Origin of the sequence: Streptomyces sp. NPDC006332, assembly GCF_040612855.1 — a bacterium.
Classification (GTDB): Bacteria; Actinomycetota; Actinomycetes; order Streptomycetales; family Streptomycetaceae; genus Streptomyces.
Genome location: NZ_JBEXRA010000056.1, coordinates 1 through 55,090 on the forward strand (window position 1 = coordinate 1; position 55,090 = coordinate 55,090).

Consider the following 55,090-nt stretch of genomic DNA (forward strand, 5'->3'; position numbering starts at 1 on the left):
GACACGCGGTGCCGCCGCGTCGTCGATCCCCCCCACCGTACGACGACGAGGGGCGCCCGTACCGGTACGGGCGCCCCTCGTCGTCGTACGAGCTGCTGTTACAGCTTCTCGATCACGTAGTCGACGCACTTCGTCAGCGCCTCGACGTCCGCCGGGTCGATCGCCGGGAACATCGCGACGCGCAGCTGGTTGCGGCCGAGCTTGCGGTACGGCTCGGTGTCGACCACGCCGTTGGCGCGCAGGACCTTGGCGACGGCGGCCGCGTCGATCTCGTCGGAGAAGTCGATCGTGCCGATGACCTGGGAGCGCTTGGCCGGGTCGGTGACGAACGGGGTCGCGTACTTGGACTCCTCCGCCCAGCCGTAGAGGCGGGTCGAGGAGTCCTTCGTGCGGGCCGTGGACCAGGCGAGGCCGCCCTGGCCGTTGATCCACTCCAGCTGGTCGTTCAGCAGGAACAGGGTCGCCAGGGCCGGGGTGTTGTACGTCTGGTTCTTGCGGGAGTTGTCGATCGCCGTCGGGAGTGAGAAGAACTCCGGGACGTGGCGGCCGGAGGCGTGGATCCGCTCGGCGCGCTCGATCGCGGCCGGGGAGAACACGCCGATCCACAGGCCGCCGTCGGAGGCGAAGGACTTCTGCGGGGCGAAGTAGTAGACGTCGGTCTCGGCGATGTCGACGGGCAGGCCGCCGGCGCCGGAGGTGGCGTCCACCAGGACCAGGGAGCCCGCGTCGGCGCCCGGCACCCGCTTGATGGGCGCGGCGACACCGGTGGACGTCTCGTTGTGCGTGTACGCGTACACGTCGACGCCCGCCTCGGCGCGCGGGTCGGGGTGGGTGCCCGGGTCGGCGGAGATGACGGTGGGCTCGGCGAGCCAGGGGGCGAGCTTGGAGGCCTTGGCGAACTTGGAGCTGAACTCGCCGAAGGTCAGGTGCTGCGACTTGTTCTCGATCAGGCCGTGCGTCGCGACGTCCCAGAAGGCGGTGGAGCCGCCGTTGCCGAGGACGACCTCATAGCCCTCGGGGAGCTGGAACAGCTCGCTGATGCCCTCGCGCACCTTGCCGACCAGGTTCTTGACCGGAGCCTGGCGGTGAGAGGTACCCAGGAGGGACGTACCGGTGGCGGCCAGCGCGTCCAGCGCCTCCACCCGGACCTTGGAGGGACCCGCGCCGAATCGTCCGTCGGCGGGCTTGATGTCAGCAGGAATCTGGATCTCAGCCACGTGCCGGAGCGTATCTCCTCAGGAAACCGGACGGAAACGTGTCCGTTCGATGAGACGAATCACGCGACCCGTGGACCGGTGAAAATCCAGTCCGACGGTCCTGCGGAACGGTCCGACGGTCAGGACCAGCGACCTCGCCGTCTGTGGACAAGCGGCCTCGTCGTCGTAGGTCGGATGCACCCTGGACGCATGAGGGATCTCGAGGCAGAGCTGCGGAGGGCGGTCCGGGGCGAGGTCGGGTTCGACGTCACGTCCCGGGCGCTGGTCACCATGGACGCGTCCAACTACCGGCGGGTGCCGCTCGGGGTGGTCGCCCCCCGGGACGCCGACGACGTGGCGGCCGTCCTCGCGGTGTGCCGGGAACAGGGCGTGCCGGTGGTGCCGCGCGGCGGCGGCACTTCGATCGCCGGGCAGGCGACGGGCACGGGTGTGGTGCTGGACTTCACCCGGCACATGAACCGCCTGCTGTCCCTCGACCCGGAGGCCGGCACCGCGGTCGTACAGCCCGGTCTGGTCCTCGACCGCCTCCAGGAGGCCGCCGCCCCGCACGGACTGCGCTTCGGCCCCGACCCGTCCACCCACAGCCGCTGCACGCTCGGCGGGATGATCGGCAACAACTCGTGCGGCTCGCACTCGGTCGCCTGGGGGACGACCGCGGACAGCGTGCGCGAACTGTCGGTGCTCACCGCGCGAGGCGAGCGGCTGCGGCTCGGGCAGGGCTGGCAGGGGGCGCCCGAGGGCCTGCGGGACCTGGTGGACGGCGAACTGTCCCGGCTGCGCACCGGCTTCCCCGAACTGCCCCGCCGCATCTCCGGGTACGCGCTGGACGCGCTGCTGCCCGAGAACCGCGCCGACGTCGCCCGCTCCTTCTGCGGCTCGGAGGGCACGCTCGGCGTCCTCACGGAGGCGGTCGTACGGCTGGTCCGGGCGCCCCGCGCGCGTGCGCTGGCCGTGCTCGGGTACGCCGACGAGAGCGCGGCGGCACAGGCGGCGTCCGGTCTGCTGCCGCACCGGCCGCTCACCGTGGAAGGCATGGCCGCCGACCTCGTGCCCATGGCGGCCGACCTGCCGCGCGGCGGGGCCTGGCTGTTCGTGGAGACCGGCGGCGACACGGAGGCTCAGGCACGCGCGGCTGCCGAGCGGATCGTGCGGGCGGCGGACGTCATCGACGCCCTGGTGGTCACGGACCCGGCCGGTCAGCGGGCGCTGTGGCGTATCCGGGAGGACGCGAGCGGCACGGCCACCAGGACACCGGACGGCGCCGAAGCCTGGCCCGGCTGGGAGGACTGCGCGGTCCCGCCCGCCCGACTGGGCGCCTACCTGCGGGACTTCCGGGAGCTGCTGCGGACGCACGGGCTGCGCGGCACCCCGTACGGGCACTTCGGGGACGGCTGCATCCACGTCCGCATCGACTTCGACCTGCTCACCGACGCGGGAGTGGCCCGCTTCCGGAGCTTCTCCCAGGACCTGGCCGAGCTGGTCGTCGCCCACGGCGGTTCACTGTCCGGCGAACACGGCGACGGGCAGGCACGGGCGGAGCTGCTGCCCCGGATGTACGGCGAGGAGACAGTTGCGCTGTTCGAGCGCGCGAAGGGCGTCTGGGACCCCGACGACCTGCTCAACCCCGGCATGCTGGTCCGCCCGGCCCCCCTCGACACCAACCTCCGCTTCTCCGTCCTCCCGCGCGAACCGGTGGACGTGGCGTTCGGCTACCCCTCCGACGGCGGTGACTTCTCGGCCGCGGTGCGCCGCTGCGTGGGGGTCGCGAAATGCCGTACGGAGTCCGTGTCGGGTTCCGCCGTCATGTGCCCGTCCTTCCGCGCGACCGGCGAGGAGGCGCACTCCACGCGCGGGCGGGCACGGCTGCTGCACGAGATGCTCGCGGGGGAACTGGTCACCGACGGCTGGCGCTCGCCGGAGGTCCGGGACGCGCTGGACCTGTGCCTGTCCTGCAAGGGCTGCCGCTCGGACTGCCCGGTCGAGGTCGACATGGCCACCTACAAGGCGGAGTTCCTGCACCACCACTACGCCGGGCGCCGCCGCCCAACCGCCCACTACAGCATGGGGTGGCTGCCGGTGTGGCTGCGCGCGGTGGCCCGCACCCGGACGGCTCCGGTGGTCAACGCCCTGGCCGCCGTACGGCCCCTCGCGTGGCTGGTGAAGCGGCTCGGCGGGATCGCGCCCGAGCGGGAGATCCCCCGGGTGGCGGGTCAGACGTTCAGCGGCTGGTGGCGCCGGCGGGCGTCCGCGCGGCCCTCCGGCGACGGTGATCTGGTCGTCCTCTGGCCGGACACCTTCACCGAGCACCTGTCGCCGTCGGTGGGCCGGGCGGCCGTACGCGTACTGGAGGCGGCGGGGTTGCGGGTGGCGCTGCCGCCGACCCTGCGGATGCGGGTGCGCCCGGTGGGGGACGGTACGTCCAGGGCGGCGATCTCCCTGCTGAGCGTGCGGCGAAGCCGGGTCTGCTGTGGTCTGACCTACGTCTCCACCGGCCAACTCGACCGCGCCCGTACGGTGTTGCGCCGCACGCTGGATCTGATGGCCCCGGTGCTGGAGACGGACACCCCGGTCGTCGTCCTGGAACCCAGCTGCGCCGCCGCGCTCCGCACGGACCTGCCGGAGCTGCTGCACGACGATCCGCGCGCGGCACGCCTGGCCGCGAGGGTCCTCACCTTCGCTGAGGCGCTGGAACGTCTGGCCCCCGACTGGACCCCACCCCGCGTCGACCGCCCGGTGGCCGGCCAGACCCACTGTCACCAACACGCCGTCCTGGGCGACACGGCCGACCGGAGGTTGCGTCAAGCCGCTCTGCTGTCCGGCGAACTGAGCGGCGGTTGCTGCGGTCTCGCGGGTAACTTCGGCTTCGAGAAAGGCCACTTCGAGGTGTCGAAGGCCTGCGCGGAGGACCAGCTCCTGCCCGCGGTGCGAGCAGCCGAGGACGGCACGGCGATCCTCGCCGACGGCTTCTCCTGCCGCACCCAGCTGGAGCAGCTGGCGGGGGTGCGGGGGCGGCATCTGGCGGAGGTGCTGGCGGATGGGTTGACGGAGGGGGCGGTGGACAGGCCGATGGAGGGGACCGGCCGTCCGTCCACTGAGTGAGGCGAGTCCATGAAACCGGGCGAGTGAGGGGTTCGGAGCGAACGACGCCAGGCTCATTTGCTCTCCATCGCCGTCCTAGCTGAGGTACTGGGCCTCCCCATTGCCGAGCGACCAGTCGGCATCGCCGTTCTCGGTCAGCACGACGAACACGTTGCGGGGTTCCGTCCCTGCGTATTCCTGGGCGAGCTCGGCAATACGTCGGTACAGCGCCTGCTTCTGCGCGGCCGACCGTCCACCCCGCAAAGTGATCGCCACGTACACGATGCCGTCGTCCCGCTGCACTCCGAGGTAGGTGCCGTGGCGCACAACGCCGCGCTCTCCGTCGTGTCCGGTCAGAATCTGGAAACGGTCGTCGTCCGGGATTCCCATCGTCTCACCCAGCGCCTCCTGGACGGCCCGCCCCAATGCCCTCAATCGCTGGGCGTCGCAGCCCAGAGCATCAATGCGAACGAGCGGCATAGAGCCTCCAAGGGAGATCGGCAACGTGAGACCGAGCGTACATACTAGTAGGTACACATGACGGGGCGAGTGTCGTGCCTAAAGCAACCGCATCGCCCTGGCAGGGGCCCTGACCACATGCTGGGACAGCTGCATAAACGGTTCACACACCTGACGTAGTCCACTACCCTGGACTGCGTCGTACAGTGAGATGAACAAACTCCAGCTCGGTCCCTGGCCCGGTCGCCCAGCCCGGCCACCTGGCTCGGTCCCCGGCTCAGTCCCCTGGAAGGCCCCGTGAGCACCCCCAGCGCCGCCACCCCCGCCACTCCGTCCCCGGCCTCCGCCGCCCCCGCGGCCGCCCCGGCCGGCGGTACGGGCCGCCGCGGCTCCCTCGGTCCGGTGGGCCTGGTGCTCGCCGGAGGGGTCTCGGTGCAGTTCGGTGCCGCCCTCGCGGTGACCCTGATGCCGCGGGCCGGCGCGGCAGGCGTGGTCACCCTGCGGCTGCTCGCGGCGGCTCTGGTGCTCCTGGTGGTCTGCCGCCCCCGGTTGCGCGGACACTCCCGTACGGACTGGGGCACGGTCGTCGTCTTCGGGCTCACCATGGCCGCGATGAACGGCCTGTTCTACCAGGCGGTCGACCGCATCCCGCTCGGCCCGGCCGTCACCCTGGAGGTGCTCGGCCCCCTCACGCTCTCCGTCCTCGCCTCCCGGCGGGCGATCAACGCGCTGTGGGCCGCGCTCGCCCTGGCCGGTGTCTTCCTCCTCGGCGGCGGAGGCTTCGGCAGCCTCGACCCGGTGGGCATCGCCTTCGCCCTGGGCGCGGGCTCCATGTGGGCGGCGTACATCGTCTTCAGCGCACGTACGGGCCGCCGCTTCCCGCAGGCCGACGGACTGGCCCTCGCCATGGGGGTCGCGGCGCTGGCGTTCCTCCCGTTCGGTGTCGCCGGGGCGGGCATGAAGCTCCTCGACCCGACGACGCTCGCGCTGGGCTCGGCGGTCGCCGTCCTCTCGTCCGTCCTGCCGTACACCCTCGAACTCCTTGCCCTGCGCCGCCTGCCCGCCTCCACCTTCGCGATCCTCATGAGCCTGGAACCGGCCCTCGCCGCGACCGCCGGCTTCCTGATCCTCGGCCAGACCCTGGCGCTCACCGAGGCCGCCGCGATCGCCCTGGTCATCGTGGCGAGCATGGGCGCGGTGCGGACGCAGGTCGGGAGCCGCCGGGAGCGGAAGGCGGTCCCGGAAGCCTGAGAACGGCGGCGGTGGTCATCGGGCGGTCAAGCGCGCATCAGCCCGTGGCCAAACGGTCGTATGGGTTGCGCATGCTCCACCCTCTTCGCCCTGACATGGCGATGTTTGCCCGTTTGCCCGCTGGCTACGGTGGTCCTGCCACCCGGCCACTGGGAACCACGGGGAAGAGGAGACGGTGGTGGACACACCGATCCGTTCGCGCCTTCTCGACTACGACGAGTCCGTGCCGGGCCAGCCGTCCGCAGGCCTTGCCCGGGCGGCGACACCGGGGCCGGAGCCCCGCAGATCACGCCTCCTCGACTACGTCGACCACGCCGAATACGCCGATCACGGCGACCCCACTCCGACGGAGCAGCCCCCCGGCCCGAAGCCAGGTGTCCCCGCCTACCACACGCCCGTGTTCGTGCCCGCCCATCCCCGCTACGCCGACACCACGGGACCCTCCGGCACCCCCGCCCGCGTGCCCTTCATCGCGTACGAACTCTTCGAGCACCCCCCGGACAGGACCGTGGCCTTCGCCTTCACCACCCTGGCCGGGCTGGTGGCGGCGCTCGGTGAGGCACAGCCGTGGGTCGCCACCTCCCTCGGCCCGCTGGCCGAGGGGCTGGGCGCGCACGGTGCCGGCGTGCTGCTCGACCCGCGGATCGCCCCGGGCCCCCACAACTGGCAACCGGCCGACCTGGCCGCCTACGCACGGGAGACGCGCTGATGGCGGTCGACTTCAAGGCGGTCCTGAGCGACCTCACGTCGATGTCGAGGACCTTCCACGACGAAGCCGTCAACTACCGCGAGCTGCACGCCGACGTGGCCCCGCCCATCGCCGACGGCGGAGACGCCGGGCTGGACAGCGCGATCAAGGAGGTCGCGGACCTCCTCGTCGCCCTGCACACCGGCTTCGCCGACCGGCTGGACGAACACGGCGACAAGGTGGCCCACGCCCGCGACTCCTTCCAGCGGCACGACATCGACGTACACGGGCTGTTCGAGGACCTGATGGTGGGTGACGGCTGATGGCGGACAGCTGGGTCGGCGGTGACATCGGCGGGCTGCGCACGATGGCCGAGACGTACCGGAACGCCAAGGAAAAACTGGACGGGGTGGTGCGGCCGCTCGGCCGGGCCGTCGACGCACTGGTGGACGACGCGACCTGGAAGGGCGAGGCCGCCGAGTCCTTCCGCGCCACCTGGAGCGAGGACGCGCTGGCGGCGGGCGCGTTCGCGAGCCTCGTGCACAGCGCGGGCGACATCCTCTCCGACCTCGTCGACGCCCTGTCCACCTGCGAGACGGCCCTGCAGAACGCGGAACACACGGCCACCCGCGCCGGGGTCGGCATGGCGGACAAGGGCGTGCCCCTGACGATCGTCACCGCGAACCCCCCGAGCGCGGACGACCAGAAGACCATCTCCGCGCTGCACGAGTACGACACGGTGCGTCGGCAGATCCTGCACACCGCCCAGCACGCGCGACTGGTGGCGGCGGAGAAGCTGCGGGGGCTGTACGCGCAGGTGACGGCACCGGTGTCGACGGGCGACAAGGTCACCGTCGCGGACTACCTGCGGGGCCTGTACGCCTATGACGCCGAGGACGCGCGGGCGGGCGGCAACGACGCCCGGGCGAAGCTCGACGACGCCAAGGCGCAGGAGCAGGCCGCCAAGAAGGAGCTCCGCGCGGAACGCAAGGCGTACCAGAAAGCGGGCCGCAGACTGCCCAAGGACCTTCCGGCCAAGGGCGCCTACGCCGACGCGGCCACCAAGGTCGACTCCCTGGAGGAGGCCCTGGCCCGCGCCGACCACGGCAGCACCGCGCTGCCGTACGACCGGGCCCTGAACGTCAAGCTGGCCGACGCGGCGGACGCGCTGCGCGCGGGCAAGAGCCTGGAGAAACTCCCCGACTTCCTCAAGGAGGTCCCGGTCCTGGACGTCGCCGCCGCCGGTGCCTGCGGGCTGCTGGAAGCCTCCGACGACCACGACAAGGGCTGGTCCTGGCAGAAGTCCGTCACCGTGGACGGAGGCGCCAACGTCGCCGGGCTGGTGGCCGGTACCGCCATCACGGCCGGACTGGTGGCCGCCGCGCCCTTCGACGTACCCGTGGCCGTGGTGGCCGGGGTCGGGGGCGCGGTGGTGATCGGGGCGACCGGCATCATCGACCACTCGTTCCACGAGCACTGGAGCGAGGACATCCACGACCACGGCGTGGTCGGCGGCGTGCTGACCGGCTCGGGCCACGTCCTCTCGGAGACCGGGGACGACTTCGTACGACTGAAGGATGACGTCTGGCATGGCATCAAGAGCATCTTCTGACGTTCCCGCCCCCGCCCCCCACACCCCGCCCCGGATCCCAGCCCTGCCGGGCCTCGGCACCACCTGGTACCGACGTGGCCCCCGCTATTGGCTGCGCCGCGGCTTCGGTGCGGTCCTCTGGTTCGCCGTACTGGCCTTCTTCTGCTACGTCGCCCTCGTCCTCTACGGCAGCTTCCGGGGCGACCTGCCGCCGACCGTGCGCACCGTGTGGGACTGGGCGCAGGCGGTGGCCTCCTGCGGGGCGGTGGTGTGGGGATGGCAGGTGCAGCGCCGGGACCACCGCGAGAAACTCCAGGATCCGCCGACGCCCGACCAGGCCCGCCGCGACAAACGCGACGAGACCCGCCGCTCGGTGGGCCTGACCCTCGCCGCCAGGTTCCTCTTCGTGCTCGCGGCCCCCGTCGTACCGGCCTGCGCCGCCTGGTGCGTCGGCTGGGCCGTCGCCGCGTTCACGGTGCGGGAGTACCCGAGCGAGGTGGGGGCCCGGCGGTGGTTGGGAGAGCATCCGGCGGGGGCGTGACGGCAGGACCCGCGCCCGCGCTCTCGCGCCCCGACGCCAGGAGCCGCGCCCGTAGTGCACGCGCGCCGTCCGGATTCTCGTAGGGCCCCTATGCGGTGTCGCTTGTCGTGGGGGTGGTGTCCCATTGCGTGTGCAGGCCGGAGACGAAGGTGGTGAACTCGCCGACCATGTCGAAGTCGCCGGGGTCGAGCAGCCATTGCTGCTGGAGTCCGTCGAGGACGGCGACGGTCAGGTGGACGAGGGAGGTGACGGGTGCGTCGGGGTGAATCTCGCCTCGGTGCTGGCCGTCCCGGATGGCGTCGGTCAGCCAACTCCGGGTGCTGGTGTAGTGGTCGCGTAGCCAGGCATGGGCGGGATGGCCGGGCTCGGTGGCCTCGGCGGAGAGCCGCACGAACAGCCCGACGAGTTCGGGCCGGTTGGAGTTGCGCGCCACCAGGCCGGTGAGGGCGTCGAAGGCCGCCCAGCCGAGCGGCGCGCGGTCGTCAGGACCCGACAGGAACTGGCTGTCCTCGGTTTCACGGTGTTCCAGCACCGCCGCGAGGAGGGCGGCTTTGTTGGGGAAGTGGTGCAGCAGCCCTGACTGGGACAGCTCGGACTTCTCGGCGACCAGGGCCAGGCTGGTTCCGCGGTAGCCCGCGGTGGAGAAGAGCTCGACGGCGGCCCGGACCGCCTTGGCACGGGACTCGGCACCTGCCGCCTCCACCCTGGACCTCGCACGAGGGGTGCGGTAGCGGGGTGGGAAGGACATGTGCGGTGCTCCTCATGCCAGGCGACCCGGATGTGGTCAGCGGGATTCGTGCAGGGCCAGGGTAATCCGGATGTCGCCGAGACCTCGCGCGATCAGTACGTCGCTGCCCTCCAGGGGCCGCCAGGCCTGCGCGCCAGTGTCCCAACTCCGCTGGGTGCGGGCGTCGCAGGGGACCTCGATGGTGGCCGTCTCACCCGGGAGGACCCTCGCCCCCGCCCAGCCGATGAGCCGGACCGGCTCGGCCGGGTCGGCGGGTCGCAGGTACACCTGCACCACCTCCCGGGAGGGATGGGCACCGATGTTGGTGACCTGCGCCCGCACACTCCGCACGGTGCCGCCCTCGACGTCCAGGTCGGCGTGTTCGTAACGCCAGGCGCCGTAGCCGAGCCCGTGGCCGAACCAGAACAGCGGCCGGGGACCCTGATCCGCGGCCCACCCGCGGTAGCCGAAAGCGGGGCCTTCGGCGTAGGCGAGTGCGCCGTGGGTGGGGGTGGTGTCCCAGACTGGTCCGTCGCCGTCCCGGGCCGGGAAGGTGGTGACCAGCCGGCCGGCCGGCTCGATCTCGCCGAGCAGCGCGGCAGCGACCGCGTCACCGGCTTCCTGACCCGGCAGTCCGGCCCACAGCACCGCGTCGACCCGGTCGAGCCAGGGCATGAGTACCGGGGTCGCCGCGTTGACCACGACCACGGTGCGCTTCGCCGCCGCGGCGACCGAAACGACCATGGCGTCCTGCTCGCCGGGTAGCGCGAGTGTCGTCTTGTCGAGTCCTTCGGTTTCCTGTTCGTCGGTCAGACCGACGACCACGACGGCCACATCGGCGCCCGCCGCGGCGCGCGCCGCCGCGCCGATCGCCGCGGCCGGCGAGGGCGAGGCCGGGCGGGCGATCAGGCCGCATCGGCTGTGTTCCGTCAGCCGGGGGCGGGTGGCCGTGAGGAGTGCACCGGGTTCGAGGTCGAGGTTCGTGGTCCAGGACGGTGGATTGAGGACGCCTGCCGAGAACGCGGCGGCACCGTCCTGGGAGACGGTGTACCGCTCGGCGCCGACTCCTACGGTCCATTCGCCCAGACCGGTCACGCCGACCTGCATGCGGGCCGGCGCGTACATGCCGATGCGGGCCGTCAGTTCGATGGTGTCCGCGCTGTCGAGCCAACTGCCGCGACCGGTGACGAGTTCGGTCACTTCGACGTGCCGGGAGTCCACCACCTCACCGAAGGCGTCGCGGGCGGTGACCCGCATGCCGGGCCGTCCGGTCTGCGGGTCGCGCAGCAGATCGGGCACCGGCACCGGGCGGTGCCGGACCTCCACTCCGTCGATCACGGACACCCGTCCCGGGCCGAGCGCGGCGGTCAGTCCGTCGGCGACGGGCACCACGTGGGGCGGGCGCAGCTTTGCCGAGCCGCCGCCCTGGGCGATGGTCTCGATGGCATGGCGCCCGATCACGACCACGCTGGAGACGTCGGGTGAGAGAGGCAGCGCGGCGTCGCGGTTGGTCAGCACCGCCATGCCGCCCGCGGCGAGCCGCCGCAGCTGTTCACGGCGGACGGGGCTGTCGGGTGCCGGCAACACGCGGGACGAGTCGGCGCAGGGGGCCGGGAGTCGGCCCACCCTGGCCGCGAGTCGCAGAAGTCGCCGGAGGTGCTCGTCGACGGAGCTCTCCTGGACCTCGCCGGCGCGTACGGCGGCCACCAGGTGGTGTTCCCAGGGGCCACCGGGGCCGGGCATCACCAGATCCAGGCCCCCGTTGGCGCTGGCCGCGGTCGACCGGGTGGCGTACCAGTCGGACATCACCACGCCGTCGAAGCCCCACTCGCTCTTGAGGACGCCGTCGACGAGTTCGGCGTGCTCGGTGGAGGCGGTCCCGTTGACCCCGTTGTAGGCGGCCATGATCGACCATGCGCGGGCGTCGGTCACCACCATCTCGAACGGCAGCAGATAGACCTCACGCAGCGTCCGCTCGTCGATGACCGAGTCGACCGTGGTCCGGTCGGTTTCGGACTCGTTGGCCAGGAAGTGCTTCGGCGTGGCGGCGACACCGTGCCGCTGGAGCCCGCGGACGACACCACTGGCCAGCGCCCCGGTCAGCAGTGGGTCTTCGCTGAAGGTCTCGAAGAGCCGCCCGCCCAGCGGAGTGCGATGCAGATTGATCGTCGGGCCGAGCACAATGTGCGTGTCATGGGCGGCCGCCTCTTCCGCCAACAGTTCCCCTACCTGCTCGGCCACGTCCGCGTCCCAGTGCTGGGCCAGTACGGTGGCGTTGGGCAGCAGGCAGGACCTGCGGCCGCCGGTGAACTCCGGGCCCCGCACGCCGGTGGGGCCGTCCGACAGCCGCACCTCGCCCAGGTCGATCGCGGGCTCGGAGTGCAGCGCGAACATCGCCGCTCCGGTCAGCAGGCGCACCTTCTGCTCGAGGCCGAGCACTTCGATCGCCTTCTCGATCCGGCCCGCCGGGTGGTCGAGTTCGTCAACGGTCATGATGTCCTTCTCGGTTCGACCGGGTCGGGGGCTCAACGGACCTTCTTCACCGGGACGATGGCCAGCGCACCCGCCACACACACCACGGCCGCGGTCCCCAGCAACAGCCCGTAGCTGTGACTGCCGCCCACTCCGACCAGCACCGCGCCCAGGGCCGGTGCGATCGACTGCGGGGCGGCGTTGGCGATGTTGAACACCCCGAGGTCCTTCGCCGCGTTGTCGGGGTCGGGCAGTACATCGATCACCAGCGCCAGGTCCACGCCCATGTAGATGCCGTACCCAAGTCCGAGAACGATTTCGGCCACATAGAACATCCCGACGGTGTCGGCCTGGCTCAGCAGGATCAGGCCGAGCCCGAAGATCAGCGCCGCCGTGAACACGAACACCTTGCGGCGCTGCACCCGGTCGGAGAGCAGCCCGGTGCTCTGCGCGGCGACGACCAGAGTGATCGTGTAGACCAGAACGCCGGTGGCCATCACCGCCGTCGCCCGGCCCACCGACAACGAGAACTGGTGCTGCAGGTAGAGCAGCCGGAACGTGGTGAACAGGTACGACGCCGTGACCAGGAGGAACCGCGACGCCCAGACCAGGGCGAAGTCCGGGTACCGGCGGGGATTCACCCAGAACGTCTGCAGCAGCGTTCTGAGCCCGCCCCCGCTCGGCGGGCGCTGCAGCAGCGGACGGTCCGGCAGGACCACCGCGAACAGCAGCATCAGTCCCACCGCCACCAGACCGGGGACCAGGAACAGCACCAGCAGGTCTCCGCTGAAGTACTTGCCGGCGTAGGCGGCACCCAGAATCGCGCAGTTCTGCACCACTCCCAGCAGCCCGGCGACCTTCCCGCGCTGGAAAGTGGGCACCTGATCCGCCACCGTCGCCACGTGGGCGGCCAGCGCCGCATTCGCCGACGCCTGTCCGACGAACCACGCCACCGCGAGCACCGCCAGACTCTGCGTCGTCGCGATGACCAGGAGGCACACCGCCAGGCCGAGGGCGCCCGCCACCAGCCACGGCCGACGCCGCCCGAACCGGCCGGTCGTGCGGTCGCTGATCCGTCCGAAGACCGGATTGGCGACGAACGCGGCCACCGCGCCCACGGTGGACACCAGCCCCAGCGCCGCCACCTCATGCCCCGGCGCCACGTCCTGCACCTTGATCGCCAAGCCGACGAACACCGGAGCCGCCAGGGCGAGGAACAGTCCTAGCTGAGCCAAGGCCATGGTCGCCAGCAGCCATGTGCCGGCCGGGCGTACCGGAGGGCTCGTCATCTTCGAAACGTCCGCCCCGACCCCTGATCTCACCACAGCCATCACAGCCTCCTCGTTGCGATCCGGTCACCGTCAGGCGCCCTGGTCGACATGGTGGCCGAGAACCGACCATACGTACAGACCGAGTGCACGGTCTGTATGCGGAATCGTTATATAGAGGCTTCGGTCTTGCGGCGGACTGACCACGAAGATCCCCTGGTGGCCGACGGCCGCTTCCGACTCCTTGCGGTCGCCTTGACCGCGGAGACAGGCCGGTGACGCACCCGTTCTTCGAGCAGGTCATGGCCCGCCTGCGGGTGCCCGGCAGCGTGGCCGGCCTCGGACCACTCCAGACGTCGTCCTGGCCGACAAGGCCTACTCCTCGCGTGCCATCCGGCGTTCTACGGGGGCATCTGCGCAGGCGCGGATTCGAAAACGACGCAGCGGACGTGCAGGTCCACTACAGCGACCTGGACCTGTTCCGCACCCCGGCGCGTGAGCTCGCTACACGGGGAGGACGCACCGGGCCCGGCAGCTTGCGGGTGAGGCGGTCGCGTACGACCAGCAGTACGTCGACGCGTGGCTGTCCGGCGATCTCGGGCAGGCGGTCCACGACCGGGATGGAGCTGGGGCTGTCCCAGGCCGAACTGGCCGAACAGGCCGGGATGACGCAGCCTCAGGTGTCCCGGACGGAGGGCGGAGACACCGTGCCCACTCTTCCGCTGCTGCGATGCCTGGCGGAGGCCCTGGACGGCACCCTGAACCTGGCCATCGACGACGTTGACTCCCGAGTCACCTTCGCCCCGCACGCCGCCTGAACATCGAGCTCCGCTCGGTCCGTCGAGGACGTCGTCGACGTTCTGGCCGCGCAGGTCAACGCACACCGCCGGCTGCGTGAGCACCCGGCCGAAGCACGACGCCAAGACCCGCGCCCGCAGTGCTCTCGCGCCGTCCGGATTCTCGGGGGCCACTCGCGCTCGGACGGCACGGCGGGGCCCACCGTCACGGGGCATCGGTGGGACACGGGGAGGCGGTGGGCCGGGTGACGCTTCCTGACCATTGCCGCGACGTGTCGAGGCCCGGTGGGACTAAAGTCGGGCACGTGTCCCGAACCATCCGGCACCCGGCGCGCGGCCGGTCTGTCCGCAGAGGGCATGAAGGGAAGGGAAGGGCAGCATGGGTCTGCAGCACAACGAATCAATCGGTGACCAGCCACTGATTCCCCGCCCTGAGTGCACCCCCGCTGCCCTGCGCGCTGCCTGTGCCGTCGTAGCCCCGCAGTTCCTGGCCGCCTACGACCAGGCCAAGGACCAGGCCCTGGCCGAGGCCGTCGAACACGGCTCCCTCAAGCCCGTCCATGCCTACCTCGCGCACTGGGCCGCTCTGATCGAGATAGAGCGTCACCCGGAAACGGCCAGGGCGTACCACCGCGCCGAGTACCTCGCGCAGATCTCGTCCACGCCGAAGGAGGCGCGTGAACATCTGGCCACCGCCGCCGGCATCTACCGTGACGCCGCCAAGGCGGTGCACACCGAGTGACCTGGGGCTGGGAGTACGTCCCGGACGAGGAGACAGTGGCGGCCGGAGCTCCGCGCGCGTTTCTCGATGAGGTGGGGAAGAAGGCCGACGAACTGGTCCGAGCCGCTGAAGCCCTCTACCTCCACGGCCCGGGGTACCAGGGGATGGATGAAGGGGCGAAACACGCTTTCGTTCTCGGCGGTTTCTTCGTCTACATGATCACGCCGCGCTCTGAACTCGTCTCCATCTGGCAGGTGACGCCCGACCCCCTACCGTGAGGCTCAAAGCCTCTCCCAGACCGAGACGTGCTGTTCACTCTCGGTCGTGAACGGTTCCTCGGTTCAGCCATCCCAGCGCTCGCGCAGCCGGAGCCCGGCCAGCTAGGCCACGAGGCCGAGCTCCGCGGGCCACACATAGCGGAACGGGATGGACCGGTAGGAGCCACGGCCGAGCACGACCTCGACGTAGTTCGAGCTCATCGTCTGGCCCGCCCTCCGTCGGCCAATCCCACGAGGACGTCGACCGCCGGGCTCATCGCACCGGACGCGAACATCGCTGCCGACGACTCGTCGTATCCGGCGGCGACTGTCTCTCCGAAATAGCCGTCGGGAGCGTCGTAGACCTCCGCGTCAGCCAGACCCATTGCGGTTCGTCGGCAGTCACGCGTGCGCCTTTGCCAGTCGTACGAGGCGGACTTGACCGCCCGTCAAGGGAGATCGTTAGAGTTCACCCTCACGTGTTGTTTGCGTGCATCTGTTCGGCGCGGGGAAGGCGGTTCACGGGGGATGGGTTACACGATTCCGGGCTGGCTGGACGATGTCCTGGACTTCATCGGGATCAACTTCCCGAACGTCGACGAGGACGACTACCGCGAAATGGCCGACGCCATGCGGGAGTTCGCGGAGCAGTTCGAGGGTCACGGTGGCGACGCGCACAAGGCGGTGACTCGGATCCTGTCCTCCTCCGAGGGCTGGGCCGTGGACGCGTTCGAGAAGCACTGGAATCAGGTGAAGGTCGGTCACCTGGAGAAACTCCCGGAGCTTGCACGGCTGTTCGCGGACGCCTGTGATGTTCTGGCGGACATCGTCTTCGGGATGAAGACCAAGGCCGAGATCGAACTGGGGGCGATGGCGGCCTCGGTGGGTATCTCGGCGGGGCTCGCTGTCGTGACCGGGGGTCTGTCGGCGCTGATCGGTGCGGCCGAGGTCACGGCGATGCGGCAGGTGGTCAAGCGGATCATCGACGAGGCGGTGGACCGGATCGTCGACGAGGTCGTCGCCAAGCTCACCGAGCCGGTCAACGCCAAGATGGAGGCGATGGTCGAGGACATGGTGCTCGACCTCGCTGAGGGCGCGTTCTCCATGCCGGCCGACGGTGGCGGCGGTCAGGGCGGGCACGGCAAGGGCGGGATGCAGCTCGCCTCGGCCGGCGGCGGAGACGGTGGTGGGGGCGTCGGCCCGGCGAAGGTCACCAGGATCGACCACGTCGAGTTCGAGGACGGGGCGGGGAAGGTCTCGCGGCACGGCAACGACCTGCACGCGGCGGCGAGTTCGCCGCTGGGGCGGGCCAGGGGCGCCTTCGGTCGGAGCAAGGGCCGCGACCCGTTCACGCAGGCCTTCGACAGTGTGCTGCACGGTGCGCTCAAGGGCACGGACAAGGCGCTCGGCAAGATCGTCAAGCATGTCACGGAGACCGTCCCGGACCGCGCCAAGGCCACCTCGCGGCTGCACAAGCACAACGACATCGGCGTCCGTGACAAGGCCGACAGTATCCACGTCAACAAGGGTGACGGGGATGGGGGTTCGGACGGTCATGGCAGTGGATTGCCCGTGTCCGGCCGCAAGGCTGATGCCGAAATGAAGATCGACTCGTCGAAACTGGCCTTGCAGAGCCGCGAGCTGAATTCCAAGGAGTGGTGCGGCGACCCGATCGACATGGCTACCGGTCAGATGGCCTTGGCCGAAACCGATGTGCACCTGCCCGGTGTACTGCCGCTGGTGTTGCGCCGCACTCACCTTTCCGACTACGTCGCGGGGCGCTCCTTCGGTCCGTCGTGGGCAGCCACTCTGGACGAACGCCTGGAGAGGGACGAGGGCCTGGGCGGTATTTGGTGGTACCGCGAGGACGGATCCGCCCTGGCCTACCCGCGCCTGCCGGATCTGCCTGGCGACCGGGTCGGTCCGGCCGAGGGCGTGCGCCTGCCTCTGACCTACGTCACGCGAGGCAGCAGTTACGTTCTGGCCGTTCAAGATCCCCGTACCGGGCTGATACGTCAGTTCGAACCGGCAGCATCCCGGGATGACGTGTGGTGGCTGGTCAGCATTGAGGACCGCAACGGGAACGCCGTCACGGTGGAACGCGATGAGCATGACGTGCCGCTGTACGTCACGCACAGTGGCGGCTACCGGATCCGGATCGACACCGACTCCGAACAGGCTCGGATCACCGCCCTTTTCGCACTCACCGACGACGATCCTCTCCGGCTGCGGTCCTTCGGCTACGACGGCGCCGGCAACTTGATCGAGGTACGCAACGCGGTCAACGCCGCCTTGCGCTTCAGCTACGACGACGACCACCGCATCACCAGCTGGCGGGACTCCAACGACACAGAGTTCGCCTACACCTACGACGTCATCGGTCGTGTGGTCGAGACCCACGGCACCGACGGCATCCTCAACTCTCGGATCAACTACGGCCAGATGCAGGAGGACGGCACCAACCGCGTCACATACACCGACTCGCTCGGTCACGCCACGATCTACCAGTCCAACCGGCGCGGCCAGATCATCGCGATCACCGACCCCCTCGGACACACCACCACCCAGCAGTGGGATCGGCACGGCCACCTACTCGCCCGTACTGACGCGCTGGGCCGCACCACTCGATGGGAATGGGACCAGGTCGGCAACGTAACCTCGCGCATCGCGCCCGACGGCACGGTCACGCGCATCGTCTACAACGACCGCTACCTGCCGGTCCTGCTGACCGCGCCGGACGGTGCCGAGACCCGACAGGAGTATGACGAGCGGGGCAACCGCACCGCCGTTACGACTCCTGACGGCGCCACCCACCGCGCCACCCACCAGCCCACCGGTGCTCCGAGAAGCGTCATCGATCCAGTTGGCTCAGCCTTGCGACTGGAGACCGACGCGGCCGGACTCACCGTGGCCATGGACGACGCCCGAGGTGCACGCACAGTCTGCCGCCGGGACGCCCTCGGACGACCTGTCGAGGTAACCGACCCACTCGGTCAGAGCACGCGGTTCGACTGGGACGCCGAAGGAAGGCTGGCGGCCCGTATCGCCCCTGACGGGGGCCGTGAGACATGGGCGTGGGACGGTGAGGGCAACTGCGTCAGCCACACCGATCCACTTGGAGCCGTCACCACCAGCACGTACGGCCCCTTCGATCTGATTGCCACCCGCACCAGCCCGGACGGGCTCACGCAAACCTTCGTCCACGACACAGAGCGGCGCCTCGCGCACATCACCAACCCGGCAGGACTGACGTGGTCCTACGCATTCGACCCTGTCGGTCGCGTACTCACCGAGACCGACTTCGACAACCGAGCCACCACCCACGTCTACGATGCGGCGGGGCAGCTCACCACCCGCACCAACGCCGCCGGGCAGAGCATTGTCTACGAGTACGACCAGCAGGGCCGCATCGTGGCAAAAACCACGGGAAGCGCCCGGACCGCGTTCTCCTATGACGCCGCATCTCGTCTGCTGGCAGCCGTAAGCCCCCAGTGCATCCTGGAGTTCTCCTACGATCCAGCCGGGCGGCTGCTGACCGAAACAGTGGACGGGGCCACGCTCGCCCTCAGCTACGATCCTGCAGGCCGGCGCGTCTCTCGCACCACGCCTACTGGCGCGCACTCTTCTCTCAAGTGGGACGAGGCCGGCAACCGCACCGCCCTCACGGTCGCGGGCAGGCACACCCTGAGTTTCGATCACGACCTTCTCGGTCGCGAGACCGCACGCAGCGTGGACGAACACCTGCACCTCACCTCGGCCTGGGACGAGGTGGGCCGCCTCACGCGGCAGAACCTCACCACCCAAGGCGACCGTCGGGTCCGCGCCCGCAGTTACACCTACCGGGCCGACGGCTACCTCACCGCCGTCCACGATGAGGCCACTGGGCGCGGCACCACCTACGCCCTCGACGCCGTGGGCCGCCCTCTCCAAGCCGCGAAACCCGCAGGCCCGGAGACCTACGCCTACGACGCCTCAGGCAACCAGCTCACTGCCGCCTGGCCGGATCGGGCCGCCGACCCGGCCGCCCGCGGTGGGCGCGACTACACCGGCACCTGCGTCACGCGCGCCGGAGACACCCACTACCGTTACGACGACGCCGGACGTCTCGTTGAACGGATCAAGAAGCGCCTTTCCCGCAAGCCCGATGTCTGGCAGTACACCTGGGACGCCGAGAACCGCCTCACCTCCTGCACCACCCCCGACGGCGCCGCCTGGCACTACCACTACGACCCACTGGGCCGCCGCACCGCGAAGTACCGCTTGGACTCAGCCGGTTCTGTCGTCGACGAGACCCGCTTCACCTGGGACGGCACCCGGCTGACTGAGCAGATATCCGTCGCCACCGGCATCACCCTCACCTGGGACCACGAGGGGTTTCGGCCCCTGCTCCAGTACGAGCGCAAGCCGCTGTCAGACGACGAGGTCGACTCCCGCTTCTTCGCGATCGTCACTGACCTCGTCGGCACCCCGAGCGAACTGGTCGACGAGAGCGGCACCATCGCCTGGCGCAGCCGCACCACCACCTGGGGCACCACAGCCATCAGCCCGGACGCCGCCGCCCACACTCCCCTGCGCTACCCCGGCCAGTACGCCGACCCGGAAACCGGACTCCACTACAACTACCTGCGCCATTACGACCCCGAGACCGCGCGGTACGTCAGCCCGGATCCGCTGGGCCTGATCCCGGCCCCCAACCCCGTTGCCTACGTCGACAACCCCACCGTCATCTCGGACCCGCTGGGGCTGGCGCCCGACGGCTGCACCGACAAGGGCGGCTGGTACGGAGGAATGACCCCGGCCCGCGAAGGCAACGAGATCAACCATATGCCGGCGAAGTCGGCGTACAAGCACCTCACTGACCCACAGCTCACCCCGCACATGGGGCCCGCCATCCGCATGGAAAAACCCGACCATCGGAACGTGACCAGTACCGGGTATGGTCAGGAAGCCAGGGAATGGCAGCAACGCCAGCGCGAACTAATCAATGCCGGTCGCTTCGACGAAGCGATGAAGATGGACATTGATGACATCCGACGCCTCTACGGAGCTAAATACGACCAGCACATCGCAGAGATGGTGGCCAGTCTTCCCAAGAATAAGGCGCTCCAAGAGCTCCTCACCAAGAACGGCTGGGAAATCAACTACGATCTCTTGAAGTAGGAGGATTTTACATGGACATCGCCGTGGAGCCACCCCTGGGCGTAGGAGATATCCAGTTCGGCGAGGAGTTCACCGCCGTCGCCGATCGGCTTCGATCCCTGGGTGATCTGCGAGTCGCCTCGCCGGCGCCGGGGAGGACCGCTTTCAAATCGACACTCGTTCTGCCCGATTTCGAAATCACCCTCCTGATGGACGACGGTGTCCACGTCACTGCCGTTGAAGTATGGCGATTTGAAAATGACGCGGCAGAGGTGCACGTCCACTACGGCGACCTGGACCTGTTCCGGACCCCGGCGCGTGAGCTCGCTGCACGTATCGAAGAGATGGGGAACGCAAGCGTATCCCCCGACGAGGAAGTCACCATTTTCCCGGAGCTCTCACTGCTGCTCTCTCGCGAGACCAGTCGCGAAGTGCCTCTGGACGAAACGGACGGACTCCCCTTGTATGCGCACTACGTTCTGGCCGCGCCGGCTGGCTACTTCGATTAGTCAGCCCGGCAGGGGCCGTTCAGCGGTGAGGGTCGGTCTTCACGGCGTCGATGAAGGCGACGAAGGCTGCGGCCGGGATGGAGAGGTGCTTCCCGGTCGGGATCTTCGAGTCGCGGATGGCCACATGGGTGCGCAGGTTCGCGATCTCCACGCATGCGTTGCCGTCGCCGCTGCCGGAGTAGGACGACTTTCGCCAGACGGTTGCGGTGGTCACGGTGCGCCTCACTCCTTCTCGGCCTCAGGCTGCCGCCTCGCCGCCAGAAATACGGCGACTATTCGCCCTGCCCGCAGCATCCCCGAACGACGATACGCGACCATCGCCCGCACTGGTCCCTATCGCGTCGTCAACGCCAGGCCCGGCCGCGCTCGCGCCCGCGACTGCCAATACCGCCGACGCGAGGCCACACCGTTAAAATCCACAACTGCGGACGGAGTGTTAATTGACTGAGCTCAGAAGCAACCGACCGAAGTCAGTGCGGCCCGAGGGCCCCCTCATGCCGCCATCAGCGCCGCCAGGGCGCGGTCCATCGCGGCGTTGAATTCTTCCGGCGTCAGCGGCAGCCGGGACTTGACGTCCCGACTCCACTGGTCGGCGAGGACCTCGGCGGAGCCCGCCTCGACACCGTCGAGCGCCGCGTCGGCCAGGTCCGACGGCGCGATCTTGGCCACGGGCCACCCCGCGGCCATGTCGGTGTCGGCCATGCCGAGGTGCACCGCTGTCACGAGCGTGCCCTGCTCGGCGAGTTCCAGGCGGACGCCGTTGGTCATGGCCCAGGCGGCGGCCTTGGTCAGGTGGTAGGCACCCGCGCCCTTGCCCCCGAACCACGACATGGCGGAGAGGACGTTGACGATCGCGCCCCCGCCGTTCCTGGCGAGCGTCGGCGCGAACTCCCGGATCATTCCCAGGTGGCCGAACGTGTTGGTCTCCAGCTCTTGCCGTACCGCGTCCAGCGAACCGGTCACCAGGTCGGTCCCCGTACTGATTCCCGCGTTGTTGATGAGCAGCGAGACGTCCCGGGCGGCCTCGGCCGCGGCCCTCACGGATGCGGGATCGGCGATGTCGAGGGGCAGCACGTCGACCCCGGGCAGGTCCACGGTCTCGGGCCGGCGAGCCGTCGCGTAGACCTTGCGGGCGCCCCGTTCGAGCAGGCGCTGGGCGAAGGCGCGGCCCAGGCCACGGTTGGCTCCGGTGACAAGGGCAACTGAGTTGTTGATGTCCATGCCCGTACGCTAAAACCTGACGCTAACGTCAGAGGCAAGTGCTGGTTATCGGGGCCGGGTTGAGGGGAATCACCATGACCGTCACAGAGGTCGGGGCCGGGCGGCTGATCCGCATCGGCGAGGTGGCGCGGGGTGCCGGCGTCTCGGTACGCGCCGTGCGCTACTACGAGCAGCAGGGCCTGCTCATCGCGGAGCGCAGCCCGTCCGGCCAGCGCCTCTACCGGCAGGATGCCGTCACCCTGGTCCGCTTCTTCCAGCAGATGTACGCCGCCGGCCTGACCAGCCGAAGGATCACGGAACTCCTTCCGTGCTGGGACTCCGGGCACACCGACGCCGAGCAACGAGCCATGCTGCGCGCCGAGCGGGACCGCATCCAGGCCAAGCGCGACGACTTGCAGGCTGCCCTGGACCGCCTCGACGAGGTCATCGCGATCACGGACACGCACCCGTAGACGCGGTCGGCCGGACGTCGCGCCAGCGACCTACGGCGGGAGTACTAGCGCGTCAAGGGCTCCGGTCGGCCTTCAGGGCGTCGATGATGGTGGCAAAGGCTGCGGCCGGGACGGAGAGGGGCTTCCTGGTCGGGGCCTTTGAGTCGCGGATGGCTATGTGGGTGCGCAGGTTCGCGATCTCCACGCAGTTGTTGCCGTCGCCTCCGCCGGAGTAGGACGACTTTCGCCAGACGGTAGGGGTGGTCACGGTGCGCCTCACTCCTTCTCGGCCCCAGGTTTCACAACGTTCAGTGCGGGTCGGCCTTCAGGGCGTCGATGAAGGTGACGAAGGCTGCGGCCGGGACGGAGAGATGCTTCCCGGTCGGGATCTTCGAGTCGCGGATGGCTATGTGGGTGCGTCGGTTGGCGATCTCCACGCATGCGTTGCCGTCGCCGCCCCCGGAGTAGGACGACTTGCGCCAGTGGTCGCGGATGGCCATGGGTGCCTCACACTTCCTTCGACAGCCTGCGGATGAAGTCACGGGATCGCTCTGCATCGAGTGACACTGCCTCCACTCTACGGAAGTGCGTTCCGAATACGGTCAGTTGTGCCTCGGAGTCGATGAAGACCGTGCCATGAGGCCCATCGCGGACGACAGTGTCCAGCTTCGGGACGGCGCCGCCCGCGTACACCATGGCGGAGCCCAGGTCGGCGAAGTCCTCCAGCTCGAAGGGGATGACGCGTACGGTGATGTGGTCTGCCTCGGAGAGCTCCAGTACGCGGGCCAGCTGAACCCGGGAGGCAGCACGGCCGCCGACCCTCATGCGCAATGCCGCCTCGTGGATCAACGCCTTGTACGGAACCGGCGGCTCCTTCTCCAGGATGCTGCGCCGCTGCATGCGGTGCTGGACGCGCAACTCCAGGTCTTCGTCCGGAAGCGCGGGGACCCGGGACGAAAAGAGAGCCCGCGCACACTCCTCCGTCTGGAGAAGCCCGGGAACATGCAGGAACTCCACGTCCCATCGGTGGGAGGCGTAGTACTCCAGCTCCGACAGGTCCAGGAACGACGTGGGGAGGAGACCTCGATACTCTTCCCACCAGCCACGCGTCCGATCAGCCGTCATGGCCGCCAAGGCGTCGATCAACTTTTGATCCGTGCAGGCGTAGTGGGCCGCGATCCTGCGGAGGCGTGCCTCGCTGACTCCCGCGAGGCCGGCCTCGAACTGACTCACCTGGGCGGAGTCCGTTCCCAGCAGCGCGGCAGCCTCACGTCCCTTGAGCCCCGCAGCCTCACGTAGTTTCCGCAGCTCGGTGCCCAGGCGCTCCTGGCGTGCAGTGGCCTGCTGCCTGCGTGGCATGGCTTCCTCCTTGGCCCAACTGTCGTGCAGCAGCAACTCGTTCGTGCGGCAGATTACGGCAACGACTTGCGCCGTACCAAAATTGGCCCCTACTGTCAGTGACGCGACGCACACCCTGCGAAACCCGGCACCCCGGAAGCGCACCGCCCCGTCCTGCCATGACGGGCCGCGGCAATGCCACCGCCCGCCGACCGCATCCCCCACCACCTGAACGGAGTTGCCGCATGCCCGAAAACGAGGGCGAACCCTGGGAGTACTCCCTCTGCATCCCGAACGATCCCCGAGCCGTCACCATCAGTCGCCGCACCCTCCGCCTGATCCTCACGATGCACGGCCTGATCCGTCTCGTCGACGTCGCCGAACTCCTCGCCACGGAGCTGGTCTCCAACGCCGTACGCCACACCAAAGGGCCCGCCGCACTCCGCGTGCGCTGGTCGGGCGGGGTTCTGCGCATCGGGGCGTGGGACGCGGATCCGGAGCCGCCCGAACCGCCCGGATCGTTCGCACAGCTCGAAGCGGGGGAGGGCGGGCGGGGGCTCGCGCTGGTCCGGGCGTGTGCCGATCTGTGGGGCTGGCAGCCGCAGGCCCGAAACGGCAGCCGGGGCAAGTACGTGTGGTGCGAGCTTGCTGCCGCGTGAGGGGCCAGGCCCCCCGTATCCCGACCCGATGGGGGAGCCGCGACCGCGCGGCGAGCAGAGATCGGGGGCCAAACAATTGATGCAAGCATGCTTGCTTGTTTTTGGCCCCGCTGCCATGCTCCCCCCATGGCCGACCCGACCCCCGTGTTCGACGACCTACGTGCCGAGAGCGACGAACTCGACCGGCTGGTGGCCGAGTTGGGTCCGGAGCAGTGGGCCCTCGCCACCCCCGCCCCCCGCTGGACCGTTGCCCACCAGATCGCCCACCTGGCGTGGACCGACCGGTCCGCGCTCCTGGCGGTCACCGACGAGGACGCGTTCCGGTCGCTGATCGAGAAGGCCCTCACCGCACCCGACTCCTTCGTCGACGAGGGAGCGGAGGAGGGGGCCAAGCTCCCGCCCGCCGAGCTGCTCGCACGGTGGCGTGAGGGACGTACCGCACTCGACACCGCCCTGCGCGCGGCCCCACCCGGCGCCCGTTTCCCCTGGTACGGCCCGCCCATGTCCGCCGCCTCCATGGCCACCGGCCGCCTGATGGAGACCTGGGCGCACGGTCAGGACGTGGCGGACGCGCTGGGGGTCACCCGTACGCCCACCGACCGTCTCCGCCACGTCGTGCGCATCGGCGTACGCGCCCGGGACTTCGCCTTCGGGGCGCACGGGGTGCCCGCGCCGACCGGTGAGTTCCGCGTCGAACTCACCGGTCCGTCCGGCGAGTTGTGGGCGTACGGTCCCGAAGAAGCCTCCCAGCGGGTCACCGGCCCCGCCCTCGACTTCTGTCTCCTGGTCACCCAGCGAGCCCACCGCGCCGACCTCGCCCTGCACGCGGAGGGCCCGGACGCCGACCGCTGGCTGGACATCGCCCAGGCCTTCGCGGGCCCGCCAGGCACCGGGCGTCCGCCGAAGGGGAGCACGCCGTGACGGTGCTGCGCATAGGCAACGCCTCCGGCTTCTACGGTGACCGCTTCGACGCTATGCGCGAGATGCTCACCGGCGGCGAGCTGGACGTCCTCACCGGCGACTACCTCGCCGAGCTGACCATGCTGATCCTGGGCCGGGACCGGCTCAAGGACCCCGGCGCCGGGTACGCCCGTACCTTCCTCCGCCAACTGGAGGAGGGCCTGGGCCTCGCGCACGAGCACGGGGTGAAGATCGTCACCAACGCCGGCGGTCTCAACCCGGCCGGACTCGCCGCGAAAATACGGGAGTTGGCCGGACGCCTGGGCCTGCCCGTCCGTGTCGCCCACGTCGAGGGCGACGACCTCACCGCGTCCCATCCCGACAGCCTCGCCGCGCACGCCTACCTCGGCGGCTTCGGCATCGCGGCCTGTCTGCGGGAGGGTGCGGACGTCGTGGTCACGGGGAGGGTGACGGACGCGGCGCTGGTCACCGGGCCCGCCGCCGCCCACTTCGGATGGACACCGACGGACTACGACCGGCTCGCGGGGGCCGTCATCGCCGGGCATGTGCTGGAGTGCGGGACGCAGGCCACTGGCGGCAACTACGCGTTCTTCGCGGAGGGCGGTCGTGGTGTCCGCCACTCCGGGTTCCCGCTCGCCGAGATCCAGCAGGACGGCACCGCCGTCATCACCAAACACCCCGGCACCGGCGGCTTCGTCGACGTCGGTACGGTCACCGCCCAGCTCCTCTACGAGACCGCGGGCGCCCGGTACGCCGGCCCCGACGTCACCGCCCGCCTCGACACCGTACGGCTCACCCAGGACGGACCCGACCGGGTACGGATCGAGGGCGTACGAGGGGAGGCCCCGCCGCCCACCCTCAAGGTCGGCCTCAACCGTCTCGGCGGCTTCCGCAACGAGGTCACCTTCGTGCTGACCGGGCTCGACATCGAGGCCAAGGCCGCGCTCGTGCGGGAGCAGATGACCGACGCGATGGCCAAGTCACCGCCCAGGGAAGTGCGTTGGGACCTCGTGCGCACGGACCGGCCGGACGCCGCCACCGAGGAGACCGCGAGCGCCCTGCTGCGGCTCGTGGTCCGGGACCCGGACCAGAACGTCGTCGGGAGGGTGCTCAGCGGGGCCGCCGTCGAACTGGCCCTGGCCAGCTACCCCGGCTTCCATGTGCTGGCGCCACCTGGAAAGGGCGCGCCCTATGGGGTCTTCGAGGATGTGTACGTCCCCCATGGCGCCGTCGACCATGTGGCGGTCCTCGAGGACGGGCGCCGGATCCCTGTGGCCCCGGCCCACGACACCCCCGTACTCCACGACATCCCCGTACTCCACGACACCCTCGTACTCGACGACGTACCGGAACCACCCCCACCGCAACCCCTGCCGCCCGGACCCACCCGCCGCGCCCCCCTCGGCCTGGTCGTCGGAGCCCGCAGCGGCGACAAGGGCCCGAACGCCAACGTGGGGGTGTGGGCCCGGACGGAGGACGCCTGGCGGTGGCTCTCCCACACGCTCACCGTCGATCTCCTGCGCGACCTCCTGCCGGAGACGGCGGGTCTGCGCGTCACCCGGCACCTGCTGCCCGAACTCCGCGCCCTCAACTTCGTCGTCGAGGGCATCCTCGGCGAGGGCGTCGCCGCCCAGCACCGTTTCGACCCGCAGGCCAAGGCCCTGGGCGAATGGCTGCGCTCCCGCCACCTGGACATCCCGGAGGCCCTGCTGTGACAGTCATCAACTCCGGCCTGGACACCGCCGGTTCCGACTACCGGGCGGCCCGCGACGCCATGCTCGCCAAGCTCACCGAGCTCGACGCCGAACACGCCAAGGCCCTCGCGGGCGGCGGTGAGAAGTACCTGGCCAGGCACCGAGAACGCGGCAAGCTGCTCGCTCGCGAGCGCATCGAACTGCTCCTCGACCCCGACACGCCCTTCCTGGAGCTGTCGCCGCTGGCCGCCTGGGGCAGCGAGTACGCGGTGGGCGCCTCGATCGTCACCGGCATCGGCGTCGTCGAGGGCGTGGAGTGCCTGATCACCGCGAACGATCCGACCGTGCGCGGTGGCGCGAGCAACCCGTGGTCGCTGAAGAAGGCCCTGCGCGCGAACGACATCGCGCTCGCCAACCGGCTGCCGTGCATCAGCCTGGTGGAGTCCGGCGGCGCCGACCTGCCCTCCCAGAAGGAGATCTTCATCCCCGGGGGCGCCGTCTTCCGGGACCTGACGCGGTTGTCGGCGGCCGGCATCCCCACCGTCGCCGTCGTCTTCGGGAACTCGACCGCGGGCGGCGCGTACATCCCCGGCATGTCCGACCACGTGATCATGGTCAAGGAGCGGGCGAAGGTGTTCCTCGGCGGCCCGCCGCTGGTGAAGATGGCCACCGGCGAGGAGAGCGACGACGAGTCGCTGGGCGGCGCGGAGATGCACGCACGCGTGTCGGGCCTCGCGGACCACTTCGCCACCGACGAGCCGGACGCCCTGCGACAGGCGCGGCGCGTGATCGCCCGCCTCAACCACCGCAAGGCGTACGGCGATCCGGGCCCGGCCGCGCCCCCCAAGTACGACGAGGAGGAACTGCTCGGCATCGTCCCGGGCGACCTGCGCACCCCCTTCGACCCCCGCGAGGTCGTCGCACGGATCGTCGACGCCTCCGACTTCGACGAGTTCAAGCCGCTGTACGGGACCAGCCTCGCCACCGGCTGGGCCACCCTGCACGGCTACCCGGTCGGCATCCTCGCCAACGCCCAGGGCGTCCTGTTCAGCGAGGAGTCCCAGAAGGCCGCCCAGTTCATCCAGCTCGCCAACCAGCGCGACATCCCGCTGCTGTTCCTGCACAACACCACCGGCTACATGGTCGGCACGGAGTACGAGCAGGGCGGCATCATCAAGCACGGCGCGATGATGATCAACGCCGTCTCCAACTCCCGAGTCCCCCACCTCTCCGTCCTCCTGGGCGCGTCCTACGGCGCCGGCCACTACGGCATGTGCGGCCGCGCCTACGACCCCCGCTTCCTCTTCGCCTGGCCCAGCGCCAAGTCGGCCGTCATGGGCCCGCAGCAGCTCGCGGGCGTGCTGTCGATCGTCGCCCGCCAGTCGGCGACCGCGAAGGGGCAGCCGTACGACGAGGACGCGGACGCCGCCCTGCGCGCCATGGTGGAGCAGCAGATCGAGTCCGAGTCGCTGCCGATGTTCCTGTCCGGGCGGCTGTACGACGACGGCGTCATCGACCCCCGCGACACCCGCACCGTCCTCGGCCTGTGCCTGTCCGCGATCCACACCGCTCCCTACGAGGGCGCCCGCGGCGGCTTCGGCGTCTTCCGGATGTGAGGCCCGTGATCACGACACTGCTGGTCGCCAACCGCGGCGAGATCGCCTGCCGCGTCTTCCGCACCTGCCGCGACCTCGGCATCAAAACGGTCGCCGTGCACTCGGACCCGGACCACGACGCGCTCCACACACGCGCGGCCGACGCGACGGTACGGCTGCCGGGCGCGACCCCCGCCGACACCTACCTGCGCGGCGACCTGATCGTGCGGGCGGCCGTCACCGCGGGCGCGGACGCCGTGCACCCCGGCTACGGCTTCCTCTCCGAGAACGCCGACTTCGCCCGCGCCGTCCTCGACGCGGGCCTCGTCTGGATCGGCCCGCCCCCGGAGGCGATCGAGGCGATGGCGTCCAAGACGCGCGCCAAGGAGCTGATGGGGATCCCGCCGCTCGGCGAGGTCACCGAGGCCGACCTGCCCGTGCTGGTGAAGGCGGCCGCGGGCGGCGGCGGGCGCGGGATGCGGATCGTACGCCGACTGGAGGAGCTGGACGCCGCACTGGAGGGCGCGCGCGCCGAAGCCGCGAACGCCTTCGGCGACGGCGAGGTGTTCATCGAGCCGTACATGGAGGGTGGCCGGCACGTCGAGGTGCAGATCCTCGCCGACACGCACGGCACCGTCTGGCCCCTGGGCACCCGCGACTGCTCCCTCCAGCGCCGCCACCAGAAGGTCGTCGAGGAGGCCCCGGCACCCGGACTCCCCGAGGAACTCACCCGGGAACTGCACGAGCTGGCCGTACGCGCCGCCCGCGCGGTGGACTACGTCGGCGCCGGCACCGTCGAGTTCCTGGTCGCCGACGGCAAGGCGCACTTCCTGGAGATGAACACCCGCCTCCAGGTCGAACACCCGGTCACGGAAGCCGTGTTCGGCCTCGACCTGGTCGCCCAGCAGATCCGCGTCGCCGAGGGCGCCGCACTGGAGGCCGACCCGCCGCTCCCGTCCGGCCACGCCGTCGAGGCCCGCCTCTACGCCGAGGACCCGGCGAACGGCTGGACGCCCCAGAGCGGCACGCTGCACCGCCTCGCCGTCCCGGACGGCGTCCGCCTCGACACCGGCTACGGTGACGGCGACCCGATCGGCGTCCACTACGACGCCATGCTCGCCAAGGTCGTCGCCCACGCGCCCACCCGCGCGGAGGCGCTCCGCAAGCTGGCGTCGGCCCTGGACAGCGCGACACTCCACGGCCCGCTCACCAACCGTGACCTCCTCGTACGGTCGCTACGGCACCCGGAGTTCACCGCCGCCCGCATGAACACCGGCTTCTACGACCGCCACCTCACCGACCTCACCAAGCCCGCCCCCGACCCGTACGCCCCCCTAGCCGCGGCCCTCGCCGACGCCCACGGCCGCTCCCGCTTCGGCGGCTGGCGCAACGTCCCCTCCCAGCCGCAGGTCAAGCGCTATGCCATGGCGGGGGAGGAGGTCGAGGTCCAGTACCGGCACACGAGGGCGGGCCTCGCGGCGGACGGTGTGCGGGTCGTGCACGCCGACGCCCGTCTGGTCGTACTCGAAGTGGACGGCGTACGAAGGAAGTTCGAGGTGACGCGCTACGGCGACGAGCTGTACGTGAACACCACCGCGCTGAGGGCCCTGCCCCGCTTCCCCGACCCGACGACCCAGCTGGCCCCGGGCTCCTTGGTGGCTCCCATGCCCGGCACCGTCGTCCGCGTCGCCGAGGGCCTGAAGGCCGGTTCCGCCGTCCAGGCCGGCCAGCCCCTGCTGTGGCTGGAGGCGATGAAGATGGAACACAAGATCACGGCACCGGTCACGGGCACCCTGACCGCCTTGAAAGTTGTCCGTGGCCAACAGGTGACGGTGGGTTCATTGCTGGCGGTAGTACAGCCCACCTAGGGGCGCGGGGAACTGCGCGACCAGCCACATACAACCCGCACCCCGAAGGAGTCGTGATGACCCTCCTCGAATCCGAAGAGCACAAGGCCCTCCGATCAGCGGTCGCCGCCCTCGGCACCCGCCACGGCCGCAACCCCGACCGAGCAGCCCTCTGGACGGAAGCAGGCAAACTCGGCTACCTCGGCGTCAACCTCCCCGAGGAATACGGAGGCGGCGGCGGAGGCATAGCCGAACTCTCCATCGTCCTCGAAGAGCTCGGCGCAGCCGGCTGCCCCCTCCTGATGATGATCGTCTCCCCAGCCATCTGCGGCACGGTGATCGCCCGCTTCGGCACCGAGGAACAGAAACGCGCCTGGCTCCCCGGCCTCGCCGACGGCACCCGCACCATGGCCTTCGGCATCACCGAACCCGACGCCGGCTCCAACAGTCACCGCATCACCACCACGGCCCGCCGCGACCCCGACACCGGGGACTGGCTCCTCACCGGACGCAAGGTCTTCGTCTCCGGGGTCGACCTGGCGGACGCCACCCTGATAGTCGGCCGCACCGAGGACGCCCGTAAGGGCACGCTCAAGCCGTGCCTGTTCATCGTCCCGCGTGACACACCCGGCTTCGAGCGACGACAGCTGGACATGGAACTCTCCGCCGTCGAGAAGCAGTTCGAGCTGACCCTCGACGACGTGCGCCTTCCCGCCGACGCCCTGGTCGGCGACGAGGACGCGGGCCTGCTGCAACTCTTCGCCGGCCTCAACCCCGAACGCGTCATGACAGCCGCCTTCGCGATCGGCATGGGCCGCCACGCCCTCGCCCAAGCGGTCACCTACGCCCGCGACCGCACCGTCTGGGACACCCCGATCGGCGCCCACCAGGCCATCGCGCACCCGCTGGCCCAGGCGCACATCGACCTGGAACTCGCCCGCCTGATGATGCAGAAAGCCGCCCACCTCTACGACGCCGGCGACGACATGGCCGCCGGTGAGGCCGCCAACATGGCGAAGTACGCGGCGGGGGAGGCCTGTGTGAAGGCGGTCGACCAGGCCGTGCACACCCTCGGCGGCAACGGCCTCACCCGCGAGTTCGGGCTCGCGAAGTTGATAACGGCCTCGCGCGTGGCTCGTATCGCTCCGGTGAGCCGGGAGATGATTCTCAACTACGTCTCCCACCAGACCCTCGGCCTGCCCAAGTCGTACTGACCAAGTCGTACTGACCAAGGCGCCGCGCCGCGCGAGGAGGAACCGTGTTCCGCAGCGAGTACGCAGACGTCCCGCCCGTAGAACTGCCCATCCACGAGGCGGTGTTGGGCCGCGCGGCCGAGTTCGGCGACACCCCCGCCCTGATCGACGGCACCGACGGCACCACCCTCAGCTACGACCAACTCGACCGCTTCCACCGCCGCGTCGCCGCCGCGCTCGCCGAGGCCGGCGTCCGCAAGGGTGACGTCCTCGCCCTGCACAGCCCCAACACGATCGTCTTCCCGACCGCGTTCTACGCCGCCACCCGCGCGGGCGCCCTGGTCACGACCGTGCATCCGCTCGCCACCCCGGAGGAGTTCGCCAAGCAGCTCGCCGACTCCGCCGCCCGCTGGATCATCACGGTGTCGCCGCTGCTGGAGACGGCACGCAAGGCGGCCGACCTGGCGGGCGGCGTCCAGGAGATCTTCGTCTGCGACAGCGCGCCCGGGCACCGGTCGCTCATCGACATGCTGGCGTCAGCGGCCCCCGAACCCGAGATCGCCGTCGACCCCGTCGAGGACGTGGCCGTCCTGCCGTACTCCTCGGGCACCACGGGCATCCCCAAGGGCGTGATGCTCACGCACCGCCAGATCGCCACCAACCTCGCCCAGCTCGAACCGGTCATGCCGGCGGGCCCCGGCGACCGCCTCCTCGCAGTATTGCCGTTCTTCCATGCTTACGGCCTCACCGCCCTCATGAACGCGCCCCTGCGGCAGGGCGCCACCGTCGTCGTGCTGCCCCGCTTCGACCTGGAGAGCTTCCTCGCGGCCATCCAGAACCACCGCATCACCGGCCTGTACGTCGCCCCGCCGATCGTCCTCGCCCTCGCCAAGCACCCGCTGGTCGCGAATTACGACCTGTCGTCCCTGAAGTACATCGTCAGCGCCGCCGCACCCCTGGACGCCCGGCTCGCCGTCGCCTGCTCGCAGCGCCTCGGCCTGCCCCCGGTCGGCCAGGCGTACGGCATGACGGAACTGTCCCCGGGCACCCACGTCGTCCCCCTGAACGCCGTGCGCGAGGCACCCCCCGGCACCGTCGGCAAGCTCATCCCCGGCACCGAGATGCGGATCATCTCCCTCGACGGCGCCGACAACGGCCCCGACAAGGGCCCCGACGGCGACCCCGACAACGACCTCGGCATCGGTGAGTCCGGCGAGATCCTCATCCGCGGCCCCCAGATCATGAAGGGCTACCTGGGCCGCCCCGACGCCACCGCCGCCATGATCGACGCCGACGGCTGGCTGCACACCGGCGACGTCGGTCATGTCGACGCCGACGGCTGGCTCTTCGTCGTCGACCGGGTCAAGGAACTCATCAAGTACAAGGGCTTCCAGGTGGCCCCCGCCGAACTGGAGGCCCTTCTGCTCACCCACCCCGGCATCGCCGACGCCGCCGTCATCGGCGTCCGCAACGAGGACGGCAACGAGGTCCCGCACGCCCACGTGGTCCGCCAGCCCACCGCCACCGACCTGTCCGAAGGCGAGGTCATGATGTACGTCGCCGAACGCGTCGCCCCGTACAAACGCGTCCGCCAGGTCACCTTCATCGACAGCGTGCCCCGGGCCGCCTCCGGCAAGATCCTGCGCCGCCGACTCAGGGAGCGCACATGACCAGCCTCGTCCCCGCCACCCACGAACGCGGCATCACCACCCTCACCCTGGACGCGCCGCACCGCCGCAACGCCCTCTCGGCCGCCCTCGTGGGTGAGCTCGCCGACGCCCTGGAGCAGGCCGGCGAGGACGACGCCGTACGCGCGATCGTCCTCACCCACACCGGCACCACCTTCAGCGCGGGCGCCGACCTGCGCAACCCGCCCGACCCCGAGGCCCTCGCCGCCCTGCTGCGGCGGATCGTCGCCCTGCCCAAGCCCGTCGTGGCCCGGGTCACCGGACACGCACGGGCCGGCGGCCTCGGACTGATCGGCGCCTGCGACCTGGCGTTCGGCTCCGACACGTCCACCTTCGCCTTCACCGAGGTCCGCATCGGAGTCGCCCCCGCCCTCATCAGCCTCCCCCTCCTGCACCGCCTCGAGCCCCGCGCCGCCGCCCGCTACTTCCTCACCGGCGAGACCTTCGGCGCGGCCGAGGCGGCCCGCGTCGGCCTCCTCACGGCGACCGGCGGACAGCAGGACGCCGACGACGCCCTCGCCCCCGTCCTCGACGGACTGCGCCGGGCCGCCCCGCAGGCCCTCGCGGAGACGAAACGGCTGCTCACGGCTAAGGTGCTGGAGGCCTACGACGAGGACGCGGGCCGGCTGACCCGGCTCTCCTCCCGCCTCTTCGCCGCCGCCGACGCCCGCGAGGGCATGACAGCCTTCCTCGAACGACGGGATCCACCATGGGTGCTATGAGCGCGGGTTCTGTGAGCGCGGGTGCTGTCACCAAGGGTTCTTTGAGCGCGGCCGACCACGCACCGGGAGAGCGCGTCCCCAAGCAGGACCGCAGCCGCGTCACCCGGCAGCGGCTCCTGGAAGCCGCCGTGGCCTGTCTCGCCGAACACGGCTGGGCCGGGTCCACGGTCACCGTCGTCGCCGAACGCGCCGGTGTCTCCCGCGGCGCCGCACAACACCACTTCCCCACCCGCGAGGACCTCTTCACGGCGGCGGTCGAGTACGTCGCCGAGGAACGCTCCACCGCCCTGCGCGCCCTCTTCCCACGGGGAGCGGCGGGCGACCACCGGGCGGTCGTGTCCGCCCTCGTCGACCTCTACACCGGCCCGCTCTTCCGGGCCGCCCTCCACCTGTGGGTCGCCGCCTCCAACGAGGAACAACTACGGCCGCGGGTAACGGAGTTGGAGGCCCGCGTCGGCCGCGAGACACACCGGACAGCCGTCGAACTGCTCGACGCCGACGAGTCCCGCCCCGGCGTCCGCGAGACCGTGCAGGGCCTGCTCGACATGGCCCGGGGCCTCGGCCTCGCGAACCTCCTCACCGACGACACCGGCCGCCGGGAACGCGTCGTCGCGCAGTGGGCGGGACTGCTGAGGGAGTCACTGAGCTGAAGGTTCCACCGGGGCCGGGGCGTTGTCGTCGCCGGTGTTCAAGGACTCAGCCGCTCCACCCGCCAACTCCCGTCCGCCTCCGCCACATACCGCAACCGGTCGTGCAGCCGGTTCTCGCGGCCCTGCCAGAACTCGACCGCCTGCGGCGCCACCCGGAAACCGCCCCAGTGCGGCGGCACCGGCACCGGCGTGCCCTCCGGATACCGGGCCGCCAGCTCCGCGTAGTGCGCGTCCAGCCCCGCCCGGTCCGCGACCACCGAGGACTGCGCGCTCGCCCAGGCGCCCAGCTGGGAGCCGTGCGGGCGGGAACGGAAGTACGCGGCGGTCTCCTCCCGGCCGGTGCGCCGCGCCACGCCCGTCACGATGACCTGGCGGGCCATCGGATGCCACGGGAACAACAGCGCCACGTGCGGGTTCACCGCCAGGTCGCGGGCCTTGCGGGAGTCGTAGTTGGTGTAGAAGACGAAGCCCTGCTCGTCGAAGGCCTTCAACAGCACCGTCCGGGAGCTGGGCCGGCCCTCCGCGTCCGCCGTGGACACCACCATGGCGTTCGGTTCGAACAGCCGGCCCTCCGTCGCCGCCTGCCGGAACCAGCGCGCGAACTGTTCCACCGGGGTGGCGGCCAGATCGGACTCGCCGAACCCCTCCGCCCGGTACTGCTGGCGCATCGAGGCGGGGTGGAAGTGGTCAGGGCCGGGGAAGACGGTGTCTGCGTCGGTCACATGGTCATCCTGCCGCACCCGGGTCCACCACACCGGAGGTGGCACTGAGTGCCGCGAACACTCCCCAAAGGTGGCACTCAGCGCTATGGTGATGACGCAGATGCCATTCCGGTGGGGTGAACATCGGCCGGACGGGCACAACCGGGGTGACCGCCCAGGACCGCGAGTCCCCGCACGGGACCGTGGATCCACCGGCGCCACCAGTCGTACACATCTCGAGGAGCCGCCTGATGTCCGACTTCGTACCCGGACTCGAAGGAGTCGTCGCGTTCGAAACGGAGATCGCCGAACCCGACAAGGAAGGCGGCGCCCTGCGATACCGGGGTGTCGACATCGAGGATCTGGTCGGCCACGTCTCCTTCGGCAACGTCTGGGGCCTGCTCGTCGACGGCGCCTTCAACCCCGGCCTGCCGCCCGCCGAACCGTTCCCGATCCCCGTCCACTCCGGCGACATCCGGGTCGACGTCCAGTCCGCCCTGGCCATGCTCGCCCCGGTCTGGGGCCTCAAGCCCCTCCTCGACATCGACGCCGAACAGGCCCGCGCGGACCTGGCCCGCGCCGCCGTCATGGCCCTCTCCTACGTCGCCCAGTCCGCCCGCGGCCAGGGCCTGCCCATGGTCCCGCAGCGCGAGATCGACAAGGCCCAGTCCGTCGTCGAACGCTTCATGATCCGCTGGCGCGGCGAGCCCGACCCCAAGCACGTGGCCGCGGTGGACGCCTACTGGACCTCCGCCGCCGAACACGGCATGAACGCGTCCACCTTCACCGCCCGCGTCATCGCCTCCACCGGCGCCGACGTGGCCGCCGCGCTCTCCGGCGCCGTCGGAGCCATGTCCGGCCCGCTGCACGGCGGAGCCCCCTCCCGTGTCCTCGGCATGATCGAGGAGATCGAACGCACCGGCGACGCCGAGGCCTACGTCAAGCAGGCCCTCGACAACGGCGAACGCCTGATGGGCTTCGGCCACCGCGTCTACCGCGCCGAAGACCCCCGCGCCCGCGTCCTGCGCCGCACCGCCCGCGAACTCGGCGCCCCCCGCTTCGAGATCGCCGAAGCCCTGGAGAAGGCCGCCCTCGCCGAACTCCACGCCCGCCGCCCCGACCGGGTCCTCGCCACCAACGTCGAGTTCTGGGCCGCCATCGTCCTCGACTTCGCCGAGGTCCCGGCCCACATGTTCACCTCGATGTTCACCTGCGCCCGCACGGCAGGCTGGTCCGCGCACATCCTGGAACAGAAACGAACCGGCCGCCTGGTCCGCCCCTCCGCCCGCTACACCGGCCCCGGCACCCGCGACCCACGGGAGATCGAGGGGTACGACGGTATCGCCCGCTAGGTGAGCGATTCCAAGGGCGCGGGGACCGCGAGCGAGTCGACGATCGCGGCCGTCGGGGTGCGGTGACAGGCGTAAACTGCTGAGCAAATCACCCTTTAATCGGCTCAACCTCGCAAGCCGGGCGGAGCGTGGCCGCAGTCGTCGGATCCGGCGCTCGGTGTGCCCGGGATGTCCGCGGCCCGCTCCGCCATGTGGTGGCCCTTCACCCGTCGGCGTTCTGGGGTGACTCGGGCGGACCGCAGAGGAGCCAGGAGGAAGATTCCTCGATGACTCGGCCCGATGACCCGCGTACCGCGGCGGCCCGCGTGTTCGCCGAGGGCGGGGCGTTCGGCGAGCTTCTGGCCGGGATCGACTGGGCGGCGACGCCGCTCGGGCCCACCGAGTCCTGGCCGGGCCCCCTGGTGGACACCCTGCGGCTCATGCTCACCTCCGAGCAGGGGATGGCGCTGTACTGGGGCGCCGAATTCGCCACGCTGTACAACCTGGGCGCCTCACCCATTCCCGGCGCCAAACACCCCTGGGCGCTCGGCAAGCCCTACAAGGATGTGTTCCCCGAGGTCTGGGCTCCCGTGAGCGCCCACTTCCACCATGTGACCGACACCCGCACGCCCCTGCTGATCCCGGATGAGCCGCTCATCATGGAGCGCCACGGTTTCCTGGAGCAGTGCTACTTCGACTCCGCCTTCCAGCCCGTACTGCTGGACGACGGCACCGTCGGCGGCGTCCTGCAGATCCTCACCGAGACCACCGGCCGGGTGCTGGGCGAGCGCAGGCTGCGGCTGCTGAGCGAGACCGGCGCGCGCACCGCCGGGCTGCCCAGCCCCGGCGAGGTCGCCCGCGTGGTCGCTGAGGTGGCGGGCGACTACCCCGAGGAGATCCCGTTTCTGAGCCTGTACGTGGCTGCCGAGCCGGGGGCCCTGCGGCCCGCGGCTTTTGCCGGGCTCCGGTCGGCACCCGACAACGTCTCGACCGTCTCGACCGTCTCGACCGTCTCGCTGGGCGAGGAGGCCGGCAGGTCGGAGGTGGCGGCCTGGCTGGCACGAGTGGTCGCCGACGGGACCGCGGCCACGCTGCCGGCCTCGGCGTACGGCACCGGCAGCACGGCCGGGCAGCCCGCCGCGGATCCCCGGCCCCCGGTCGAGGAGGTGCTCGCCCTGCCGCTGAACCGCGCGGGCCGGGTGGAGGGCGTGCTGGTGGTGGGCGTCAACCCGCGCTTCCCGCCCGCCGCGGCCTACCAGGACTTCCTGGAGGTGTTCGCCTCCACCGTGGCCGGGGCGCTGTCGGCCGCGCTCGCCCACGACGAGCAGCGTCGGCGGGCTGAGGCGCTGATGGAGCTGGACCGGGCCAAGACCGCGTTCTTCGCCAACGTCAGCCATGAGTTCCGCACCCCGCTCACACTGCTGCTCGGCCCGCTTCAGCAGGCCCTCGCCGAGGAGCACCGGCCCGAGCGGCGGGAGCAGCTGGAGCTGGCCGAGCGCGGCGCCCTGCGGCTGTTGAAGCAGGTCAACACCCTCCTGGACGTGGCCAGGGCCGAGTCCGGTCAGGTGCGAGGGATCTTCGAGCCGGTCGACCTGGCCGGTGCCACGGCCGAGCTGGCCGGGGTGTTCCGCTCCGCCTTCGAGGTGGCCGGGCTGAAGCTCGAGGTGGACTGCCCGCCGCTGCCCAGGCCGGTGCCCCTGGACCGGGACATGTGGGAGAAGATCGTCCTCAACCTGCTGAGCAACGCCCTGAAGTTCACGTTCACCGGCGGCGCCCGGGTGCGGGTGGCCGCGGCCGGCGACCGGGCCCGGCTGACCGTGACCGACACCGGCACCGGCATCCCCGAGGACGAGCTGCCGCGCCTGTTCGAGCGATTCCACCAGGTCCGCGGTGCCCGCTCCCGTTCCCACGAGGGCAGCGGTCTCGGCCTGGTGCTGGTGAAAGACCTGGTGGAAGCGCACGGCGGCACCGTCACCGTGGACAGTCGGCTCGGCCGGGGCACCACCGTCACCGTGGACCTCCCCTTCACCTCCGTTCACCGGCCCCGCCCCGACCAGCCGGCCCCCGGTGACGCGGCCCCCGAGGCAAGCGGAAGCGGCGGACCCGGCCGCGCCGGGGCCTATGTCAACGAGGCGCTGGGCTGGCTGGAGGCCGACACCGCCCCCGCCACGGCCACCGCGACGACCACCGCCACGGCCACTCCCGCGGCACGCACCCCGGAGGCCCCCGGGGCCTACGGCGCCTTCCGCGGCGCGGAGACGGACGACGCCCCCCGCGCCGCCGGGACGGACGACGCGTCCCACGCCCCCGCGACCCATGACACCCCCCACGCCCCCACCCCCGCTGCCGACGACGCCCCCCACGGCCCCCGCCCGCACGAAGCCGGCCGGGCCCGTCTGCTGGTCGTCGACGACAACGCCGACATGCGCGCCTACCTCACCCGGCTGCTGCAACCCGACTACGACATCCTGCTCGCCGCCGACGGCCGGGCGGCCCTGGAGGTGGCCCTGACGCAGCCGGTGGAGCTGGTGCTCAGCGACGTGATGATGCCCCACATGGACGGCTTCGATCTGGTCCGGGCCCTGCGCGCGGACCAACGCACCGCCCGCCTGCCCATCGTCCTGCTCACCGCGAGGGCCGGCGAGGAGGAATCCGTGCAGGGCCGGCACGCCGGCGCCGACGACTACCTGGCCAAACCGTTCTCCGCGCGTCAGCTGCTGGCGCGGGTCCGCACCGGGTTGGAACTGTCCCGGCTGCGCGAACAAGCCCTGACCGAGACCCGTAACCAGCTGGCCACGCTGGGCTCCCTCGCCGACGCGGGCCTGCGGCTGTCCGCCACCCTCGACCCCGGCCAGGTGCTGCGGAGCGCCGGGCAGGTGCTGGTGCCCGACCTCGCCGACCAGATCAGCGTCCACCTGACCGACACCGACACCGACACCGACACCGACACCGGCGCCGACCCCGCCCCGGCGCAGTCGTCCCCGGTGTACACCGCCGGCGCCCCCCTTCTTCCCCGCGAGGTGCTCGCCACCGCAGCCGCCCACGCGATGCACGGCACGCCCACTCCCCAGGACCAGGCGCCCGCCACCGTGCTGGCCCTGCCGCTGCTCTCCCACGAGCAGGTGCTGGGGGCTCTCGTTCTCGCCCGGCACACCGGCGGCTACTCCGCGGTCGAACGCAAATATCTGGAGAACCTCGCCCACCGTCTGGCCCTGGCCTACGACAACGCCACCCGCTACCACACCGAGCGCCGCCTCGCCCTGACCCTGCAGCGTGCCCTGCTGCCCGACCGCCTGCCCCAGGTTCCGGGGATGCGGCTGGCCACCCACTACCGGGCCAGCACCCGCGGCGCCGAGATCGGCGGCGACTGGTACGACGTGCACGCCCTGCCCGACGGCACCATCGGCCTGTCGATCGGCGACGTCATGGGCCACGACGTGGACGCCGCGACCGTGATGGGCCACCTCCGCTCCGCCCTGCACAGCCTCGCACTGGAGGGCGCCGGCCCGGCCCAGGTGCTGGCCAGGCTGGACGCCTACCTGCAGTCGCTCGCCACCGACCGCTTCGCCACCTGCCTGTACGCGATCTACGACCCCCACCACCGCCGTTTGCGCTACGCCGCCGGCGGCCACCTGCCGCCCCTGCTGGTGGCGGACGGGCGAACCGCTTACCTGAAGCTGGACCCCGCCCCGCCGCTGGGACTGGGCGGCACCCCGATCGACCGCGAGGTGGCGTTCCCGCCCGGCACCAGCCTGCTGCTGTACACCGACGGCCTGGTGGAGAACCGGGCGCTGCCCCTCGAAGCCGGCCTGACCGCCCTGCACCAGGCCTGCGACACGCTGCCCACCGCCGCCCGCACCGACCCCCAGCGGATCATCGAGCGTGCCCTGACCCTGCTGAACTCCCCCGACCGGGTCGACGACGACACCGCGCTGCTCGCCGCGACCGCCGAGCCGGCCGTGTGAACAACGTGCGGGTCAATACACCGAGCGGCACAACTGGCCGCACACGCAGACGACCCGCGAGCTCGGGTCCCTCCGCCTGAGGCGGAGAAGCCGGCCGGACGTACCGGCGAGCTCGCGGGTCGGGTGACTGCGTTGAATTGGCCGGCTGCGTGTATCGAGTACACGCCGGTCCGGCACCGCACCGTGTGGGGCGTCGGGCCTCAGCCCGCAGCCACCTCCGACGTCCGGTGTGCATACATGCTCCGAACCACCTCCTCTCTTCGGTGCTCCACACACTAGGAAGTGGTGCGGCACCGATCAACCGATTTTCCGGGATGTTGACGTTGCGCGTTCCGGGCCGACTGCTGTACCCGTATCCCGCACCCCGCTGCAGCAGCTGAAGAAGGAGGGACAGCCGATGTCCGAGTTGCGTACCGAGGCCGTCGTGGGCGACGCCATGCTGGAGCAGTGGCGGCACGTGCACAACGTGATCGTGCCGCCCGCCGCGCTGGAGCTGCAGGAGGTGCGGGAGCGCAGTGGGCGCAACCGGCTGGAGAACGCGTATCTGGGGGACGTGCTCGTGGGGTGCTCGACGGTCCGGCCGCCCGCCGGGGAGGAGGCCGCGGCGACGGTGATCGCGCGGGTGCTGCCCGGGTTCCGGGAGCGCGGGTTCGGGACGGCACTGTACGAGCGGGGTCTCGCGCAGGCGCGCGGGCTGGGTGCCCGGGTGATCGAGACGTGTGTGCTGGCCGCGAATGTGGAGGGGCTCCGGTTCGCCTCGGCCCGCGGTTTCGTGGAGATCGAGCGGTATGTGCTGGAGGACGGCGGCGATCTCTGGGTTGACCTGCGACTTCCCTAGGTGTTCGACTGCTGGGGTCGGCGTCGGCGCGGACGTGGGCGGGGTGGCTCGCGTACAACGATTCCTTCAATCTTGTGGGAACCCGGTGTGTGCTGCGTCACGTTCGAGTTGAATGATTGTTAGTGAGCGAACCGCGTGCGGTGCACGTGGACGCGGCAGCCTGCAGGGGGTCGAGGTGAGTGCTTCCCGGCGTAGTGGGACCACCGACGAGATCGGGCCGGACGAGCCCGAGCGGGACGGTCCGGAGGGTTCGGACGGCTCGGATCTGCTGGCCGCGCTTCTCGACGGGATGGACGCGGCCCTGTGTGCCTTCGACGCGGACGGGGTGGTGACGCACTGGAACCGGGAGGCGGAGCGGATCCTCGGCTGGAGCGCGGAGGAGGCCGTGGGGCGGCACGGGTTCGCCGGGTGGGCGGTGCGCAGCGCGGACGCCGAGGAGGTAGAGGGGCGGCTGCTGTCCGCCATGCACGCGCCGGGCCGTCAGGTGCACGAGTTCGCCCTGCTGACCAAGGACGGCGGCCGGGTGCTCGTACGGACGCAGTCGGCGGCGGTGCGGGGGCCGGACGGGAAGCCGGCCGGGGTGTACTGCGCGTTCAGCGAGGTGCACACACAGATCGACCTGGAGCGTTCGATCGCCCTGAGTGAGGCGCTGTTCGAGGACGCTTCCTGGGGTGTCGTGCTCGTCGACGTCGATCTGCGGCCGGCCGTGGTCAACGCGCACGCGGCGCGGGCGCTGGGTGTCGGGCGTACGTCCGCGTTGGGGCGGCCGCTGGGTGATCTGCTCGTGCAGGGCGTGGAGGAGCTGGAGAGCGCCCTCGCGCATGTGCTGGCCGAGGGCGCCCCGCCGGCGCCCGCCGAGATCTGGGTGAGCGTACGGACCCCGGACGGGGAGAAGCGGCGTTGCTGGCGGTGTGGGTTCGTACGGCTGGCCTCGCCGCTCGCGGAGGAGCCCGTGCCGCTGGGGGTGGGCTGGCTCTTCAACGACGTCACGGAGGCCCGGCAGGGCGAGCAGGAGGCGTCGCTGCTGCGGTTCCGCACGAACCAGCTGCACCGGGCGGCGCGGGCGGCCGCCGAGTGTGAGGACCCCCGGGAGGCGGCCGTCGTCCACCTCGACTTCGCGCTCGCGGGTTTCGCCGACCACGCGCTGATCGACCGGGTGGCCGGCGGCGCGGTGGCCGACGGCGAGGCCACGGACCCGCCACGGTTGGTACGGGTCGCCGCGACGCCCTCCGGCGCACCGGGGCCGAGCCCGCTGACCGGGCAGGCGGGGTTGCCGGTGCGGTACGCGGAGGGGCATCCGGCGTTGCAGTGCGTGGAGCGGATCGGGGCGGTGCGGGCGAGCGCGGGAGCCATACCGGCCGAGGAGATGCGGGAGTGGGCGTCGGCCCGGCAGTGGCCGGAGGACGCGGTGCACGCGCTGTGCGCGGTGCTGCGGAGCCGGGGCCGGACGCTGGGCGCCGTGACGTTTCTGCGGGGTGCCGGGCGGAGCCAGTTCGAGCGGGGTGACGCGGTGTACGCGGAGGACGTGGCCGTGCGGATCGCCGGCGCGCTGGATCTGGGCGAAGTGCTGGGCAGCACAGACGGAGACGGGCGGGGGTAGGGGGCGGGAGCCGGAGAGGGCCAGGGGAGGGGGCCCTACCGGCAGCGTCGGCGCTACCGGTAGTGGCGTCGGACAGGCGGCGGCTTCAGCCCGGTGGTTTCAGCGTCGGGCATACGGCGGCTTCAGCCCGGTGGTTTCAGCGTCGGTAGAAGATGCGGTCCGCGTACTCCTCGAACACTCGCCCGTTCCACTCGTGTCCCCCGTCCACGTTCCCCGAGCGCAGCAGCGGCGGCTCGATGCCCCGGTCGGCCAGGGCGCCGGCGGCGGTGGCCATGACCGCCTGGAGGATGGCCGACGTGACGACCGTGGAGGCCGGGGCGAAGGGGGCCGGGACGGTGTCGAGGGCGAGTTCCGCGTCGCCGATCGCGATCTTGGAGTCGAGGACGACGTCGCAATGGTCCTTCAGATACGTGCCGGAGGAGTGCCGGGACCGCGTCTGCGAGGCGTACGCCACCGACGTCACGCCGATCACCTTCACGCCCAGGGCACGGGCGGCCATGGCCATCTCCACCGGGAGGGCGTTGCGACCGGAGAGCGAGATGATCACGAGGGCGTCGCCGGCGCGGAGCGGTGAGCACTCCAGGGCGGCGCTCGCGAGGCCGTCGACGCGCTCCAGGGCGGAGCCGAGGGTGGCCGGCATGACGTCCACGCCGACCACACCGGGGACGGCCAGCAGGTTCATCAGGGCGAGGCCGCCGGCGCGGTAGACGACGTCCTGCGCGGCCAGCGAGGAGTGACCGGCGCCGAAGGCGAACAGGCGTCCGCCGGATGCCACGGTGTCCGCGAGGAGGTTCCCGGCCGCTTCGACGGACGAGGCCTCCTCGTCCCGGACCCGCCGCAGCAGGTCGATCGCGGCGTCGAGGAACTGACCGGACAGCGTGCCGTCGCTCATGCGGGCCCCTTCGGAGCGTCAGGTGGATGTCGAGGTGCGTGGCGGGGTGGCCTGTGTCGCGGATCACGGTGCGGTCTGGACCAGTGGGATGTCAATACGGCCGCGCGGCGCCCCTTCGTAACCCCTTGGTTCCAACGGCGCGGCACGGTTGTCGGTGGTATCCGGCAGAATTGGGTTTAGGGCCCCTCTGATGGATCTCCGTGGCAGAAGGAGCGGCGTTCGGTGCGTGCGATCGGCGTGCGGCGTGGAGGGTCATGTGGCGGAGCCACCTGGCCCTTCGCGCCGTGCGGCTGGGGGTCCCCCACGCCCTTGAGGCAGTGGGGGAGGGCGTGCCGGGCGACGCGACGCCGCGGAGGACCATCAGAGGGGCCCTAGGGCCAGCGCACACGCCGCGAAGCTGTCGTGCTTCGGGCAGATCTCATCAAGGGGCACGTATGTCCGGACTGATCGACACCACGGAGATGTATCTCCGCACCATCCTCGAGCTGGAGGAGGAAGGTGTGGTCCCCATGCGTGCCCGGATCGCCGAGCGACTCGACCAGAGCGGGCCGACGGTCAGCCAGACGGTGGCGCGGATGGAGCGTGACGGCCTGGTGGGTGTCGCCACCGACCGTCATCTGGAGCTCACCGACGAGGGGCGCAGGCTGGCCACCCGTGTGATGCGCAAGCACCGGCTCGCCGAGTGTCTGCTGGTCGACGTGATCGGTCTGGAGTGGGAGCAGGTGCACGCGGAGGCGTGTCGCTGGGAGCACGTGATGAGCGAGGCCGTAGAGCGGCGCGTCCTTGAGCTCCTGCGGCACCCCACCGAGTCGCCGTACGGCAACCCGATCCCGGGGCTGGAGGAGCTCGGCGAGAAGGACGGCGCCGACCCCTTCCTCGACGAGAGCATGGTGTCGCTCGCGGACCTCGATCCCGGCCATGAGGGCAAGACGGTCGTGGTGCGCCGCATCGGTGAGCCGATCCAGACGGACGCGCAGCTGATGTACACGCTGCGTCGGGCGGGCGTGCAGCCCGGTTCGGTGGTGAGCGTGACGGAGTCGGCGGGCGGGGTGCTGGTGGGCAGCGGGGGCGAGGCGGCCGAGCTGGTGTCGGACGTCGCCTCGCACGTGTTCGTCGCCAAGCGCTGAGCCGGACGCCGGACGTCTCATGTCCGAGGCCCACCGCCCGTCGCGTCGGCCCAGTGGAGTGGCCCGTTCCGCTAAAGGTTCGTCAACTCCTGGTGACGGTGAGGTGGTTGTGGCGCCTCGAAGATGCGGTCGAATCCGAGATTCAGTGTGCCGAATCGCAGCGTTCGGACGATTCGCGTGCGAGGCTGTCGCGTGAGGCATATGACCTGAGGGGCTCTTGGCGCGGGGCGGTGTACAGCCGTCCGGCCGGGGAGGGGGCTGGGATGATGTGCCGTGAACATGGAGAGGGCCCCGGCGCCGTGTGGCGCCGGGGCCTGTCCTCCCCTGTGCTGACCCGGAGCCCCGAGCTCTCAGGGTCATCCCCTGCGGACCGATTTCCCCGAGCGGTCCGCCTCCCGCTGAAGATCTCCCCGCGGTGGCGGCGATCATTCCTTCAGCGGGGTCACTCGAACGAGGGGTGTTACCGGTGAGATGGCGTCTTTCGAAAGAGCATTCGATAGTCTTCGAGTGACGCATGCCTCGGAATCTGCGCTTCAGGAGTGTGGACGGGCACGACAGACACGCTAGGCAGGACGCGGTTCACAGGACCGTCCGCCCCGAGCGGGAGCGAGCGGTCCGAGCGGAGCTAGGGGGGTGCCAGACCTATGGCGCGACGCATCGACGTGACCGGGGCGGGCGGCGTACGCCTTGCGGCCTGGGAGTTCGGCGACCCTCCCAAGACCGATCCGGCGACGGACGGTCTGGGGGAGAGTGACCGGGACCCGGGGGTACTGTTATTGCACGGGCTGATGGGCCGGGCCTCGCACTGGGCGTCCACCGCCCGCTGGCTCTCCGAACGGCACCGGGCCGTCGCCCTCGACCAACGAGGCCACGGCCAGAGCGAGAAGCCCCCGCGGGCGGCCTTCACCCGCGAGGCCTATGTCGAGGACGCCGAAGCCGCCCTCGAACAGCTCGGCCTCGGCCCGGCCGTCGTGATCGGGCACGCCATGGGCGCCCTGACCGCCTGGCAGCTCGCCGCCAAACGCCCCGACCTGGTCCGCGGGCTGATCATCTGCGACATGCGGGCCTCCGCGCTCGGTTCCGCCTCGCAGCGCGAGTGGGAGGCCTGGTTCAAGGCCTGGCCCGTCCCGTTCACCACGCTCGCCGACGTCCGCAGGTGGTTCGGCGAGGACGACCCCTGGGTGGAACGCCCGACCCCGTCCCGCGGCGAGTTCTACGCCGAGGCCATGCAGGAGTCCCCCGATGGCTGGCGCCCGGTCTTCGAACCGGAGCAGATGCTGAAGTCCCGTGAGACCTGGGTGTACGACGCGCACTGGGAAGAGCTCACCCAGGTGCAGTGCCCCGCCCTGGTGGTCCGCGGTCTGGACGGCGAGCTGGGCCGCGCCGAGGCCCAGGAGATGGTCCGGGTACTGCCCCGCGGCCAGTACGCGGAGGTCGCGAACACCGGCCACCTCCTGCACTACGACCAGCCGGAGGCCTTACGGGGCGTCATCGAACCCTTCCTGGACGGCATCCTCACCGACCTCAAGAGCTGACCGGCCCGCCCGATCGGCTCACCCCTTGCTGACCGCCCCCAGGATCTCCGGCAGCTGCCGGGCCGTCCGAGGCGCCGCCAGTCGCAGGCCCCCCACCGTGACGAGCGCCCCGTAGCCGGCCCCCAGCGGCAGCAGCAGCCAACTCCACTCGTCGCCGCCCTCGCTGACGTTCAGCCAGATCGTCCCGGCGATGACGGGGGCGCACAGCAGGGCGGCCGAGACCATGCCACCCAGGACGGCCATGAAGGCCAGCCCGGACTGCCCGGGGGCCACGTTCTTGTAACCCTCCTGCGGTATGGAGTAAGGGAACCGCGCCGACGTCCACGCGCCGGTCGCCAGCATCGCCCCGAGCAGCGCGAACGACAGCCCGAGCACCTCGGGCAGCCTCGGCCAGTCACCGAGGAGCGCGGTCGTCAGGACGGTCACCAGGGTCGCGTACGGCAGGGTGATCGCCAGCAGCGCGAACGCCCGGGCGCGCAGTTCGACGTAGGCGTCCCGGGTCGACGAGATCGTCATCGCGACCATCCAGAACGCGGACGTGTCCTGCCCGAACTGGTTGTACATCTGCACGCCGAGCATCCCGGCGGCGAAGCACGCGAAGTAGATCGAGCCGGTTCCCTGCAGCGCGTTGAACACCGGCACGATCAGACCGATGGCGAGGGAGGTCACCCAGGCCGCCTTGGTCTTCGGGTCCCGCCACACATAGCGCAGGCTGCGCTCCATGACGGTGCCGGTCCGTCCGCCGGGCAGCAGCCGGGACAGCCCGGCCGAGTTGTGCCCGCGGGCCTTGGAGTCGGCGGCCTGGAGGGTGGAGCCGTCCGGCGAGGTCATCAGCCGGGTCAGATGCCGGGACCACACGACCAGCAGCGCCACCAGGGCCGCGGCGCTCAACGCCAGCTGGAGGACGGCGACACCGTACGCCCCGTCGCTCGCCGAGTCGGCCGCCCCGATCGCCGAGGCGGGCGGCACCCACTTCAGCACGTCGGCCGGACCGTCCAACTGGGCCAGCCCGCCCGAGCCCAGCCGCTGCGCGCCGAAGTTCACGACCTGCGCCCCGACCGCGATGACCAGTCCGCTCAGCACCGCCAGATCGCGGCCCTTACGGCTGGTCAGCAGCCGGATGTTGGCGACGGCCACGGTCCGCGCGAGGGCCACGCACACCAGCAGCGCGAGCACCACACCGACGACGCCGACGACGTACGCCACCCCGCCGTGCGCGACCGACACGACGGAACCGGCGAGCATGCTCACCGTGAACAGCGGCCCGATCCCGACCAGTGAGGCCGCCAGCAGCGCCCGGACCAGCGGGCGGGGCCGCAGCGGCAGCATCACCAGCCGGGTCGGGTCGAGGGTCTCGTCGCCGCCGGGGAAGAACAGCGGCATCACCGCCCAGCCGCCGGCCAGAACCGCCACCAGCAGCACCACCAGCGACCCGGCGTGCGCGTGTCCGCGCAGCGCGACCAGGCCGATCAGCTGCACCACGGAGTACAGCAGCACCGCGACGGCCGACCCGATGTACGCGGCCCGCCGCCCGGCGGACTGCTTCAGTCCGTTCTTCAGCAGTGACAGTTTCAGCCGTACGACGATGCCCGTGACGTCGGTGACGGGGGTGCTGCCGACGCTCACCGGGCCGCTCCGCCGCCCAGCCAGTCCAGATCGGACCCGGTGACCCGGGCGCCCGCGCCGACCAGTTCGAGGAACGCCCGCTGCAACGAGGGCGCGCCGCCCCGCACCTCGGCGAGCGTCCCCTGGGCGCGGATGCGACCGGCGGCCATGACGGCCACCCAGTCGCACAGCGATTCGACGAGCTCCATCACATGGGAGGAGAAGACGACGGTCGCGCCGGACGCGGTGTACCGCTCCAGCACCCCTCGGATGGTCTGAGCCGACACCGGGTCGACGCCCTCGAATGGCTCGTCGAGGAAAAGCACTTCAGGGTTGTGCAGGAGAGCGGTCGCGAGCCCGATCTTCTTGCGCATGCCGGTCGAGTAGTCGACGACGAGCTTGTGCTGGGAACCGGCGAGATCGAGGACGTCGAGGAGCTGGGTGGCCCGCTTGTCGACCTCGGCCGCGGGCAGACCGCGCAACCGCCCGTTGTAGGTGAGCAGTTCCCGCCCCGACAGCCGCTCGAACAGCCGCAGCCCCTCGGGCAGCACTCCGATCCGGGCCTTCACCGCCACCGGGTCCCGCCACACGTCGTACCCGACGATCTCCACGGCCCCCTGGTCGGGCCTCAGCAGCCCCGTCACCATCGACAGCGTGGTGGTCTTACCGGCCCCGTTCGGCCCGACCAGCCCGATGAACTTCCCCGCGGGCAACGCCAGATCGATCCCCGCAACGGCCACCTGCTCCCCGAACCGCTTCCAGAGCCCCTGCACACGTACGGCGGCTGAACCCACCACTGCTCCCGACGTCATGCCAGAACCCTACGGTCCGCGACGGGGGCGCAGGAGTGCGGGGAGAGCATGCCCGGACGGCGGGCCCGGCCCTACGGAATCCCGGCGAGTCGGTCCCGGCCCATCGGTCCCGGCACTGCCGTACCCGCCCTGCCGAGGTCGCTCCTGGATCGGGCAGGCCGGGGAGGAGCGGCCCTACGCTGCACGGTCGTTGAGGAACCAGCAGCACCCAGCGATCGGAGACAGACCCATGGCAGGCATCGAATTCGAGACGAAGTCCTCGACATCGACCCCGCGAAGATCGCAGCGCTCATCACAGACGTCGGCGGTACCTGCACCACTGGGACCCGTCTCATGCGCCGGTACGTGTACGACACCATCCCGGCCGTCCCTGGCCGCTGGGTGCGGCTACGCGACTCGGGAACGGACGTCACCCTGTGCGTGAAGCAGACCACCACCGACGCCGTCGACGGGACCCACGAGACCGAGGTAACCGTCGACAGCTTCGAGGAAGCCGCCGCGCTGCTACAGCTCACCGGCCTGACGCCGCGCAGCTATCAGGAGACCCGGCGTACCTCGTACATCCTCGGCGCCGTCCGCCTCGAGGTCGACGAATGGCCGCGCATCCCGCCGTACCTGGAGATCGAGGCCGACGACGAAACGCAGGTGTGGACCGCCGCCACCGCGCTGGGCATCGACCACGACCACCTCACATCGATCAACACGGTGAAGGTCTACAGCCTGTACGGAATCGACCTGACCTCCATCGCCGACCTGCGCTTCTAGCAGGCGCGCGCCTGCTACTACGGCTGGGGCACCGCGCCCCGGCCGGCCCGGAGAAGGGGGAACCATGCACGACCTGACCGACGTGCCTGTGGAAGTGAAACCGGACCGCACCCGGCGCGTGAAAATCATCGACGCGTGCGGCCTCGCCTGCAATTTCTGCCACAACGAGGGAACGCCCGTCGCCGCACCGGGCCGCACCGGACGCGTCTCCATCTACCTCCGCACCAACGGCGCCGACTTCCTGCCCGCCCGGATCGCTGCCGACGCCGACTTCGCCCTGGCCCTCGCCGCCGTCCGCGGCAGCCTCCCCACGAATGAAGTGCACTTCACCGGCGGCGAGCCGAAGCTGCACCCCGACCTGCCCGGCCTGATCACCATCGCCCGGCGCGTCGGCCTCACGGTCGGACTCACCTCGAACGGCGAAAACGGCGCCGCGGTCCTGCCCGCGGCCGCAGCCGCCGGACTCGACCGCATCAACCTGTCCGTGTTCGGCACCACCCCGGCCGAGCTCGCTGCCGTGCAGGCGCCGCGTCTTGCCTCGCCCAAGCTCGCCGAGCGCAAGCTGGCCGCCCTCGACGCGACGATCGACGCCGCGACGGCGCACGGCGTGAAGGTCTCCGCCAACATCGTGATCCCCGACCGCGGCCAGGTCGAGCGCGTGCTCCGCATCATCGAACGACACGGTCGCTCCGTCGTCGTCCCAATGCTCGTCTCGCTGGAAGACGGAGGCGCCTCACTGGCCGCCATGCAGGATGTCGTCGACTACCTGGGCGCCTTGCCGGTCCGCCGCATAATCACTACGGGGGCGTCCGACCAGCGGGTGCGGTACCGCCTGCCCGATGGACGCACGATGGGCACGTCATCCGAGGAAGTGCGCCGCCAAGCCAACCAGCGTCGTCATAGCGGTGAATGCGCCGCTCGAGGTGTACCACCGCTTGGCTTTGCCCATGTACGCCGTGCCTGTGCCGGGGTTTGTTCCGCCCGTCGCACAGTATGCGCCTACCGCGGCCGCGATCGCACAGACCTCCCCGAAGACGACCCAGCCGATCCGGGCGACATCCGGCGCACCGTCCGGAAGTCCTAGCGCGGCGGCCACAGCGGCCACGTTGACCAGGGTGCCTACGAACCCGCTACCCGCGGGCAGCAGTGCCAGCCTGGTAGGGGCACCGTCGCTCACAGCGAGCTGAAAACCCAAAAGACTGATCATGAGCGCGACGAGGGTGAAGATCCCCAACAGCGCGGGTGCGAGACTGGACACAGCACTGCCCCCCCAGGGCTACGGGTCGGTGAAGCTCTCGGGAACGCCAAGAAGCGCCAGTGGACGCCCAAAGCTCCCGATGGTGTTCCATAGGTTACGCAACAATGGAACAGAAGGGAAACAATGGAGGTGAGAGCTTGATGTCCCCACGGCGCATGAACCCGGTGCCCACCACCGTCCCGCCCGCCAACCGAGAACTCGTTCTGCGCTTGCGCAGCCTGTGCAACGACTCGGGGCTGACCTACGCCGATCTGGCCGAGCTCACCAACACCAGCGTGTCATCACTCTCCCGGTTCCTTGGCGGAGCCCGTCTTCCTGCGGAAGACTTCCTGAACAGCCTGTTCCGAGTTCTCGAAGTCGATCCCGACGAACAGCGACAGCTCGCGCATTTGTGGCGCCGCGCCCTAGGCGAACGGCACCGGCCCGAGTCCACAACTGGCGAGCAGGCCTCCGCCGCCGCAGGGCTGCGGACGACCCTTGAAAGACTGCGAGAAGCGGCAGGTCAGCCAAGCGTTCGCCGCATCGCAGCCCTGGCGGGCGGCCTGTCCACAACGACGGTTCACCGCGTGCTCCAAGCTCCGGAAAGACGTCCCGCGCTCGTGGTCCCGGTGGCCTATGCGCTGACGCAGCTACTGCCGGAGGAAGCCGACCGGGACCGCGCTCTGGACAGCGTCCGCGAGGCCGTCAAGGATGCCATCCCTGGGCCGCCTCCCACTGTCGAAGAGTGGGCGCGCACCATGCGGAACCTCTTGGCGCACAGTGCAGAACTGGAACGGCAACTGGCTGAGCGGCTGTCCGCCAGCGAATTGGACGCTCTCCTGGCCGACAGCCGGCGCAGTGCCGAGGAAGCTCGTGCCATCCTGCAGCGTGCCCACCAGGAAGACGAAGAGGAATCGACCAGCACAACATCCACAGCGGTCCGTGTCGTCCGCTCCCCCGCGGAGACCGGCGACAACCGCGGCGAAGGCGGTGGAAGGCCCGGGAGGCCGGCGTCCTTCTCTGCGTTCCAACACAGAGAGGTGTGGCAGGGCGAGGATTGGGTCGTTCGTTTGGTGGCTGGCGCTAGTGGCAAGGCCTACCGCTGCCCCGGGTGCGACCACGAGATCGCGCCCGGGGTGCCGCACGTGGTGGTCTGGCTGGAGGACGGGGGCATTGACGAGCGACGGCACTGGCACAAAGCCTGTTGGGCCGATAAGGACCGCCAGACAGGGAAGCTGCGGCGGTCCGCGCCGAGCAGCCTGCGACACCCGCTTTAGGTGTTCGGTCCAGTTCCGCTCCAGCTGCCGTCGGGGACTGGTCCGACGGCAGGACAGAGACGCTGGTGTACGCCCTGTCCGGCGTCGTTGATGTCAGCTGTGGATGTCAGAGCCTTCTGATTCGTAGCTCTCCGAGAGCTGCGATTTCGCTGGCTAGGAGACACGCCAACGCTCTGAAGCCTGGTTAAGGTACCGACAGGTGACGACGAGTTGGCTCCGGCCTTAGCGGTGCTAAGCATTCGAAGGACATCGCGCAAGCGCACTGTTCCTGGCGCCTAGTCGTGCATGTACGGGTAGCGGAGAGCAGCTAGGACGTGCTCCAACGAAGTTAGCAGCGCGGGATCCTTCGCGACTCTCGTAAGGTCTACTTCCAGGATCTCGCGCCGCTGAACCAAAAATCGCCACCACTCATCCGGGTCTGCTGCACGATCGGGTGACATCTGAACTGGCTTGCCCTGTGGGGCAGGTGGGAAGGATGTCGCTGTGCCCAAGCCCTATCCGGAAGAGTTCCGCCAAGATGTCGTGCGAGTCGCGAGGAACCGCGGCCCGGGTGTGACGGTGGAGCAGGTGGCCACCGACTTCCAGGTCCACCCGATGACGTTGTGGAAATGGATGCGCCGGGCGGATATCGATGACGGGTCCAAGCCCGGGGTGACCAGCCAGGAGAGCGCGGAACTGCGGGAAGCGCGTCGGCAAGCTGCTGGAGCAGGAGAACGAGGTCCTGCGCCGGGCCGCGGCCTATCTGTCGCAGGCGCATCTGCCGGGAAATGGATCTCCCAGCTCGTGAAAGAGCTGGCCGTGGACGGGGTGCCCCTCACGGTGACGTGCCGGGTGCTCAAGCTCGCCAGACAGCCCTACTACCGCTGGCTGGGCAAGCCGGTTGCCGACGCCGTGCTGGAGGAGGCATATCGCGCGAACGCGCTGTTCGACGCCCACCGCGACGACCCGGAGTTCGGCTACCGGTTCCTGGCCGATGAAGCACGTGGTGCCGGGGCCGGCATGGCCGAGCGCACCGCGTGGCGGATCTGCCGGGACAACCGCTGGTGGAGTGTCTTGGTATACGGGCTGGCTCTGCGGTGCCGGACCTAGCCCCACTGGTACAGGGAGTTGGATGGCGTGCAGTCAGGACCACGAGGACAAGGTCGACACATCCTCCTGGCATCCACGCCCACGGTCGGTCGGGTCATCTTTCCGTGCCGGTAAAGATCGCGAGCTAGCCCGCACCTGGATGTGGTCATCGCACATGACAACGGCCGGCCTCGCCGCAGGAGTGATCAACTTTGTTGCCATGGTGGGACGAACTCCGTTGTTGTCGCCGTGATTCCCCGCTGTTCCCCGCCCGATCTGGCGTGCTTGTGGTGCGATCGCGTTCCCCGCACCGCTCATGATCAGGGTGTGGGGGTCAACGGGTCATGGTCATACCGGAGGTTGGGCAGGATGCTGCTCCGCTGGCTGGTCCAACTGTTGTTGCCGGCGACGCTGCTCGTTACGTAGGTGTTCGACTCGTGCAGTGAAACGGGCGAGGGCCTCTTCCTCGGTGTCATGGCTGTACTCTCCGATTTGGAGAGATAGCCCGTTTAGCTCTTCCTCGATGGCATCTGCAGTTTGTTGCAGAAAGAAGCTTCGTTCGCGGAACTTAAAGTATCCGGTGAACGCCGCCGCGACGGCTACGGAGAAGCTGAAGGTGATGGCTGTGATCTGTTGCCAGTTCAGCGAGGTCGAGTCCAGCGCCGACACTGTCGAGGCCGAGAGGGAGCCGACCATAATCAAAGACTGTAAGGAGTTATGGATCCGTCGGTACCCTCGGCTCTCTTGCTGGAACTTCTCGATGACGTCAGCGACGTCTTCGCGGTAGAGACCGCGCCGTTCCGCCAGCGGGGGCTGGAGGCGAGAATTGAAGGCCCGTAAGGCGGCACGATTCGTTTCGAGTGAATGCTCTAGAGATTCCCTGTCGGGCACCGACAAGGGGGGCGCAGCGGCGAAAGCAGCCACGATTGAAATGATGATCAAGACGCCGCAGATGATGTCGACCTTGGCGTAGACGGCAGGAAGTTCCCAGGCCGTCACCGTGACGACGACACCCGTCATGAGCGCGAGCACTATGATCAGCAGCGCCGCACGATCAATGCGTCGTTCCAGTACGCGTCGGGCGAGAAGCCGTTCGTTCTTACGTATGCCTTCGCGGATCTTGAGCAGGGATTCTTGCTCAGTCGCAGTAAGTTGTCGGCCTGTGCCGCCGCCAGTCCTCTGCGCCAACACTTCCCCCATGCAGCAGGTCGTTCGCCACTGTGCTTCAAGTTGTTGATGTGCACTGACAGGCGAACCTACCCTCTGCGCTGGTTGCATATGCGGGCTCTTGTGAGACGCGGCCTGAGCGGTAGCGGCGGCCAGCCTCTGACAGACCGCCAGGAAGAGTGGGCTGGTGCCACGCAACGCCACGCTGAACGATGTCCCTCGCCCAGTGGGGCTAGAGACACCAGGGCGAAGGCCGTACAGAGCACCTCAGTTTGGGAAGCTCAGGTGATCTAGAAGCTGCAGCCGCGCCGACTTGAGAGGAGCTGCATCGACGCTTGCCGCGCGGTTTGCCGATTCTCTGCCGTGCATGATCTGGCACGGTCTGGCACGTGCGGGGGGGGAGTCGGCCATGTTCGAACCGATGACGAGGAAGACATCCGCGCGGTCGAAGTCCTCGTACGAGCCGGGCGGCCCGTCGGCACCGAGCGACAGCTTG

Annotated in this window: 47 protein-coding genes and 4 pseudogenes; 33 read left to right on the plus strand and 18 right to left on the minus strand. The window is 70.3% G+C overall.

Annotated elements, in window-relative coordinates:
• Positions 1-98: 98 nt before the first annotated feature.
• Positions 99-1,217 (minus strand): phosphoserine transaminase, encoded by a 1,119-nt coding sequence (gene serC / locus ABZ027_RS35210; protein ID WP_356775613.1) that lies wholly within the window; start codon positions 1,215-1,217, stop codon positions 99-101.
• 189 nt (positions 1,218-1,406) lie between these two features.
• Between serC and ABZ027_RS35215 the strand changes: the two genes are divergently transcribed.
• Positions 1,407-4,316, plus strand: coding sequence for an FAD-binding and (Fe-S)-binding domain-containing protein (locus ABZ027_RS35215; RefSeq protein WP_356775615.1), 2,910 nt, complete (start codon positions 1,407-1,409; stop codon positions 4,314-4,316).
• 75 nt (positions 4,317-4,391) lie between these two features.
• On the opposite strand, the gene ABZ027_RS35220 is transcribed toward ABZ027_RS35215, so the two are convergent.
• Positions 4,392-4,775, minus strand: a complete 384-nt coding sequence (locus tag ABZ027_RS35220) for a tautomerase family protein (protein ID WP_356775617.1) — start codon at positions 4,773-4,775, stop codon at positions 4,392-4,394.
• A 276-nt stretch (positions 4,776-5,051) separates the two neighbouring features.
• On the opposite strand from ABZ027_RS35220, the gene ABZ027_RS35225 reads away from it, so the two are divergent.
• The 5 genes from ABZ027_RS35225 to ABZ027_RS35245 all read left to right on the plus strand — a co-directional run bounded on the left by ABZ027_RS35225 (position 5,052) and on the right by ABZ027_RS35245 (position 8,825).
• Positions 5,052-6,005, plus strand: coding sequence for an EamA family transporter (locus ABZ027_RS35225; RefSeq protein WP_356775619.1), 954 nt, complete (start codon positions 5,052-5,054; stop codon positions 6,003-6,005).
• A 178-nt stretch (positions 6,006-6,183) separates the two neighbouring features.
• The gene (locus ABZ027_RS35230) at positions 6,184-6,714 is read left to right on the plus strand and encodes an SAV_915 family protein (protein WP_356775621.1); all 531 of its coding nucleotides are present in this window, start codon (positions 6,184-6,186) and stop codon (positions 6,712-6,714) included.
• Positions 6,714-7,016: a DUF6317 family protein gene (locus tag ABZ027_RS35235; protein ID WP_356775623.1), complete on the plus strand. Its 303-nt coding sequence runs from the start codon at positions 6,714-6,716 to the stop codon at positions 7,014-7,016. The genes ABZ027_RS35230 and ABZ027_RS35235 overlap by 1 nt, the downstream gene beginning before the upstream one ends.
• A complete protein-coding gene (locus tag ABZ027_RS35240) occupies positions 7,016-8,305 on the plus strand; it encodes a hypothetical protein (protein ID WP_356775625.1) in 1,290 nt (429 codons plus the stop codon). Before ABZ027_RS35235 ends, ABZ027_RS35240 begins: the two co-directional genes overlap by 1 nt.
• Positions 8,283-8,825: a hypothetical protein gene (locus ABZ027_RS35245; RefSeq protein ID WP_356775627.1), complete on the plus strand. Its 543-nt coding sequence runs from the start codon at positions 8,283-8,285 to the stop codon at positions 8,823-8,825. The genes ABZ027_RS35240 and ABZ027_RS35245 overlap by 23 nt, the downstream gene beginning before the upstream one ends.
• Before the next feature lie 88 nt (positions 8,826-8,913).
• Here ABZ027_RS35245 and ABZ027_RS35250 read toward each other — a convergent pair whose 3' ends face one another.
• Genes ABZ027_RS35250 through ABZ027_RS35260 form a run of 3 tightly spaced genes read right to left on the minus strand, consistent with a single transcriptional unit; the run spans position 8,914 to position 13,313 of the window.
• Positions 8,914-9,573, minus strand: coding sequence for a TetR/AcrR family transcriptional regulator (locus ABZ027_RS35250; protein ID WP_356775629.1), 660 nt, complete (start codon positions 9,571-9,573; stop codon positions 8,914-8,916).
• A gap of 36 nt (positions 9,574-9,609) precedes the next feature.
• Positions 9,610-12,045 carry a glycoside hydrolase family 3 C-terminal domain-containing protein gene (locus tag ABZ027_RS35255; RefSeq protein ID WP_356775630.1) on the minus strand — a complete coding sequence of 812 codons (2,436 nt, stop codon included), beginning with the start codon at positions 12,043-12,045 and terminating at the stop codon, positions 9,610-9,612.
• Positions 12,046-12,077: 32 nt separating this feature from the next.
• The gene (locus ABZ027_RS35260; RefSeq protein WP_356775631.1) at positions 12,078-13,313 is read right to left on the minus strand and encodes an MFS transporter; all 1,236 of its coding nucleotides are present in this window, start codon (positions 13,311-13,313) and stop codon (positions 12,078-12,080) included.
• A gap of 195 nt (positions 13,314-13,508) precedes the next feature.
• Here ABZ027_RS35260 and ABZ027_RS35265 point away from each other — a divergent pair.
• The 4 genes and pseudogenes from ABZ027_RS35265 to ABZ027_RS35280 form a co-directional block, all read left to right on the plus strand.
• Positions 13,509-13,680 (plus strand): annotated as a pseudogene (locus tag ABZ027_RS35265) (IS5/IS1182 family transposase); the annotation flags it as partial.
• 154 nt (positions 13,681-13,834) lie between these two features.
• Positions 13,835-14,110: a helix-turn-helix transcriptional regulator gene (locus ABZ027_RS35270; protein WP_356775633.1), complete on the plus strand. Its 276-nt coding sequence runs from the start codon at positions 13,835-13,837 to the stop codon at positions 14,108-14,110.
• A gap of 358 nt (positions 14,111-14,468) precedes the next feature.
• A complete protein-coding gene (locus tag ABZ027_RS35275; protein ID WP_356775635.1) occupies positions 14,469-14,831 on the plus strand; it encodes a DUF6247 family protein in 363 nt (120 codons plus the stop codon).
• A complete protein-coding gene (locus ABZ027_RS35280; RefSeq protein ID WP_356775637.1) occupies positions 14,828-15,088 on the plus strand; it encodes a hypothetical protein in 261 nt (86 codons plus the stop codon). The genes ABZ027_RS35275 and ABZ027_RS35280 overlap by 4 nt, the downstream gene beginning before the upstream one ends.
• 63 nt (positions 15,089-15,151) lie before the next feature.
• On the opposite strand, the pseudogene ABZ027_RS35285 reads toward ABZ027_RS35280, so the two are convergent.
• Together ABZ027_RS35285 and ABZ027_RS35290 are read right to left on the minus strand one after the other, a co-directional pair.
• Positions 15,152-15,301 (minus strand): annotated as a pseudogene (locus ABZ027_RS35285) (SAM-dependent methyltransferase); the annotation flags it as partial.
• Complete coding sequence (locus ABZ027_RS35290; protein WP_356775639.1) at positions 15,286-15,453, minus strand: hypothetical protein; 168 nt, start codon at positions 15,451-15,453, stop codon at positions 15,286-15,288. The gene ABZ027_RS35290 and the pseudogene ABZ027_RS35285, both read right to left, overlap by 16 nt.
• A 52-nt stretch (positions 15,454-15,505) precedes the next feature.
• Between ABZ027_RS35290 and ABZ027_RS35295 the strand changes: the two genes are divergently transcribed.
• A complete protein-coding gene (locus tag ABZ027_RS35295; RefSeq protein WP_356775641.1) occupies positions 15,506-20,227 on the plus strand; it encodes a DUF6531 domain-containing protein in 4,722 nt (1,573 codons plus the stop codon).
• Between the two features lie 11 nt (positions 20,228-20,238).
• Positions 20,239-20,715, plus strand: a complete 477-nt coding sequence (locus tag ABZ027_RS35300; RefSeq protein ID WP_356775643.1) for a hypothetical protein — start codon at positions 20,239-20,241, stop codon at positions 20,713-20,715.
• 19 nt (positions 20,716-20,734) lie between these two features.
• On the opposite strand, the gene ABZ027_RS35305 is transcribed toward ABZ027_RS35300, so the two are convergent.
• Together ABZ027_RS35305 and ABZ027_RS35310 are read right to left on the minus strand one after the other, a co-directional pair.
• Positions 20,735-20,929 (minus strand): DUF397 domain-containing protein, encoded by a 195-nt coding sequence (locus tag ABZ027_RS35305; RefSeq protein WP_356775645.1) that lies wholly within the window; start codon positions 20,927-20,929, stop codon positions 20,735-20,737.
• A gap of 278 nt (positions 20,930-21,207) precedes the next feature.
• Positions 21,208-21,936 (minus strand): SDR family oxidoreductase, encoded by a 729-nt coding sequence (locus ABZ027_RS35310; protein WP_356775647.1) that lies wholly within the window; start codon positions 21,934-21,936, stop codon positions 21,208-21,210.
• Between the two features lie 74 nt (positions 21,937-22,010).
• On the opposite strand from ABZ027_RS35310, the gene ABZ027_RS35315 reads away from it, so the two are divergent.
• On the plus strand, positions 22,011-22,388 hold the full coding sequence (locus tag ABZ027_RS35315; RefSeq protein ID WP_356775648.1) for a MerR family transcriptional regulator: 378 nt from the start codon (positions 22,011-22,013) through the stop codon (positions 22,386-22,388).
• 52 nt (positions 22,389-22,440) lie between these two features.
• Here the strand turns inward: ABZ027_RS35315 and ABZ027_RS35320 are convergent, their stop codons facing one another.
• The 3 genes from ABZ027_RS35320 to ABZ027_RS35330 are packed head-to-tail and all read right to left on the minus strand — an operon-like array spanning position 22,441 to position 23,726.
• Complete coding sequence (locus ABZ027_RS35320; RefSeq protein WP_356775650.1) at positions 22,441-22,635, minus strand: DUF397 domain-containing protein; 195 nt, start codon at positions 22,633-22,635, stop codon at positions 22,441-22,443.
• A 40-nt stretch (positions 22,636-22,675) separates the two neighbouring features.
• Complete coding sequence (locus tag ABZ027_RS35325; RefSeq protein ID WP_356775652.1) at positions 22,676-22,867, minus strand: DUF397 domain-containing protein; 192 nt, start codon at positions 22,865-22,867, stop codon at positions 22,676-22,678.
• Between the two features lie 7 nt (positions 22,868-22,874).
• A complete protein-coding gene (locus ABZ027_RS35330; RefSeq protein WP_356775654.1) occupies positions 22,875-23,726 on the minus strand; it encodes a helix-turn-helix transcriptional regulator in 852 nt (283 codons plus the stop codon).
• A gap of 224 nt (positions 23,727-23,950) precedes the next feature.
• On the opposite strand from ABZ027_RS35330, the gene ABZ027_RS35335 reads away from it, so the two are divergent.
• The 9 genes from ABZ027_RS35335 (at position 23,951) to ABZ027_RS35375 (ending at position 34,674) form a co-directional block, all read left to right on the plus strand.
• Complete coding sequence (locus ABZ027_RS35335; protein WP_356775656.1) at positions 23,951-24,364, plus strand: ATP-binding protein; 414 nt, start codon at positions 23,951-23,953, stop codon at positions 24,362-24,364.
• Between the two features lie 126 nt (positions 24,365-24,490).
• Entirely contained in the window at positions 24,491-25,285 is a 795-nt protein-coding gene (locus ABZ027_RS35340; RefSeq protein WP_356775658.1) for a TIGR03084 family metal-binding protein, read from the plus strand.
• Positions 25,282-27,000, plus strand: a complete 1,719-nt coding sequence (locus tag ABZ027_RS35345; protein ID WP_356775660.1) for an acyclic terpene utilization AtuA family protein — start codon at positions 25,282-25,284, stop codon at positions 26,998-27,000. The genes ABZ027_RS35340 and ABZ027_RS35345 overlap by 4 nt, the downstream gene beginning before the upstream one ends.
• Positions 26,997-28,595: a carboxyl transferase domain-containing protein gene (locus ABZ027_RS35350; RefSeq protein ID WP_356775662.1), complete on the plus strand. Its 1,599-nt coding sequence runs from the start codon at positions 26,997-26,999 to the stop codon at positions 28,593-28,595. Before ABZ027_RS35345 ends, ABZ027_RS35350 begins: the two co-directional genes overlap by 4 nt.
• Positions 28,596-28,600: 5 nt before the next feature.
• On the plus strand, positions 28,601-30,442 hold the full coding sequence (locus ABZ027_RS35355) for a biotin carboxylase N-terminal domain-containing protein (protein WP_356775664.1): 1,842 nt from the start codon (positions 28,601-28,603) through the stop codon (positions 30,440-30,442).
• 56 nt (positions 30,443-30,498) lie between these two features.
• The gene (locus ABZ027_RS35360; RefSeq protein ID WP_356775666.1) at positions 30,499-31,635 is read left to right on the plus strand and encodes an acyl-CoA dehydrogenase family protein; all 1,137 of its coding nucleotides are present in this window, start codon (positions 30,499-30,501) and stop codon (positions 31,633-31,635) included.
• A 44-nt stretch (positions 31,636-31,679) separates the two neighbouring features.
• Positions 31,680-33,284 carry a 4-coumarate--CoA ligase family protein gene (locus ABZ027_RS35365; protein ID WP_356775668.1) on the plus strand — a complete coding sequence of 535 codons (1,605 nt, stop codon included), beginning with the start codon at positions 31,680-31,682 and terminating at the stop codon, positions 33,282-33,284.
• A complete protein-coding gene (locus ABZ027_RS35370; protein ID WP_356775670.1) occupies positions 33,281-34,024 on the plus strand; it encodes an enoyl-CoA hydratase family protein in 744 nt (247 codons plus the stop codon). The genes ABZ027_RS35365 and ABZ027_RS35370 overlap by 4 nt, the downstream gene beginning before the upstream one ends.
• Positions 34,021-34,674, plus strand: a complete 654-nt coding sequence (locus ABZ027_RS35375; RefSeq protein ID WP_356775672.1) for a TetR/AcrR family transcriptional regulator — start codon at positions 34,021-34,023, stop codon at positions 34,672-34,674. The genes ABZ027_RS35370 and ABZ027_RS35375 overlap by 4 nt, the downstream gene beginning before the upstream one ends.
• A 38-nt stretch (positions 34,675-34,712) precedes the next feature.
• Here the strand turns inward: ABZ027_RS35375 and pdxH are convergent, their stop codons facing one another.
• On the minus strand, positions 34,713-35,342 hold the full coding sequence (pdxH, locus tag ABZ027_RS35380; RefSeq protein ID WP_356775702.1) for a pyridoxamine 5'-phosphate oxidase: 630 nt from the start codon (positions 35,340-35,342) through the stop codon (positions 34,713-34,715).
• A 284-nt stretch (positions 35,343-35,626) separates the two neighbouring features.
• On the opposite strand from pdxH, the gene ABZ027_RS35385 reads away from it, so the two are divergent.
• The 4 genes from ABZ027_RS35385 (at position 35,627) to ABZ027_RS35400 (ending at position 43,109) form a co-directional block, all read left to right on the plus strand.
• A complete protein-coding gene (locus ABZ027_RS35385; protein ID WP_356775674.1) occupies positions 35,627-36,727 on the plus strand; it encodes a citrate synthase 2 in 1,101 nt (366 codons plus the stop codon).
• Between the two features lie 266 nt (positions 36,728-36,993).
• Positions 36,994-40,671: a SpoIIE family protein phosphatase gene (locus tag ABZ027_RS35390; protein ID WP_356775676.1), complete on the plus strand. Its 3,678-nt coding sequence runs from the start codon at positions 36,994-36,996 to the stop codon at positions 40,669-40,671.
• Positions 40,672-41,068: 397 nt separating this feature from the next.
• On the plus strand, positions 41,069-41,509 hold the full coding sequence (locus tag ABZ027_RS35395) for a GNAT family N-acetyltransferase (RefSeq protein ID WP_356775678.1): 441 nt from the start codon (positions 41,069-41,071) through the stop codon (positions 41,507-41,509).
• A gap of 175 nt (positions 41,510-41,684) precedes the next feature.
• Entirely contained in the window at positions 41,685-43,109 is a 1,425-nt protein-coding gene (locus ABZ027_RS35400; protein WP_356775680.1) for a PAS domain-containing protein, read from the plus strand.
• 136 nt (positions 43,110-43,245) lie between these two features.
• Here the strand turns inward: ABZ027_RS35400 and ABZ027_RS35405 are convergent, their stop codons facing one another.
• Positions 43,246-44,001 (minus strand): SIS domain-containing protein, encoded by a 756-nt coding sequence (locus ABZ027_RS35405; protein ID WP_356775682.1) that lies wholly within the window; start codon positions 43,999-44,001, stop codon positions 43,246-43,248.
• Positions 44,002-44,435: 434 nt separating this feature from the next.
• On the opposite strand from ABZ027_RS35405, the gene ABZ027_RS35410 reads away from it, so the two are divergent.
• Positions 44,436-45,128 carry a metal-dependent transcriptional regulator gene (locus ABZ027_RS35410; RefSeq protein WP_356775684.1) on the plus strand — a complete coding sequence of 231 codons (693 nt, stop codon included), beginning with the start codon at positions 44,436-44,438 and terminating at the stop codon, positions 45,126-45,128.
• Between the two features lie 644 nt (positions 45,129-45,772).
• Positions 45,773-46,663, plus strand: coding sequence for an alpha/beta hydrolase (locus ABZ027_RS35415; RefSeq protein WP_356775686.1), 891 nt, complete (start codon positions 45,773-45,775; stop codon positions 46,661-46,663).
• Between the two features lie 18 nt (positions 46,664-46,681).
• On the opposite strand, the gene ABZ027_RS35420 is transcribed toward ABZ027_RS35415, so the two are convergent.
• Both ABZ027_RS35420 and ABZ027_RS35425 read right to left on the minus strand, forming a co-directional pair.
• Complete coding sequence (locus ABZ027_RS35420; RefSeq protein ID WP_356775688.1) at positions 46,682-48,289, minus strand: transporter; 1,608 nt, start codon at positions 48,287-48,289, stop codon at positions 46,682-46,684.
• A complete protein-coding gene (locus ABZ027_RS35425; RefSeq protein WP_356775690.1) occupies positions 48,286-49,080 on the minus strand; it encodes an ABC transporter ATP-binding protein in 795 nt (264 codons plus the stop codon). The genes ABZ027_RS35420 and ABZ027_RS35425 overlap by 4 nt, the downstream gene beginning before the upstream one ends.
• Before the next feature lie 333 nt (positions 49,081-49,413).
• Between ABZ027_RS35425 and ABZ027_RS35430 the strand changes: the two genes are divergently transcribed.
• From ABZ027_RS35430 to ABZ027_RS35450, 5 genes and pseudogenes are all read left to right on the plus strand, one after another.
• Positions 49,414-49,845 (plus strand): CYTH domain-containing protein, encoded by a 432-nt coding sequence (locus tag ABZ027_RS35430; RefSeq protein ID WP_356775692.1) that lies wholly within the window; start codon positions 49,414-49,416, stop codon positions 49,843-49,845.
• Between the two features lie 64 nt (positions 49,846-49,909).
• The gene (locus ABZ027_RS35435) at positions 49,910-50,929 is read left to right on the plus strand and encodes a radical SAM protein (RefSeq protein ID WP_356775694.1); all 1,020 of its coding nucleotides are present in this window, start codon (positions 49,910-49,912) and stop codon (positions 50,927-50,929) included.
• A gap of 329 nt (positions 50,930-51,258) precedes the next feature.
• A pseudogene (locus tag ABZ027_RS35440) lies at positions 51,259-51,474 on the plus strand (helix-turn-helix transcriptional regulator); the annotation flags it as partial.
• A gap of 633 nt (positions 51,475-52,107) precedes the next feature.
• Positions 52,108-52,359 (plus strand): annotated as a pseudogene (locus tag ABZ027_RS35445) (ATP/GTP-binding protein); the annotation flags it as partial.
• Positions 52,360-52,842: 483 nt separating this feature from the next.
• Complete coding sequence (locus ABZ027_RS35450; protein ID WP_356775696.1) at positions 52,843-53,448, plus strand: transposase; 606 nt, start codon at positions 52,843-52,845, stop codon at positions 53,446-53,448.
• A gap of 327 nt (positions 53,449-53,775) precedes the next feature.
• On the opposite strand, the gene ABZ027_RS35455 is transcribed toward ABZ027_RS35450, so the two are convergent.
• Positions 53,776-54,627, minus strand: a complete 852-nt coding sequence (locus ABZ027_RS35455; protein ID WP_356775698.1) for a DUF4231 domain-containing protein — start codon at positions 54,625-54,627, stop codon at positions 53,776-53,778.
• 234 nt (positions 54,628-54,861) lie between these two features.
• Positions 54,862-55,090: hypothetical protein (locus tag ABZ027_RS35460; RefSeq protein ID WP_356775700.1), on the minus strand; the 229-nt coding region annotated here is incomplete at its 5' end.

Bases quoted from the DNA above. Each gene is read 5' to 3' on its own strand.
- ABZ027_RS35215 (WP_356775615.1), top strand. From the start codon at position 1,407: ATGAGGGATCTCGAGGCAGAGCTGCGGAGGGCGGTCCGGGGCGAGGTC.
- ABZ027_RS35220 (WP_356775617.1), bottom strand. From the start codon at position 4,775: ATGCCGCTCGTTCGCATTGATGCTCTGGGCTGCGACGCCCAGCGATTG.
- ABZ027_RS35235 (WP_356775623.1), top strand. From the start codon at position 6,714: ATGGCGGTCGACTTCAAGGCGGTCCTGAGCGACCTCACGTCGATGTCG.
- ABZ027_RS35240 (WP_356775625.1), top strand. From the start codon at position 7,016: ATGGCGGACAGCTGGGTCGGCGGTGACATCGGCGGGCTGCGCACGATG.
- ABZ027_RS35245 (WP_356775627.1), top strand. From the start codon at position 8,283: ATGGCATCAAGAGCATCTTCTGACGTTCCCGCCCCCGCCCCCCACACC.
- ABZ027_RS35250 (WP_356775629.1), bottom strand. From the start codon at position 9,573: ATGTCCTTCCCACCCCGCTACCGCACCCCTCGTGCGAGGTCCAGGGTG.
- ABZ027_RS35255 (WP_356775630.1), bottom strand. From the start codon at position 12,045: ATGACCGTTGACGAACTCGACCACCCGGCGGGCCGGATCGAGAAGGCG.
- ABZ027_RS35260 (WP_356775631.1), bottom strand. From the start codon at position 13,313: ATGACGAGCCCTCCGGTACGCCCGGCCGGCACATGGCTGCTGGCGACC.
- ABZ027_RS35275 (WP_356775635.1), top strand. From the start codon at position 14,469: ATGGGTCTGCAGCACAACGAATCAATCGGTGACCAGCCACTGATTCCC.
- ABZ027_RS35290 (WP_356775639.1), bottom strand. From the start codon at position 15,453: ATGGGTCTGGCTGACGCGGAGGTCTACGACGCTCCCGACGGCTATTTC.
- ABZ027_RS35300 (WP_356775643.1), top strand. From the start codon at position 20,239: ATGGACATCGCCGTGGAGCCACCCCTGGGCGTAGGAGATATCCAGTTC.
- ABZ027_RS35310 (WP_356775647.1), bottom strand. From the start codon at position 21,936: ATGGACATCAACAACTCAGTTGCCCTTGTCACCGGAGCCAACCGTGGC.
- ABZ027_RS35315 (WP_356775648.1), top strand. From the start codon at position 22,011: ATGACCGTCACAGAGGTCGGGGCCGGGCGGCTGATCCGCATCGGCGAG.
- ABZ027_RS35325 (WP_356775652.1), bottom strand. From the start codon at position 22,867: ATGGCCATCCGCGACCACTGGCGCAAGTCGTCCTACTCCGGGGGCGGC.
- ABZ027_RS35330 (WP_356775654.1), bottom strand. From the start codon at position 23,726: ATGCCACGCAGGCAGCAGGCCACTGCACGCCAGGAGCGCCTGGGCACC.
- ABZ027_RS35335 (WP_356775656.1), top strand. From the start codon at position 23,951: ATGCCCGAAAACGAGGGCGAACCCTGGGAGTACTCCCTCTGCATCCCG.
- ABZ027_RS35340 (WP_356775658.1), top strand. From the start codon at position 24,491: ATGGCCGACCCGACCCCCGTGTTCGACGACCTACGTGCCGAGAGCGAC.
- ABZ027_RS35360 (WP_356775666.1), top strand. From the start codon at position 30,499: ATGACCCTCCTCGAATCCGAAGAGCACAAGGCCCTCCGATCAGCGGTC.
- ABZ027_RS35370 (WP_356775670.1), top strand. From the start codon at position 33,281: ATGACCAGCCTCGTCCCCGCCACCCACGAACGCGGCATCACCACCCTC.
- ABZ027_RS35375 (WP_356775672.1), top strand. From the start codon at position 34,021: ATGAGCGCGGGTTCTGTGAGCGCGGGTGCTGTCACCAAGGGTTCTTTG.
- pdxH (WP_356775702.1), bottom strand. From the start codon at position 35,342: ATGCGCCAGCAGTACCGGGCGGAGGGGTTCGGCGAGTCCGATCTGGCC.
- ABZ027_RS35385 (WP_356775674.1), top strand. From the start codon at position 35,627: ATGTCCGACTTCGTACCCGGACTCGAAGGAGTCGTCGCGTTCGAAACG.
- ABZ027_RS35390 (WP_356775676.1), top strand. From the start codon at position 36,994: ATGACTCGGCCCGATGACCCGCGTACCGCGGCGGCCCGCGTGTTCGCC.
- ABZ027_RS35395 (WP_356775678.1), top strand. From the start codon at position 41,069: ATGTCCGAGTTGCGTACCGAGGCCGTCGTGGGCGACGCCATGCTGGAG.
- ABZ027_RS35405 (WP_356775682.1), bottom strand. From the start codon at position 44,001: ATGAGCGACGGCACGCTGTCCGGTCAGTTCCTCGACGCCGCGATCGAC.
- ABZ027_RS35410 (WP_356775684.1), top strand. From the start codon at position 44,436: ATGTCCGGACTGATCGACACCACGGAGATGTATCTCCGCACCATCCTC.
- ABZ027_RS35415 (WP_356775686.1), top strand. From the start codon at position 45,773: ATGGCGCGACGCATCGACGTGACCGGGGCGGGCGGCGTACGCCTTGCG.
- ABZ027_RS35425 (WP_356775690.1), bottom strand. From the start codon at position 49,080: ATGACGTCGGGAGCAGTGGTGGGTTCAGCCGCCGTACGTGTGCAGGGG.
- ABZ027_RS35430 (WP_356775692.1), top strand. From the start codon at position 49,414: ATGCGCCGGTACGTGTACGACACCATCCCGGCCGTCCCTGGCCGCTGG.
- ABZ027_RS35435 (WP_356775694.1), top strand. From the start codon at position 49,910: ATGCACGACCTGACCGACGTGCCTGTGGAAGTGAAACCGGACCGCACC.
- ABZ027_RS35455 (WP_356775698.1), bottom strand. From the start codon at position 54,627: ATGGGGGAAGTGTTGGCGCAGAGGACTGGCGGCGGCACAGGCCGACAA.